This is a genomic window from Rhodococcus sp. 05-2255-3B1 (genome assembly GCF_002258545.1).
GTDB lineage: Bacteria > Actinomycetota > Actinomycetes > Mycobacteriales > Mycobacteriaceae > Rhodococcoides.
In genome coordinates, this window is record NZ_NOZC01000035.1 from 55,178 (window position 1) to 112,848 (window position 57,671).

40 protein-coding genes (2 of these 40 running past the window's edge) are annotated in these 57,671 nt (G+C 66.3%); 12 read left to right on the forward strand and 28 right to left on the reverse strand.

What is annotated here, in order from left to right; translation table 11 throughout:
- A protein-coding gene (locus CH249_RS19710) for an Hsp70 family protein (protein ID WP_094683567.1) crosses the window boundary here: on the forward strand, nt 1-4 show its end. It extends 1,355 nt beyond the left edge of the window; the window shows 4 of its 1,359 coding nt (coding positions 1,356-1,359); its start codon lies beyond the left edge, outside the window; it ends in the stop codon at nt 2-4.
- A 22-nt stretch (nt 5-26) separates the two neighbouring features.
- Here the strand turns inward: CH249_RS19710 and CH249_RS19715 are convergent, their stop codons facing one another.
- Nucleotides 27-965, reverse strand: coding sequence for an endonuclease/exonuclease/phosphatase family protein (locus CH249_RS19715; protein ID WP_094683568.1), 939 nt, complete (start codon nt 963-965; stop codon nt 27-29).
- Nucleotides 966-1,323: 358 nt separating this feature from the next.
- On the opposite strand from CH249_RS19715, the gene CH249_RS19720 reads away from it, so the two are divergent.
- Entirely contained in the window at nt 1,324-2,328 is a 1,005-nt protein-coding gene (locus CH249_RS19720) for a DUF1839 family protein (RefSeq protein WP_094683569.1), read from the forward strand.
- A complete protein-coding gene (locus CH249_RS19725; protein WP_094683570.1) occupies nt 2,325-4,745 on the forward strand; it encodes a glycoside hydrolase family 2 protein in 2,421 nt (806 codons plus the stop codon). The genes CH249_RS19720 and CH249_RS19725 overlap by 4 nt, the downstream gene beginning before the upstream one ends.
- 42 nt (nt 4,746-4,787) lie before the next feature.
- Here the strand turns inward: CH249_RS19725 and CH249_RS19730 are convergent, their stop codons facing one another.
- The 12 genes from CH249_RS19730 to CH249_RS19785 form a co-directional block, all read right to left on the reverse strand.
- Nucleotides 4,788-5,750 carry a glycosyltransferase family 2 protein gene (locus tag CH249_RS19730; protein WP_094683571.1) on the reverse strand — a complete coding sequence of 321 codons (963 nt, stop codon included), beginning with the start codon at nt 5,748-5,750 and terminating at the stop codon, nt 4,788-4,790.
- Nucleotides 5,747-6,604: a glycosyltransferase family 2 protein gene (locus CH249_RS19735; protein ID WP_082073801.1), complete on the reverse strand. Its 858-nt coding sequence runs from the start codon at nt 6,602-6,604 to the stop codon at nt 5,747-5,749. Before CH249_RS19735 ends, CH249_RS19730 begins: the two co-directional genes overlap by 4 nt.
- Before the next feature lie 213 nt (nt 6,605-6,817).
- Complete coding sequence (locus tag CH249_RS19740) at nt 6,818-9,070, reverse strand: hypothetical protein (protein ID WP_094683572.1); 2,253 nt, start codon at nt 9,068-9,070, stop codon at nt 6,818-6,820.
- Nucleotides 9,051-10,337, reverse strand: coding sequence for a glycosyltransferase family 2 protein (locus CH249_RS19745; RefSeq protein ID WP_254924158.1), 1,287 nt, complete (start codon nt 10,335-10,337; stop codon nt 9,051-9,053). Before CH249_RS19745 ends, CH249_RS19740 begins: the two co-directional genes overlap by 20 nt.
- 48 nt (nt 10,338-10,385) lie before the next feature.
- Complete coding sequence (locus CH249_RS19750; RefSeq protein WP_256980349.1) at nt 10,386-11,372, reverse strand: glycoside hydrolase family 16 protein; 987 nt, start codon at nt 11,370-11,372, stop codon at nt 10,386-10,388.
- Nucleotides 11,369-12,073 carry a DUF998 domain-containing protein gene (locus CH249_RS19755; protein ID WP_052683804.1) on the reverse strand — a complete coding sequence of 235 codons (705 nt, stop codon included), beginning with the start codon at nt 12,071-12,073 and terminating at the stop codon, nt 11,369-11,371. Before CH249_RS19755 ends, CH249_RS19750 begins: the two co-directional genes overlap by 4 nt.
- The gene (locus CH249_RS19760) at nt 12,070-13,350 is read right to left on the reverse strand and encodes a hypothetical protein (protein ID WP_094683573.1); all 1,281 of its coding nucleotides are present in this window, start codon (nt 13,348-13,350) and stop codon (nt 12,070-12,072) included. The genes CH249_RS19755 and CH249_RS19760 overlap by 4 nt, the downstream gene beginning before the upstream one ends.
- Nucleotides 13,347-15,029: a lipopolysaccharide biosynthesis protein gene (locus tag CH249_RS19765; protein WP_179273043.1), complete on the reverse strand. Its 1,683-nt coding sequence runs from the start codon at nt 15,027-15,029 to the stop codon at nt 13,347-13,349. The genes CH249_RS19760 and CH249_RS19765 overlap by 4 nt, the downstream gene beginning before the upstream one ends.
- Complete coding sequence (locus CH249_RS19770; RefSeq protein WP_256988383.1) at nt 15,026-16,798, reverse strand: hypothetical protein; 1,773 nt, start codon at nt 16,796-16,798, stop codon at nt 15,026-15,028. Before CH249_RS19770 ends, CH249_RS19765 begins: the two co-directional genes overlap by 4 nt.
- A 43-nt stretch (nt 16,799-16,841) precedes the next feature.
- Nucleotides 16,842-17,789 carry an amino acid--[acyl-carrier-protein] ligase gene (locus CH249_RS19775; protein WP_094683574.1) on the reverse strand — a complete coding sequence of 316 codons (948 nt, stop codon included), beginning with the start codon at nt 17,787-17,789 and terminating at the stop codon, nt 16,842-16,844.
- Nucleotides 17,789-18,943: an acyl-CoA dehydrogenase family protein gene (locus CH249_RS19780; protein WP_094683575.1), complete on the reverse strand. Its 1,155-nt coding sequence runs from the start codon at nt 18,941-18,943 to the stop codon at nt 17,789-17,791. Before CH249_RS19780 ends, CH249_RS19775 begins: the two co-directional genes overlap by 1 nt.
- Nucleotides 18,944-18,947: 4 nt before the next feature.
- Nucleotides 18,948-19,205, reverse strand: a complete 258-nt coding sequence (locus CH249_RS19785) for an acyl carrier protein (protein WP_032396368.1) — start codon at nt 19,203-19,205, stop codon at nt 18,948-18,950.
- A 268-nt stretch (nt 19,206-19,473) separates the two neighbouring features.
- On the opposite strand from CH249_RS19785, the gene CH249_RS19790 reads away from it, so the two are divergent.
- Nucleotides 19,474-20,865 carry a rod shape-determining protein gene (locus CH249_RS19790; protein WP_179273044.1) on the forward strand — a complete coding sequence of 464 codons (1,392 nt, stop codon included), beginning with the start codon at nt 19,474-19,476 and terminating at the stop codon, nt 20,863-20,865.
- A 174-nt stretch (nt 20,866-21,039) separates the two neighbouring features.
- Entirely contained in the window at nt 21,040-22,974 is a 1,935-nt protein-coding gene (locus tag CH249_RS19795) for an Hsp70 family protein (RefSeq protein ID WP_094683577.1), read from the forward strand.
- Nucleotides 22,975-22,980: 6 nt separating this feature from the next.
- Here CH249_RS19795 and CH249_RS19800 read toward each other — a convergent pair whose 3' ends face one another.
- A complete protein-coding gene (locus tag CH249_RS19800; protein WP_176459116.1) occupies nt 22,981-23,505 on the reverse strand; it encodes an Lrp/AsnC family transcriptional regulator in 525 nt (174 codons plus the stop codon).
- 116 nt (nt 23,506-23,621) lie between these two features.
- Between CH249_RS19800 and ald the strand changes: the two genes are divergently transcribed.
- Nucleotides 23,622-24,704, forward strand: a complete 1,083-nt coding sequence (ald, locus tag CH249_RS19805) for an alanine dehydrogenase (protein WP_032396089.1) — start codon at nt 23,622-23,624, stop codon at nt 24,702-24,704.
- A gap of 74 nt (nt 24,705-24,778) precedes the next feature.
- Here ald and CH249_RS19810 read toward each other — a convergent pair whose 3' ends face one another.
- Together CH249_RS19810 and CH249_RS19815 are read right to left on the reverse strand one after the other, a co-directional pair.
- Entirely contained in the window at nt 24,779-26,137 is a 1,359-nt protein-coding gene (locus CH249_RS19810; protein ID WP_094683578.1) for a YibE/F family protein, read from the reverse strand.
- Between the two features lie 215 nt (nt 26,138-26,352).
- Entirely contained in the window at nt 26,353-27,603 is a 1,251-nt protein-coding gene (locus CH249_RS19815) for a pyridoxal phosphate-dependent aminotransferase (RefSeq protein WP_032396087.1), read from the reverse strand.
- Between the two features lie 101 nt (nt 27,604-27,704).
- On the opposite strand from CH249_RS19815, the gene CH249_RS19820 reads away from it, so the two are divergent.
- Nucleotides 27,705-28,409, forward strand: coding sequence for an SOS response-associated peptidase (locus tag CH249_RS19820; RefSeq protein WP_032396367.1), 705 nt, complete (start codon nt 27,705-27,707; stop codon nt 28,407-28,409).
- Between the two features lie 7 nt (nt 28,410-28,416).
- Here the strand turns inward: CH249_RS19820 and CH249_RS19825 are convergent, their stop codons facing one another.
- The gene (locus tag CH249_RS19825) at nt 28,417-28,644 is read right to left on the reverse strand and encodes a DUF3263 domain-containing protein (RefSeq protein WP_032396086.1); all 228 of its coding nucleotides are present in this window, start codon (nt 28,642-28,644) and stop codon (nt 28,417-28,419) included.
- Nucleotides 28,645-28,745: 101 nt separating this feature from the next.
- Between CH249_RS19825 and CH249_RS19830 the strand changes: the two genes are divergently transcribed.
- Nucleotides 28,746-30,659: a prolyl oligopeptidase family serine peptidase gene (locus CH249_RS19830; RefSeq protein WP_094683624.1), complete on the forward strand. Its 1,914-nt coding sequence runs from the start codon at nt 28,746-28,748 to the stop codon at nt 30,657-30,659.
- On the opposite strand, the gene CH249_RS19835 is transcribed toward CH249_RS19830, so the two are convergent.
- The 3 genes from CH249_RS19835 to CH249_RS19845 form a co-directional block, all read right to left on the reverse strand.
- Nucleotides 30,652-30,921 (reverse strand): hypothetical protein, encoded by a 270-nt coding sequence (locus CH249_RS19835; RefSeq protein ID WP_032396085.1) that lies wholly within the window; start codon nt 30,919-30,921, stop codon nt 30,652-30,654. The genes CH249_RS19830 and CH249_RS19835 overlap by 8 nt on opposite strands.
- An 89-nt stretch (nt 30,922-31,010) precedes the next feature.
- Nucleotides 31,011-32,021 (reverse strand): hypothetical protein, encoded by a 1,011-nt coding sequence (locus CH249_RS19840; RefSeq protein ID WP_256988385.1) that lies wholly within the window; start codon nt 32,019-32,021, stop codon nt 31,011-31,013.
- 171 nt (nt 32,022-32,192) lie between these two features.
- Nucleotides 32,193-35,441: a (Fe-S)-binding protein gene (locus CH249_RS19845; RefSeq protein WP_094683579.1), complete on the reverse strand. Its 3,249-nt coding sequence runs from the start codon at nt 35,439-35,441 to the stop codon at nt 32,193-32,195.
- A 579-nt stretch (nt 35,442-36,020) separates the two neighbouring features.
- On the opposite strand from CH249_RS19845, the gene CH249_RS19850 reads away from it, so the two are divergent.
- Nucleotides 36,021-36,674 (forward strand): hypothetical protein, encoded by a 654-nt coding sequence (locus CH249_RS19850; RefSeq protein WP_094683580.1) that lies wholly within the window; start codon nt 36,021-36,023, stop codon nt 36,672-36,674.
- A 273-nt stretch (nt 36,675-36,947) separates the two neighbouring features.
- On the opposite strand, the gene CH249_RS19855 is transcribed toward CH249_RS19850, so the two are convergent.
- From CH249_RS19855 to CH249_RS19880, 6 genes are all read right to left on the reverse strand, one after another.
- A complete protein-coding gene (locus CH249_RS19855; RefSeq protein ID WP_094683581.1) occupies nt 36,948-38,057 on the reverse strand; it encodes a S1 family peptidase in 1,110 nt (369 codons plus the stop codon).
- 89 nt (nt 38,058-38,146) lie between these two features.
- Nucleotides 38,147-39,445: a S1 family peptidase gene (locus CH249_RS19860; protein ID WP_179273045.1), complete on the reverse strand. Its 1,299-nt coding sequence runs from the start codon at nt 39,443-39,445 to the stop codon at nt 38,147-38,149.
- Between the two features lie 75 nt (nt 39,446-39,520).
- Nucleotides 39,521-41,173 (reverse strand): Hsp70 family protein, encoded by a 1,653-nt coding sequence (locus tag CH249_RS19865; protein ID WP_094683582.1) that lies wholly within the window; start codon nt 41,171-41,173, stop codon nt 39,521-39,523.
- On the reverse strand, nt 41,170-42,330 hold the full coding sequence (locus tag CH249_RS19870; protein WP_094683583.1) for a hypothetical protein: 1,161 nt from the start codon (nt 42,328-42,330) through the stop codon (nt 41,170-41,172). The genes CH249_RS19865 and CH249_RS19870 overlap by 4 nt, the downstream gene beginning before the upstream one ends.
- Nucleotides 42,331-42,337: 7 nt before the next feature.
- Nucleotides 42,338-44,884, reverse strand: a complete 2,547-nt coding sequence (locus tag CH249_RS19875) for a helix-turn-helix transcriptional regulator (protein ID WP_094683584.1) — start codon at nt 44,882-44,884, stop codon at nt 42,338-42,340.
- Between the two features lie 7 nt (nt 44,885-44,891).
- Nucleotides 44,892-46,661, reverse strand: a complete 1,770-nt coding sequence (locus CH249_RS19880) for an Hsp70 family protein (RefSeq protein WP_094683585.1) — start codon at nt 46,659-46,661, stop codon at nt 44,892-44,894.
- A gap of 260 nt (nt 46,662-46,921) precedes the next feature.
- On the opposite strand from CH249_RS19880, the gene CH249_RS19885 reads away from it, so the two are divergent.
- From CH249_RS19885 to CH249_RS19895, 3 genes are all read left to right on the forward strand, one after another.
- On the forward strand, nt 46,922-49,531 hold the full coding sequence (locus CH249_RS19885; protein ID WP_094683586.1) for an IniB N-terminal domain-containing protein: 2,610 nt from the start codon (nt 46,922-46,924) through the stop codon (nt 49,529-49,531).
- A 148-nt stretch (nt 49,532-49,679) separates the two neighbouring features.
- Nucleotides 49,680-51,488: a dynamin family protein gene (locus CH249_RS19890; protein ID WP_032396078.1), complete on the forward strand. Its 1,809-nt coding sequence runs from the start codon at nt 49,680-49,682 to the stop codon at nt 51,486-51,488.
- Entirely contained in the window at nt 51,485-52,945 is a 1,461-nt protein-coding gene (locus tag CH249_RS19895; RefSeq protein ID WP_032396077.1) for a dynamin family protein, read from the forward strand. Before CH249_RS19890 ends, CH249_RS19895 begins: the two co-directional genes overlap by 4 nt.
- A 1-nt stretch (nt 52,946) precedes the next feature.
- Here CH249_RS19895 and CH249_RS19900 read toward each other — a convergent pair whose 3' ends face one another.
- Nucleotides 52,947-57,536, reverse strand: a complete 4,590-nt coding sequence (locus CH249_RS19900) for an EAL domain-containing protein (protein WP_094683587.1) — start codon at nt 57,534-57,536, stop codon at nt 52,947-52,949.
- A gap of 86 nt (nt 57,537-57,622) precedes the next feature.
- On the reverse strand, nt 57,623-57,671 hold the 3' portion of the coding sequence (locus CH249_RS19905) for a hypothetical protein (protein WP_094683588.1). The gene runs 500 nt beyond the window's last position; the window shows 49 of its 549 coding nt (coding positions 501-549); the start codon falls outside the window, past its right edge; it ends in the stop codon at nt 57,623-57,625.

The window sequence follows — 57,671 nt, forward strand, 5'->3', positions numbered from 1 at the left end:
CTAGCCGGTGCCTGCGGCCGCCCAGTTCAGGGCAGCTGCAACTCCGCGAGAACGGCCAGGTGATCGCTGTCCGGGATCGCCAACGGCTCGACCGACCGGGCGCGGACGTTCTGACTCGTCACCACATGGTCCAGGCGCGCGAGCGGACGCTCCGACGGGAACGTGCGGAACAGGCCGGCACCCGCCCCGTCGGCCGCGTCGGAGAACGGGGACGATGCCAGTGTGCGGAACTGCCGGTGGTCGTTGGTGGCGTTGAAATCGCCGGCGACCAGCACAGTGCCCTGGTAGGTGTCCATGATCGACCGCATCCGGGCCAGGTCGGCATCCCACTCGGTGGTGTGGCGCGGTGTGGCAGGAGACATGGCGTGGAAGGACACAACGGTCAGCTCCTGCCCGTCGACGGTGGTTCTCGCCTGCACCGGTACGAATCCGAAGTTGTCGAGGCGGGTGCCGTCGGTCAGCGGGGTGCGGCTCCACAGTCCGGTGCCATCGGCGACCGGGAGCGCAGCGGTGAAGGAGAACGGCAGAAGGTCGTCGATACCCGCGGCCTGTAGATCGGTGACCTCTTCCGGGGTCAGTTCCTGGACCGCGAGAATGTCGACATCGTTGCTGCGCACTGCGTCGACGATGGACGCGGCGTCGGCGTCACCGTGCGCCACGTTGATCGTCAGGACCGTCAGTTCCGGTCCGGTGTTGTCCGGGCCGTCCGCGAGGAACATCGGCACCTGAACCCCGACCACCGCGATGGTCACCAGTACTGCGACGGCCGATCCGATACGCGAGCGCGCCGCGGCGAACAACAGCACGGCGACGATCGAGGCGATACCGAGATACGGAGCGCCGACGACGAAGGCAACGAAAGTGATCTCCGTCACACCTACCTGGCGAACGAAGAACATTCCGACTACGGCTGCGAGCAGAGCCCAGCCGATGACCAGCGCGGCGCTGGTTGCAAAACGGCGCATCGCGCGTGTGCCTCCTCATGCGAACCCGAGTTGGGCGTGGATGTGTCAGGTGTTGTCTACACTCGGCATGTGCCCAGCTCAGAGCCATTGTGTAAGTGCCATCACGAACAAGCTGCGCACCAGCATTACCGGCGCGGAACCGACTGCTCGCTCTGTGATTGCCCCCGGTATCGGGGTCAGGAATCACTGCTGTCGAGGTGGTGGCCGCGCAGGTAGTTCGTCCAAGCAAAAACAATCCTACCGTCCGATCGAGTGCGAAGAACAAACCGATTCGTTAGGATTAGGGGCCTGGATACAGGCAATACGGACAAATGCGGCTCGGGGACCGTCCGACATTCGATCCGGTAGGAGAGGCTTCATGTCGAACGATGCAGTGCTGGACAGGCTCGGGACCAGCCTTCGAGTCCTGGAACTCGACCCCATCAGTTACCGACCGCACCCGATACACAATCACGACCGCATCTGGACCGAAACCAACTGTTACGTCGACCTGTGGATCGAAGTTCTGCATTCGTTCGGTGCCGATCCGACCCCCGCTCTCGCTTTCGTGCTGAGCGCCGGATGCGACGGGCGACAGTGGGACTTCGTGAAGATCGCGCCCGAGGACCTACGCACCCTGTACGGCATCGGTGTCGCCGAGATGAACGTGTGGCGCCCGGTGCTCGAGCACGTCGTCGAAGGCCTGGAAGACGGCATCCACGTCACCGTGGAGGTCGACGGCTTCTGGCTGCCCGACACCGCGGGGACCAGCTACCGCAATCAGCACACCAAGACCACCATCGTGCCCAACCTCGTCGATCGCGACGCCAAGGTGATGGGGTACTTCCACAATCGGGGCTACTTCGAGCTCACCGGGGCCGATTTCGACGGCATCTTCAATCTCGCTCCGGAACCGCACGCCGAGGTGCTGCTGCCGTACGTCGAGCAGATCAAAGTGGACGCCACGGTTCTCGACGCCGGTTTCGGTGACCGTGACCTCGATGTCGCTCGCGCACACCTGGCGCGCCGCGCTCCGGGTAACCCGGTCGATGCGCTGGCCCGCCGAATCATCGCCGACATCCCGCTCGTGCAGACCGCCGGTCCCGACGCCTTCCATCTGTGGTCGTTCGGCCTGCTCCGGCAGTTCGGCGCAACGGCAGAACTCGCCGCGAACTATGTGCACTACCTCGAAGGCCGAGGTGTGGCGGGCACCGCCGTTGCCGCTCCGCACTTTCTCGCCGCCGCCTCCGGTGCCAAGGCCGTTCAGTTCCGGATGGCACGCGCGGCACGTGGCCGGGACGTGGTGCTCGACGAGCCGCTGATCGAGATGAGCAAGAACTGGATGGCGGCCATGGACATCGTTGCGGGTGCATTGGGAACGTGATCGATCTGCTCGACGGCGTTCGGTGGCGTCTGGCCCGAACCGACGCCGGTTCCGTTCTCGACCCCCGCGACCTACGAGACGATCTCGACTGGATCGACGCGGTGGTGCCGGGCACGGTTGCCACCGCGCTCGGAAGCTCACTCGCAGTGAATCCGGACGATCACGACTGGTGGTTCGTCGCCGATGTCCCCACCGGTGACCATCGCCGGGTGCGAACGAGTTTCGGTGGCATCGCAACCCGTGCCCAGATCTGGATCGACGGCGTCCATCGCCGAACCGTGACGTCGATGTTCGTTCCCGAGACTCTCGATCTGACGGACTGCGGTGACACCGTCGCCATCGCCGTCCACATCGAATCGCTGAGTGCACATCTGAAGTCTCGACGCGCACGCGGTCGGTGGAGATCGTCGATGATCGCCGCGCAGGGGCTGAGGCACGAGCGGACGACGATGCTCGGACGCGCACCCGTGTACGGGCCCCTTCCGGTACCGGTCGGACCGTGGCGCCCGGTGTCGATGTCGGTGATCCCCGACGTTCGTCGTGTCGCCCTGTCGACGGCGGTATCGGGTACGGACGGCATCGTCACACTGCGCGCCGAGCTCGATGCCCCAGGGGCGGCTCGAATCATGATCGACGACACCGTGTCCGGAGTTCACACGGTCGAACTCGGAACCGTCGAACACATCGACCGGTCGGTGACGCTACCCGACGTCGAACTCTGGTGGCCCCACACTCACGGCCGACCGCGGACCTATCGCGTCGAGCTCGAGGTGGACCGCGTCGTGCATCCCATGGGCGTCGTCGGGTTTCGTACGGTCGACCTGGACCGCACGGCCGGCGGCGCAGTCCTGACGGTCAACGGTGAGAACGTCTTCTGTCGCGGAGGAACGTGGACCCCGCTGGACCCGGTGCGGTTGTGGTCGCCGGAGCCCGAACTGCGGGCGGCACTCGAGCAGCTCCGGTCGGCGGGCCTGAACATGGTGCGCATCGTCGGCACCCTGGTGTACGAGCAGCCCGAATTCTGGTCCCTGTGTGCGGAACTGGGCATCATGGTGTGGCAGGACGTCATGTTCGGCACCATCGACCCGCCCACCGACGACGCTTACACCGCAGCGGTCACCCGCGAGCTCGACGCGTTCGCCGACACCGTCTCGGCCAACCCTTCCCTGATGGTCGTCAGTGGCGGAAGCGAGACCCAGCAGCAACCCACGATGGTGGGACTCGGGGCCGATGATCAGCGAATGACGATGCTGGACAGCGTCGTTCCCGATTTTCTCGCCGATCGCCTACCCGGAGTCGCGTACGTGACATCGAGCCCGTCCAGCGTGAGCGGAGAACTGCACACACACGTGGGCGACGGCATTGCGCACTACTTCGGCGTGGGCGGATACCTCCGGCCACTGTCCGATATCCGCACTGCCGGCGTGCGTTTCGCGGCAGAATGCCTGGCCTTCGCAGTCCCCCCGGAGCGGGCGCAGGTGGAGAAATTCTTCGGGTCCGCGGCCGTCGCCGGTCACCACCCGGACTGGAAGGCCGCCGTCCCCCGTGACCGCGGCTCGTCCTGGGATTTCGAGGACGTGCGAGATCACTACGTACGCACGATCTTCGGCGTCGACCCGCACCTGATCCGGCGGGACGACGCAGAGCTGTACCTCGATTACGGCAGAGCGGCGATCGTCGAAGCCTTCACCGAAGCGTTCGGCCATTGGCGTCGAGCATCCTCGGGGTGCGCCGGAGCCCTCGTGCTGACGCTACGAGACACCGTCCCCGGCGCAGGCTGGGGCATCGTCGACACCGCCGGTGTGCCCAAGGCTCCCTTCTACGCACTGGCGCGGGCAAGCGCCCCGGTGGCATTGCTGTTGTCCGACAACGGACTCGACGGCTATTCGGTGGAACTGGTCAACGACGGGCCGGCACGCTCGGGCAGTATCCGAGTGGTGTTGCACGCCTCCCGCGGCAGCCACGAGTACGAACGTGCGGTGCACGCCCCGGCGAACGGATCCGTCGCACTGACGGTGGATTCGATCGTCGGTACCTTCACCGACGCCAACCATGCCTACCGCTTCGGCAGTCGAACCTACTCCGCCGTCACGGTCGTGTTCTCGGACGACAATGGTGTGGAGGTGGCGCGAACCACCGCGCTCGTCGGCGCGCAGAGTCGGCAGAACACGGTGGGATTGGTCGCCAGTGTCGTCGAAACGATCTCGGGGAACTGGGAACTGACCGTCCGAGCCGACTGGCCGGCGCAGTACGTCTGCGTCGACATCGACGGCTTCGAGGTGTCGGACTCGTGGTTCCACCTGGCACCGAACGAACCTCGTACCCTGACTCTCGTCGGTCGTGGCGCGAGTGCACCGCGCGGACATGTGCGCGCGCTCAACTCGGTGGAGCGGGCCTCGGTGGCACCGAGGTCGTGAGCAGAAATTCGTAGTGGGCTACGAAGTTCTGTGCACGTGCTACTAGCGGCTCGTGCTGAGTCTGCCTCGGGCATAGCCGATTCCGGCTGCACCGACGCTTGCCACCACGGCCATCGCACCCCATGCGCGTGCCGGGTTGCCGCGCGCAGCGGCGCTGGTCTCCCGGCCGACCGCACGAGGCAGAATCTTGGCGGTGTACGCCCGCTCCGAGGACAGTGCGTCCTCGGCCCCGATCAACCGGGCGATGGCGGCCTTGGACACGCCCTCGGCGTAGCTGCGCGTGATGAGGTAACGCGGACGAGTGCGGTCGGCACTGACCGTGTGATCGACGACGATCGAAGGATCGAACACGATCTGGGCGTCCGGATGCGTCTGGCGCAGACGGATGCACAACTCCGTCTCCTCGCAGCCGAGGGGGACACGTCCGATCCGGCCGATGCCGGAGACGAATCCGCCGAGTGCGACGACGGGCTCACGGCGGAACGACATGTTCGCGCCCATGAGATTGCGGACCTGAGCGGTTTCCGTGGGCTGCCCGCGGTAGGTGCACCCGACGACCCAATCGAGTTCGCCGGGTTCACCCACTACCTCGGCCGGTAAGAAGGCCGGACGCTTGTCCGGCCATACCGGGTATGCAGAGCCCCCAACGGCGTACACGGCATCGTCCGAGTAATGGGACAGAATGGCTCCGAGCCACTCTGTGGTGCGCGGTGAGGCGTCGTCGTCCAGAAAGACGACAATCTCACCGGTCGCGATATCGAGCGAGGTGTTGCGCGCTCCGGAGAGGCCGCGAGGGTGGTTGTTCTCCACCACGTTCACGCTCCGGTGCAGCGGCGAGAACTCGTCGCGTGCGCGTTCGGCCAGTTGCGCATTGTGATCGATGACGACGATCAGTTCGTCGGCAGGCACGTCCTGGTCGAGGACGGCCGTCACGGCGACCCGGAGTTCGGACCATCGAGCCAACGTGTACGCGCAGATGACTACCGAGGAAGTCGGCAGACTCACGCCGTCTTCTCGCGGAGTTCGAGAACCTCGTTGTACGACTCCAGAGCCTCGAACTCGAGGTCCATGTCGGTACGGGCGTCGATCGACTCGCGCAACGGGCGCACGATGGACCTGCGCTTGATCCTGCGGGCACGCATGCGTTCGGTCATCAGGGTGCGCAACACCCGGAAGCCGTCCGAGAACGTGCGCAGATTGCTCTGGCCGTAGATGCGGGCCAGTTCGACGCTCGGCACTTCCTCGATGCGCACGGACGCCTCGGCGAAGCGGCAGTTGATGATGGTCTCGATCTCGAAACCGTCGCCCCAGAGCATCATGCCCTCGGCACCCGGCTGATCGACGACGGGCAGGTCGAGGACCGGCACCAGATCGCGCCAGAAAGCGTTGTAGCCGTAGCAGAGATCCGAGAATCGAGTTCCGAAGAGCGTGTTGGCCACCAGGTGCAGGCCACCGTTGCCCGCGCGGCGCAGCGGCGTGATGTCGTGGCTCCCGCCACCCTCGCAGAACCGGCTGCCCTTGGCGAAGTCGGCACCGGCGATCAGGGCGTCGACGAAGCGCGGTATCTCGGCGGCATCGGCGGAACCGTCGGCGTCGAACATGACGATGATGTCACCGGTAGCGGCCTCGAAGCCGCATGCGAGCGCGTTGCCTTTGCCCTTGCGGGTCTGCTTGATGATGCGAATGTCACCGCGAATCTCGCGTGCCGCGTCGATGGTGCCGTCGACGGATCCACCGTCGACCAGCACGAGCTCGTAGTCGTGAGAGAGCAGGGGGAGGACGTGACGAAGGTTCGCGGCCTCGTTGAGCGTCGGGATGACGACACTGACGCGGGGATTCTGACGATTCAACATATCCATTCCACATGGGTCGAGTGCGATGGGCAGATGTCTCCGAGCTCCGTGAATCGACCCCCGCCGCATCCACAGACAGTGCCTTGACGTTCGTTCTGAAGCGTAAGAACTGTTTCCTTTGACTGAAAGCAAGCTTAAAAGAAGCTGCTGGTTTGTCAAGCTGCAAACAAACCAACTGGAAGATTGTTTGGAGATTCACGTCATAGTTTGTGAACCGAATCAACGAGATCGGTACTGATAGACGATCGTGTCGGCGTCCTGATACCGCACCGACCACGCCGAATTGGTGGCGAGCCACTGCCGGAAACGGGCGACCGCATCGTCGGCGACGAAACCGTAGTACTGCATCGCCTCGAGCGACTGACGAGTCAGCACCATGTAGGTAGGTGTGTCGCTGATCGACGCGTTGTAGTCGATCTGGCCGAGCTTCTCGGGCGTCGGGAAGCCCTCCATGTACTCGGGGCCGAGCGCGTAGAGCGGGACGTCCCAGTATTCGTTGGCCGCGGTCAGTCGTCCGTAGTCCGACGTCGACCGGGCCGGGTAGCCCGAGGAGTACAGCATCGTGATCGCGGTTCCGTTCGGCGACTGCGCGGCCACCGCTCTTGCGTCGTCGATCTGTTCGCGATTCTCGAGGACGATCGGCCACAGGCCGAAGTAGCTCTGCAAGCCCAGTACAGCGGACCCGATGGCCCCGGCAGTGGCGACCGCAACCGAGATCCTGGCCGTCAGCCTGCGGGCCCGGGACGGGCGATCCTGGGACGGCGTCCGATCGAACAGCGCCAGGAACAGGGGAACGATCAGGAGCACGCAACCGGGAATCGCATAGAGGTACACCCGGAAGATCGCCTCACCGCCGTAGCTCTGGCCGGCGAGGAGCATGATCGAGCCGAACGCCGTCACCATCGGAGCCCAGAACGTCTTCTTGGTGCGCCAGGCGTAGACGGCCGAGGCGAACGCCAGCACGAACACCCCACCGGAGAGTGCGCGGCAGACCAGAGACGTGATCTGTTTGCCGAGCACACCCTCCGCCTCGACGTTGCTCGCGGCGTTCTGCACGGGATCGAACCCCTGGAAGAGTCCGTACGGTGCCACGATCGGCAGTCGCGGATACAGGTATCCCAGCAGGATGATGCCGAGCGGAATCATCAACCACCACGGCTTGGCTCGTCGCGTCACCAGCAGCACGCCGGTGACGGCCATCAGCCAGTACGGGGTCAGCTGGTGTGTGGGGACCAGTGCCGCGAACGGAACGATGGACACGTACGCCGCGGACCTGGTGAGTGTCGAGGACATCAACAGCGCCAGGAAGCCCACGGCGAGCAGTAGCGCCCACGCCTGCGGTGAGTAGTAGTCCTGGCCAACCCAGTTGATGACCTCGGCGAGCATCGCCGCCGTGATCGCTGCGCGCTTGTCGAACTTCATGACCCGTGCGAGGCCGTAGACGGCCGCCGCGAGCACCACGTGGATCATCGGCGCGAACACGTGCGCCAGGGACAGCGTGTCGTATCCGGTGACGTGCTGGAACCAGGCCGAGACGAGGAAGAAGCTGGGCCACTCGCTGTAGATGTCGACGCCGCTCGGTGCCAGTCGGTTCAGATCCAGAACGAACTCCGTGACGGCGACGTGCTTGTACGTCCAGTCGTAGATCGGAGCGGACGTGACGAGCGTGACGGTGAATCGCTGCACCACGATGGCCAGGCCGATGGCGACCACCATGGTGCGAAGTTGATGACGCCGCAACGCGATCAGGAACGCCGCCATGACCAGGACCATGCACAGCACCAGTCCGGGGCCGGTTCCGGCGGTCAGAAGCCCGAACTGCGAGTACGTCGCGCGCTCGAGACCCGGCAACAGCGGCAGCCACAGGAAGAACGCCAACGCCAGAATCAGGCCAGCGACGTTGCGTCGCAACGTCTCGCGATCGGTCAGCACGAACCGCACGTGGGCGAGGGCGGACGCTCGCGACGACGGAGCGACGACCTCACGTGCCCGCGAGATCCACACCGGCAGGTCGGGACGGCCGTGCTTGCGGTACCAAAGCAGCGACGACCCGATCAGGGCCAGACACAGCCACAACGTCCACATCCGGGGCGACCAGCGGTAGCCCCACATCGCCGCCGACACCATCAGGGTCACCACCGAGATGCTCAGAATCGGCAGGGCAGCAGGAACCGCGGTGCGAGGAATACGGACCCAGGACAGGATCGCGGCCCCGGGTCCGAAGAACAGCAGGACCGTCAGAAGCACGACGCGAACCAGTGTCGGCAGCGCGATCATGGAGGTCAGACCGGACAGCGCAGCGAGAACGCTGATGTCGGCGTAGCGCAGTCGGCTACCTGCGCGCCGCCGTGTTCCTGCAGCGGAGTCGGTGGTGCCGACGGGCCAGTCGACGGTCCAATCGGACGGAACGAACAGCTTGTGCCGCAGATCCGCGATGGACCGGTATCCGGAATCAGTCGAGGACTGGGTCACGGTTCACCCCCGCCAGAGGAGTGCGTTCGCGACCTTCGCGCCTGCTGCGCCGGATGGCCGCGGGGCCTTTGGCGATGGACAGCAGTTCCATCCGGCCGATGCCGTCGGGAAGGTCGGCAGCGAGATCGTCGGGAGGGGAGGCGACCTTGCTCATCCTGGCGGACAACCGAATCGCGCTGCCGAGTCGGCGGACGGCCACCGTGGCGGCCAACATTGCCGATCTGCGGTCGGTGGCGACCGTGTACAGCCACGCGCCGAGTCCGAGCCCGTATCCGCGGGCCTGTACCGCCAACGCCTCCGAATCGGCGCGATGACGGTGCCACACGATGGCGGCGGGCTCGTAGACCAGCTTGTCGCCGGCCATCAGCACTCGGAAGAACATGTCGAGGTCCTCACCGCCGTTGGTCGGAGATCCCACTCCCAACGCCTCGTCGAATCCTCCCAGGTCGAACATCCGTCCGCGGTCGACGGCGAAATTGGCTCCGGTCCCGTACATCCCGACCTGGAACGGAAACAGCGGCACGTCGGCCGGCGGATTCTTCAGGTCGTAGACCCGAGGAGTCACCGAACTCGCCCACCCGACGCGGCGATCGAAGTACGCCTGCGCCTGAGTTCGGATCTCGCCACTGGGCACGATGCCGGACACGCACGTCACCCGATCGGCCCGCCCGAAACCGCGCGCGATGCTCCGCAACCACCTCGCATCCACGGCGACGTCGTCGTCGGTGAAGGCGACGATGTCGTGTCGGGCCGCCCGCAAACCCGTGTTCCTTGCCCTCGACAGTCCCGCCGTCGGCTCGGACACGACGCGAACGCGGGGGTCGCCCAGCCCGCGAACGTACTGCTGCGTGGCATCGGTCGGAGACGCGTTGTCGACGACGACCACCTCGAAGTCGGGGTAGTCCAGAGCGGACACCGACGCGAGCGCGCCCTTCAAGTGCTCGACTCGGTCGCGGGTGCAGATCACCACGGTGATCGGCGGCAGCGTCCCATCGGGGTCGGGCAGCGCGTCGGGCATCGGAACCTGCGCGAGCGACATCGCAGCCCGTCGAACGTCGTGTGCCGCGACCGCGCCGTCGACGACATCGAGTTCGACGAAGCCCAGCGGGTCGAGTCCGCGTCGGATCAACAGTCGGGCACGGCGGTAACCGTCGGAATCGTCGAGGGTGAGAAACTCCGGAAGATCCTGCTCCAGGTCGATGTCACCGATCCACACGGCACCGTCCCATTCGGGAGCCTGGTGTCTGGGGAGCGCGGGAGGTAACACGGGGATGGTCCTTTCGGGGTGACACGTACGGGCAAGTGCAGCTCGGTCTCAGTCGGTGCGATACCGCACCCAGTCGACCGACATCGTCGCCGGGAACGGCGTGGAGTTGTCGGTGGGACCTGGCCAGTCGCCGGCGACCGCGACGTTGAACAGCAGGAAGAACGGCTTGTCAAAGACCCAGTAATTGTCGCCGCCGATCAGGTCGTCCGGAGTGACGGTGGCCAAGGTGGTGCCGTCGATACCGGTGGTCACGCGACCCGGCGACCGCTCGACCCAGTAGGTGTGGAAGTTCTCGGACAGCGGCTCCGGCGGAATGCCGCCCGCGTCAACTTTCTGGCTCGTCAACGAATCGGGTTGGGGGGCATGGATTCCGGTGTGGTACTGGTCGGCCTGGTTCAGCGTCTCCATGATGTCGATCTCGCCGGACAGCGGCCAGCCGACGGAGTCCAGGTCGGTACCGAGCATCCAGAAAGCCGGATGCAGTCCGGCTCCGGCCGGCATCTTGATCCGAGCCTCGACGCGGCCGTAGGTGAACTCGAACTTGTCCTTGGTGGTCACCCGGGCCGAGGTGTACCCGTCACCGTTGCGCATCGCGTTGACGACCATGTGGCCGTCACCGTCGAGAGACGAGTTCTCGGTCGAATCGGTGTAATTCTGCTTTTCGTTGTTGCCCCAACCGGTCTGGCCCACGTCGTGACTCCAGCGGTCGTCCGACACGGCGTCGCCGGCCGTCCCCGAGAAGTCGTCGTAGACGGTGAATCCGGGCTTGGCGGCGGCAGTGTTGGACGCCGACGTCGTGGAACTCGCGTCGATGGTGCCTCCAGCGGTGGAGTCGGGATCGATGTCGGCTCCGTCCGAGCGGTGAGAAAGCCCGTACACCGTGCCTGCCACGACCAGACCGAGCACGATCAGGAACGCCAGAACGGACGGCCACCGCCGTCGGGGAGGCTCGACGATGAGTCCGGTTCCGGGAAGCCGCGAAACCTCGACGGTCCCCGCGCCGGACTCTCGGCTGGATGCGGCGTGACGACTCACGTGGTCTCGTCGCCGGTCTTCGGTACCCGCGTCGCCTTGAACTGCGACACCGACAGTACGACTATGCCCACGAGGAGCGCATAGGTGGCGATACGTTCCATGGAGCCGATACCGAGTCCGAACTCGTGACCGCTCATGTAGGCGAAGTAGCCGGCCAGCCCGACGGCTCCGAGCGCGGTGACCACGACGCGGATGGGGCGTCGCAGGCTTCCGTGCCCGCCCGCGATGACGAGGCCGAAGTTTCCGAACACGAAGAACACGGTGGCCCCGAACGAGTGGATCGGGTAGTTCACGCCCTGGTTGACGACGCCTGCGGTGATGGCACCGGCACCTGCGACGACGAAGAACGAGGCGGCTCGGCCGTCGATTCGGCGGACGATGTACCAGGATCCGCCCACGGCGGCGATCGCCACGCCGAACAGCACCATCGACGCGTTGAGCAGAACGTAGAGCTCGCTGCACGGCCAGTTGCCGGTGGGCCCGCAGAACGGGATGCCGAGCTCACTGATGTAGTTGTTCCGGTAGCTGTAGAGCCCGCGCCACGTGGCCGAGACGATGTACTCGACGAGGACGAATTGCACCACCGACAGGCCGGCCCACCGAGCGACATGGGCGACGAAACTCGAGCGCGCGGGCGCGACGGTGTTCGACGTCGGCCGGTTCGCATCGGGTTTCGTGGGGCGTTTCGCTTCGGTGGTCATGCGGTCTTCTCCTGAGGGGCGAGCAATGCGAGGGGGTCTGCCGCTACGAGATCGAGTGCGGCCTGCACGGTGTGGCTGTCGAAAACATTGTCGTGGAACGACGCCGAGACGAAGACGACCGAACCGATGGTCTCCATCGTGATCATCACCGACTCCGGTCGACCCGGATCGGCGATCACGAAGAAGGCGCGGTCGGCGGGCTCGGCCAACCAGGAGACCGGCTCCAGTTGCCTGACTCTACCGACATCGGAGTACATGAGCTTGACCTTGGGCCGGACCGGTACGCGGTCGTCGAACACACCGGAGACGGCCCGGTGCTCTCGCTTGTACTTGATGGTGCTGATCGTCGCCGACGCGATGGGACGGCCCTTGGCGATGGCACCGGCCAGTGCGTCGTTCACGTCCCCGGCCGAGGTGGGATCGATGTCGGTGAAGCCGATCCCGGCCGCGAAGTTGCCGAGCACCACGGACGACGGCGGAAGGTATCGCCTGCAGTCGAACAGGAAGGCAGCAGAACGATCGAGGGGGAACGACGTGCGGGCGAACGCCGAGGCCACCGCAGCGCACATCACCGCGCTGACGCTCGCGCCGGGCAGATGGGATTCCCGCCACCGCCGGATTGCGTCGGTGGTACCGAGCCGGGTCACCGCGGTGGCCACCGCGGCCGAGGGTGCCCACGGCCGAAATGCCGTCGGCGACGGGGTGTCGGGTGCGGCGGCCGAGGTGGCGGACTCGGGGTTCGAGCCGGGGCGTACGCGGTCGTAGATCGTGTCGACGACTTTCCTGGGATTGCGAACGACCCAGCGCAGGAGGGCCTTTCGAAGAGGATGGCCGTCGACGGCACGGTCGGCCCACGCCGGAAGCGGTGCATCCGGACGCGCGTCGGCCAGGTACGCGAACAGGTCGACCGGCAACAGAGCGTCGCCGAGACCGTGATTGAGATCGAGGAACAGGTAGCGACCGGCCAGACGCATCCGAAGAGGAATCCCGGGCGTGGACGCGTGCGAGAACTCGGTGAGTTCCTTGGCCAGTTGCTCGCGACCCACGGCCGGTCCATCGGCGATGTGCTCGAGCACCCGCTCCGGTTCGTAGACCCAGCCCGCCGAGGACTGGTCGGCGCGCAGGCCCAGCCGTGTGGCAGGACCGATCGAGGCCAGCGCGAGTACGCGGCTCTGCACCCGGGCGAGATCGCCGAAGTCCGCCGGTCCCAGGACGGTCACGATGCGCGAATCGGACCGCAGCATGTCCAACGAGCTGGCGCGATAGGTCTGAGTCATGGTGCCGTCCTGTGTTGAGCATGGACCGGAATACGGCGCGGTGACGGATCGTCGAGCGGCGGTGGACCGTCCTGGCGCTCACGTGGATGCGGTTCACGGTGCCGAGGTCCACCGTCTCGGGGTTGTCGGTGACGCGATCGAGGCGATCCGGCGTCGTGATCGTCGACCGGCCCGCGAGGTCCGGGGGAGTCCGACGGACCCGGGTTCTCACCGGACTCGCCGTTGCTGCCTGCGGACAGTTCACGAATCCAGCGAACGAGCGGCACGATCAGGACGACGGCACCGAACGCCTCGGCGGCGAGGTACGCCCAGCCGACGGCAGCGATGCCCATCGACGACGACAGTGCCACCGAGCCGCCGATGATGATCGAGGTGGCCACCACCTGCACGATCACGGCCAGTCGCATGCGTCGACGGACGCGGGCCAGACCGTCGTACAGCGAACCGACGACCGACAGTGGGATCGTGAGCGCGGCCAGCTGCACGATGATGGTGCCCTGATCGCGGTAGCCCTGGCCGATCAATCCGAGGCCGAACGGCGCGATGAACGCGAGAAAGATCGACCCGCCCAGTGCGACGATGCACACGAGCGTCATGAACCGCTTGGTCAGGCGGTGGAACTGCGCGGGGTGTGCCGCCACCTCGGCCACGTACGGTCCGATCAGAACGCTGATCAGGATGTAGAGGGCGCTGACGATCGACCAGGTGAGAGAGAAGTAGGCGTTCTCCTCGGCGCCGAGGGTGGCAACGACGATCATCGGCACGAGCAGCGGAGCGAGCGAGCCGAGAGCGGTGATGCCGTATGCCGAGCCGAAGTAGGCCCACATCTCGCGCGTGGGCGGAAGGTCCGGCTTGCCGGCGTACCGCTGTTCGGTCCGGACGTTCTTCATGATCGCGCGCAGGACGAAGATCGACGCCACGACGGCGGGGACCGCCCAGGCGGAAATGATCGAGGTACTGCGCTCGGTCGCGTAGAGGGCCAACAGCAGCACGAACTTGGCGACGGCGTGGAAGACGTTCTTGGCGGCCGCCCAACGTGCGACGCCCAGGCCGGATGAGGTCTGATCCTGCAGCGCGAACACTGCGAGCACCGCGACGAAGAACGGGAACGACACGATCTCGGCAGTGCTGGTGAACATCTCGTCCACCGGCGCCACCAGCAGGAAGCCGCCGCCGAGCACGAACGCGAATGCGGTGACGGTGAGGTAGCCGCGCACGATGAACGACTTGGCCAACCGACCCGAGATCGGCAGGAATCGCTCGTACATCGAACCGAGGCTCAGATTGGACAGCGTCGAGAGCATCACCGCCGAGGTGATGACGGCCGACGCGCTGCCCACTTCGGCAACGGGATACAGCCGACCGGCTGCGGCCCAGAACAGCAGGCCGAGAGCGCCGGTGATGGCCGTCGAGAGCATCAGGGCCATCGAGTTGAGCGCGAGATTGCGATCGGAGGCCTTCGAGCCCGGGCCGCTCTCGGGTTGCGGTCGTTCGACGACGTCGGCGATCGGGGAAACGTGGACCGAGTGCATGGCATCGTGCCGAGGTACGGTCGGCACCGGCATCGTCGGGCTGTTCATCAGACCCAGGTCGAACCGAGCCGGTTCGACCGGATACCACCGAAGTTGTTCGAGCTGTTCGTGCTTGGGCGGCAGGATCCTGGGAGCGCGGTGCTTCACAATCGAACCTTCCCCACCGGCACGGGCGGCGACGGGGCGGCGATCTCGACGTCGAAGGCAGCAGAGGCGGCCGTCACCAGTTCGGCTCGTACGTTCTCGCGCAGATCGCGACCGTAGAGCGAGTGGTCACCGGAGTCGAAGGAGGTGACAGTGGGTACCGACGATCGACGCTGGAGTCGGCGCATTCCCTCCGGGCCCCGATTGGTCTCGAACCAGGTGGTGTCGCTGGGGGAGAGCAGAACCCGCGTCTGCACCTGACGGTCGCTGAGAATGCGCAACGAGATCTCGGGAACCTGGATCAATCCGCGCCGTCCGAGCCAGATCCACAGCGCGTACGGAATCCGCGGCTGCAGTGCATTCTTGGTCCGCACACCCCAGTGGTGGAGACGGTCGAGTGCGCGCGCCTTCAGTCCCGTTTCCTCGATGTGCATCGAGGAACGCTTGACGAATTCGAGACGACGAGTGGTCCAGTCCAGGGTGTTGAGCAGTACTGCGGCCCGAACCCCCAGTTCCCTGGCGGCGAAGCTGGAATACCATGAGCCCGAGCACATTCCGGCAACCATGACGTTGTCCGGAGTGGTCCCCGACTGCCGGACAGCGGTGAGCGCGTCCTCGTTGCCTTCGTCGCTGTAGAGCCGGGTCAACTCCCCATCGGACACGATTCCGCTCTCGCCGGTGCCGCGTCGATCGAAACGCACCGTGGAGACTCCGAAGCGGGGCAGCAGCCGCGCCAGCTCCACCCACATGCGGACCGGGCCGACGCGGTGCTCGTTGGCAGTGGGGTACAGCACCACGGTCGGTCCGCCTGCGCGGCATCGATCCGAGGTGGACCGAATCGCGAAAAGCCGCTGTGTGCCCAGGTATTCGATGTTCTCGTGGATTCCGTCGACCACGGACGTCGAGCGATGCTTCAGCTCGATCTCTCGTGCGCGCTCGACCGGAAATCTCGATGCCGTCCACGTCGCGAGGTAGGCGATGTCGGCCGTCGGGATGATGACCTCGAAATCGCTCGGCTCGAGAAAGTCGTCGTGAGCGGTCAACGTGTGTTCCTGAGCCGCGAGAGTCTCGACCAGCTTGCGTACCGGCTTCGTATCGCCCCGCTCGGCGCGGGTGGCGACGAGCACCGGCGCGTCGGTACTCGTCTTCGCGGCGTCCAGTGCGGAGAAGTCCGCGGCCGAATCGGGATGCAGCACAGCGCCGATGATCGACACCCTGGGATCGGACTCGGAGTCGGTGGTGACGCTCACCGAATACAGCGCGCGCTGTTCGTGCAGATACGACCGCCCTTTGACGACCGGATCCCACAGCGTCAACGCGGTCAGTGGCCCGCATTCCGCGGCGACCGAACACGCCAACAAGGCACCGACGCGCAGACCGACGAGGCCGACCTCGCTCACCCCGCAACCTCGAACGTAGTCGACGGCCTCGACGATGCTCCGCCGCCAGTGCTCGACTGCGCCGGGTTGATCCTGATCACCCCACGAATCGCCGGTGCCGCGGTAGTCGAACCGCAGCACCAGAAGTCCCTGCTCACAGAGCTTCTGCGCAAGCAGGGTCATACCGCGATACGAATCGACCTGCTCCTTGCCGAGCGGCGGGCACAGGACGACGCCGCCGCGTGCCCGACCGCCGGACGGCACGTGGACGGCACCGAACAGCGGCGAATCGGACGGGCCGAACCACGTCGGGTACTTGCCGCCCGCCGTACGTGGAGAGGACTCGGCGGGAACTGAGCCGATGCGCCGAGGAGCGGTGCGGGAGCTGTTCACAGATTTGGTCCTTCGTGTACGTACACGGGTGAAGCGGGAACGATCAGTTGCGCAGTGCGGCAGGCCAGCCCGATCGATCGAGTCCGTGGGTGCGGAGCATCGCCAGTGCGATGCGTTCCATGCCGAAACCGACGCACGCGCTGTGGGCGGGTTCACCGTCGACGGTCTCGATGCCGAAGGTGTGCCCGAAGTGATCACGGTGGCAGTTGCACGAGACGACCGCGGTGCCCTCGTCGAGTTCTCCGTAGAGCTTGACGACCAGTTCGGTCTTGAGGTTCTCGTTGCGCTGGTTCGCCGCGAGCATGCGTCCGGCGCGACCGAAGAAGGGATCGTTGGCGATGACCGCCTCGGCTTCCAGTCCCAGATCCGCCAGCACCTGGAGCCCGCGCGGTACCCAGCGTTCGCGGTGTGCCACAGCTTCGTCGGGAGTGCCGACTCGAACGAACTCGTGCATCCGAAATGCCTGCATCCGAGCCGGATCCACCGCGGGCTCGTGCCGGAAGCAGTAGCCGTAGATGTCCATCAGCGTGCCCTCTTCGGGCAGCGTGCCGGTGAGCATCGAGTACGACGGGTGGCACGCAGCCGAGACCAGCATGGTGCCCGCGGACTGGAGGAAGTGATCCCAGTCCTTGCCGTCGGACCGCTCGGCCAACAATTCCGCGTGGGCCTTGTTGTCGCCCTCGAACGTGTTGATCGCACCGGTGAGGTTGGGGAACGACGCGATGTAGTCGGTGCGCTCGAACGCTTCTCGCGGAAAGACCGGAGCGAATCGAAACCTGGTGGCCTGACGGCCGTGTTCGGCGACCCCGGCCGCGGTGACTCTGGCGTCGACGAACTCGATGATGTCCTCGAATTCGCCACTGCGCCCGTACAATCCGGGAATCGAACTGGGTACCAACAAGCCGGCGTCGATGAGCTCGGCGCGGAAAGCTGCTCGGGCGGAGTCGAGTTCGCTGATCTCTGTCTCCGGTGCGGAATGCGTGGTAGTCATCACTTGCCCTTGTAGACGAGGGAGAGCTGAGCGTTGTGACCCAGAATGCGTTCGTTGCTGACCATGATCGCGGACCCGTGTGCATCACGAAGATGACGGCCGATGCTCATCTCGCCGCCCTGTCGGTAGCCGGAGATGCCACAGATCTGCAGAGCCTTGCCGACGATGTCGATGACGAGTGAGGACGCGGTGACCTTCACGTTGTTGATCTTGAGCGCGAAACCGATGGCTCCGAGCTCCGCGGGGCTGTCGGCGATCGCCTCGAACTTGGCTGCGGCACCGAACACCGTGTCCACCAACTGCTCGTGCACCACCATCAGCTCCGCGAGACGCAGCGCGCTCGGCGGCGGCGTTCCCGGAGTTTTGCGTGCGGCCTTCTGCACCGACTTGCGGGCTTTGGCGACCGCGGCATCGGCGATACCGAGCCACGCGGATCCCCACAGCACGTGCGCCACCGGGAGCATGGTCTGAGCGGAGATGTCGCCGTAGTTGTCGCCGAGGATGTTCGACGTCGTCGTGCGTGCCTCCAGCATGAAGCCGGGACTGCAGGTGCCACGGAAGCCGAGGGTGTCCCAGGTGCCGGTCTTGACCAGCGTCACGTCGGGCTTCTCGCACACCACGAGCACCTGATCGCTCGGCGGGCTGTCCACGCTGCGCCGCGCCGTCGCCAACACGATCTGTGCGTACTCGCCGTAGGAGATGACCGGTGCGTTCTTGCTGAGCGTGATCTGCTCGCCGTCGTACTCCACCGCACAGCTGCTCGAGCGAACGTCGCCGCCGATGTTGATCTCGGTGGTGGCAGACGCCACCAGTATGCGATCGGTCACGATGCGACGCTGCAGGTCTGCCATCGCGTCGGACTTGCCGTGGCGGACGATGCTGAGCACCTGCGACTGGTGCATCACGAAGATCATCGCCGTCGATGCGCACTCGGCACCGAGAGCACGCGAGATCCGCGCTATGTCGGTCAGTGTTGCCCCGCCTCCGCCGAACTCCCGCGGAATTCCGACCCCGAGCAAGCCGGCGTCGCGCAGCGCATCCACCGATTCGGTGGGGAAACGGGCATCGCGGTCGACCTCGTCGGCATAGGTCCGCAGTACGGCCAGCACGTCGGTGATCGACTGGTCGATCGAGCTCTCGTAGACGGTGGTCATGGCCTCAGTCCGTCAGCTGGGCGATGGCCGCGGCGATCGCGTTGATGCTGCCGAACGTCGACTTCTGCAGCATCGTGTCGGGGAATTCGACGTCGAATTCGTCCTCGAGTGCGATCATCACGTTGACGCTGGCATGCGAGGTGAGGCCGCTGTCGTAGAGATCGGCAGCCTCGTCGATGCCCTCCACGGGGACCGGCAGTTTTCCGAATTTCTCCAGAACGGTTCGCACTCGAACCACGTCGTGAGCATTGAGCGTCTGCATCGAAACCTCCACCGATCGCGTTAACCACGAGACCGGACGGCCTCGTCGTCGACTCAGGGTCGGCTGGCTGTGCGCCTTTTCGACCCAAAGTCTCCCCAGACCCCTCCAAACAATATCGTAGATTGTTTAGTAGCGTTACCGGGATGCCCGCATCGGGTTCGAGGACCGCCGTACACTTCGAGTGGAGCGGGGGCTCGTACGGACGCCTGATCCGGCGTCGAAACACAATCTGCGAAGGACTGTCTGGTCTATGGGTGGCGTCTGCGGGGTGTCAGTGGGTACCGGTGCCGTGCGCATCGCGTACATCGCCGACGGCCGCCGTGTCGAGGACTCCATCGACGCAGAGGGCGCACACGACCTGCTGCCGGGCAAGCTCGTCGACCTCGGACCGTTCGAGGACATCGTGCTCGCCGGGTGGGACACCGCAGCCGTGACGGCTCTGCTGGAGACCCTCGGTGACGGCACTGTGCCGAAAGCCCGCATGGTCGAGGAGTCCCGCGCCCTTCTCGCCTACGCCCGCACCGTTCCGGAACTGGCCGACAAGGACTACGTCCTGGTCGTCGACCTGGGCAAGAAGGGACTCTCGGCCACCGCACTCGACGTCGCAGGCGAGTACGTGGAGTGGACCGCACGCACCGTCGACATCAGCGGCGACCGCTTCGACGAAGTGGTCCGAGGCATCGTGATGGCGAAGGGAATTCTGCCGGCTCCGGTCGGACCCGAGGGCGACCAGGAGTACCAGGCCTTCTTCCGGGAACTGAAGGAACTGGTGAGCTCGTCGGTGGGCGTCAGGGCTCCCAACCGCGGCCCGATGTTGCTCAGCCGAAAGGAGTTCGAGCGAGAGATCACTCCGCTCGTCTCCGACGCCTTGGACTGGGCCTCCAAGCAGGCACCCGACGCGGTACTGCTGATCGGCGGCGGTGCAGCCATTCCCGCAGTGCGCACCATCATCGAAGACAAATGGAACGTCCCGGTCCACGTGCCCGACGCCCCTGCGATGGCCGTCGCCAAAGGCGCGGCACTCGACGAACGACCCGCCCGAGCCTCGCTCGACGCCGATGTGGGAACAATCACTGTCCCGGACGATGCGTCGGAGCTGCTCGACGCACCCGAGGCGCTCGCCGCTCCCGACACCCTCGATGCACCGGACACCTTCGTGCTCGACCCCGTCGAGGAGTGGATGGTCGACGGCCTGACCGTCGACCAACTCGCGACCGAGGACCTGACGATCCCGTCGACCACCTTCGAGACCGACCTTCTCGAACCCGTACCCCTCCAGCCCGAGGTGTCGGAACCGGCTGTACCCGAGCCCGGCGTCGTTGCCGAGCCGGTACGCCGCAGCCGCCGCACCTGGTCGATTCGTGACGCGTCCGTACTCGCCGCTGTGAGTGTGCTGATCGTCGCGATTGTGGGACTGGTGTTCACCCGAGGAAACACGCCGCCACCCACCCCGCTGATCGACCAGCAGATTCCCTTCGATTCCACGTTCGCCGCGGCCCTTTCCGCCGCCGCGGGTCCCGCCGACGAGGCCGCGCCGGGCCCCGTAGAGTTGCCTGTCCTCGGGCCCGCTCGACTGTCCGACGCGGACCTGTACGAGCGTGCCTTCAGCTACGACGGCGAGATGTACCAACCGGTCGTCGATCCGGAGCTGCCGGAATAGACCGGGGGTCTCGTTCGCGCGGGCCGCTCGGGGAACGCGACCGGTTCCGTCACGCGCGGGCGCGCAGCCCACTGGGGCGCGCGCCCCGCCGATTCGGCCGAAGCGGTAGCCTGGCGCTCTGGACGGGGTGTACTGCGTCCGAGAAACATTGTCGATCGAAGTGAGGCCTGACGCGTGACTGTGCTGCTTGGGGTGTCCATGGGGACCCGAGCCGTGCGCACGGCGCAGCCCCGAGCCGAGCAGTTCGGGGCACCGGTCGCCGATCCTTCCGGCCTGGTCAGCGACATCGACCGGCCGCTGTTCTTCCGCAACGAACTCATCGACAGCGTCGGCGGGGACCTTCCGCATCTGGCCGCCGAATCGATCGGTGCGGCAGCCGAAACCGAGCCCGAACTCGCCACCGGCGTGGCCTACCGTGACCCCCGTCAGGCCGACGCCCTGCATGCTGCCCTCAGCGGTGCGCACCTGCACAACTATCACCTGGTCCACGAGGTGGAAGCTGTCGTCGAGTACCTGGCGGCGACCGGTGAAGCCCGCAACTGCAGTTCCGTGGCCCTGTTCGACCTCGGAAGTTCCGGACTGACCGTCAGCGTCGTGGACCTGGTTCAGCGCACCGTCGTCGCCTCGCAGCGATCCGGTGAGTACAGCGGAGATCTGATCGACGCCTACGTCCGCAACAATCAGCTCCAACGCCTCGGCAAGCAGTCGACCGACCCGGACATGGCGCTGTTCGAGAAGCGCTGCCGAATCGCCAAGGAACGCCTGTCCACCCAGGACGCGGTGTGCCTGCCCGATGCGAGCGGGATGATCCTGCTCTCCCGTGAGAACTTCGAGCTGCTCATCACCGACCTGCTCGACGAGGCCATCGAGTTCGCTCGCGAGGTGATGATCGGGGCCAACGTTCCCATCGACGCCGTCGTGCTGATCGGCGGCGGCGCACGCATGCCGATCGTGCAGCAACGCGTCGGACCGCTGCTCGAACTGCCGTCGATCGTGCCGACCGAGCCCGAGACCGTCGCGGCACGTGGGGCCGCACTGACGGCACGGCCGCATTCGCGCACGCGAACCGGAACCCGACGATCGCCGGACGCTCGTAGGCCGGTGGAGTCCGCCGCACCGATCGCACCCACGTCGCAGGTACGCGCGGAACCTGCTCCGGTGCCACCTCCGCTTCCCGCTCCGGTCCGGCCGGTTCCGGCTCGCGCCGATTCCCAGCACGCCGCGCCGGCCGCACCAGCGCCAGGGCCCACTGCAGCGCGTCCCGTCCCCGCCCGTCCCTGGATCGCGGCGGCACCGATCGGCGAGGGCGAGAAGTCTCAGGACACGGTGTCCGATGTCCCGGTGTCCGATATCCCGGTGTCCGAGGTCCCGGCCGAGCCGATCGAAACGGTGGAGGGTTTCGCGTCCTCGAGATTCACCGACTCGTCGGAGTCCGGTGCAGTCGAAACGGTTTCGGACACGACACCGGTAGTGGAAGATGTTCTCGACGACCACGTGCAGGGGGCGCGGGTCGACGGGGAGGTCGTTGCGTTGAGTACGAACACGGGGGATTCGTCTGCCGAGGGCTCTGTTGCCCAGTCCGAGGCAACCGAGGACGGCAAGCCGGTTCCGTTCCAGCTGAAGAACGTCTACTGGCTCGACGCCGATTACGACGACGACGATGGCGAGGACGATCGCACCCGGGCTCGGCGCAGGCTTCGCACCGGAGGTGTTCTCGCGCTGGGTCTTGCGTCGGTGGTGGGCGTCTCCGCGTTCATGCTCACTCAACAGAACACACCGCAGGTGGTCGACACCTCGGTCAGTCGCACCCAGGCCGAGGTGCCGGCGGTCACCACGACGGTGCCCACGTCCGTGGCGCCGGCTCCGGTGTTGCCGCCGCCCTCACCGGAGACCACCGTCGCACCGACCACGGTGCCGCCGGAGACCGAGGTCTACCAGGAGCCGTGGACGCCGGAGCCGACGACGACCACGACCACGGCCGAGCCCGCACCGCCGCCGCCCGTCGAGTCCGTTCCTCCGACGACGACGCAGCAGCCGCCGCCGCTGATCCCGGGTTTCCCGGACTTCACGTTGCCGGTGTTCCCGCCGGTCGCTCCTCCCGCTCCCTGATCGAACTCACTTGTCCGCGTGCTTGTTTCGCGGTCGGATGTGCTCGAAGATCAGGATGGTCTCGGTTGCGGCCACGGCCGGGTCGGCACTGAGATTCTCGACGACGAAGTCGCGCAGAGTGGCGGTGTCGACGGTCGCCACATGCACCAGGAAGTCGTCCGCACCGGCAATGAAGTAGATGTTCAGCGTCTCTTTCCGCGAGGCGATCTTCGATCCGAATTCGCTGATGCGGCGTCGAGCATCTGCTTGCAGCCGCACCGAGATCATGGCCTGGATGCCCTGGCCGAGAGCCTCGGGGTCGATGTCGGCGTGAAAGCCGCGGATGACACCGCGTTCGACGAGGGCGCGAACCCGGGCCAGTGCGGTGGACGGAGCGATACCGGCCGCCGCGGCGAGTGCGTTGTTGGGTGTGCGGGCGTCGCGGCGGAGCTCGTCGAGCAGGATGTGGTCGATTCGGTCCAGGGGGACCGGCCGAACATCGTTCGGCTGCGCACCCTCTTCGACCCCCTCGAATGAACTATTGCGTGCCATTTCTCGACTGTACAGAATTATGTTCACTTCCGTTGCGTCGATTTCGTAGATAATTCATAGTTGGCCTACACGGATGGAGCCTCGGCTTCACGTCACCCACCACCGAGGAGGCCGCCATGAAGATCGGAATTCCACGCGAGATCAAGAACCACGAATACCGGGTGGCCATCACCCCGGCGGGCGTGCACGAACTGGTCTCGCGAGGACACGAAGTGATCGTCGAAACCGAGGCAGGGGCCGGATCGTCGTTCACCGACACCGACTACAAGGCCGCCGGTGCGCAGATCCTCACCGATGTCGACGAGGTCTGGGAGACGGCCGACCTGCTGCTCAAGGTCAAAGAGCCCATCGCCGAGGAGTATTCACGCTTGCGCAAGGGGCAGGTGCTGTTCACCTACCTGCATCTCGCCGCATCCAAGGAATGCACCGACGCGCTCCTGGAGTCGGGTACCACAGCCATCGCCTACGAAACCGTCACTGCGGCAGACGGTTCCCTGCCGTTGCTCGCACCGATGAGTGAGGTTGCCGGACGCCTCGCGCCCCAGGCCGGTGCCTACCACCTGATGTCGAGCGAAGGCGGACGTGGAGTTCTCATGGGCGGAGTTCCCGGAGTGCGGCCCGCCAACGTCGTCGTCATCGGAGCCGGCGTTTCCGGAAAGAACGCCACTGCAATCGCTTTCGGCATGCACGCCGACGTCACCGTGCTCGATCTCGATGTGAAGGCGCTGCGCGCCATCGACGATCAGTACCGCGGGGCCGTCAAGACGCTGGTGTCGAACGCCTACGAACTCGAACAGGCCGTTCTGGCAGCAGATCTCGTCATCGGTGCCGTACTGGTGCCCGGAGCGAAAGCACCGAAGCTCGTGTCCAACAGCCTGGTTCAGCGTATGAAGCCGGGTTCGGTTCTGGTCGACATCGCCATCGATCAGGGCGGCTGCTTCGAGGATTCGCACGCAACCACCCACGCCGATCCCACGTACAAGGTGCACGAGTCGGTGTTCTACTGCGTCGCCAACATGCCCGGTGCCGTGCCGCGCACCTCCACCTACGCGCTCACCAACGCCACCTTGCCGTACGTCGTCGCCCTCGCCGACAAGGGTTGGGAAGCTGCATGCGAGGCGGACCCGGGGCTGAAGGCGGGACTGAGCACGCACAACGGCGCTCTGCTCTCGGAAACCGTCGCGGCCGCTTTCGCCTGAGGAGCGGCTGCGCCGCACGTGCACGGAAATTCGTAGCCCACTACGAACTTCTGCTCACATGGGGCGAAGCCGTTCTACGCACTGTGGCGGCCGGAGCGCCGGGTCTTGCGGGTAGGTACCGCGGCCCGGCGCTCTGCTCGGTTCGAGGTTCCTACGACGGTGATCGGCCGCGCCAACAGCACAGCGATCGCTGTGGTCAGCGGAACCGACAACGCCAGCGCCACACCGCCCACCGCGGACCGAACGATCTCGATGGCCACCGAATCGCCGGTGAGTACGTCCTGGATGGACCGGTCGGCGACGCTGAAGAGCAGCAGCAACGGCAGCGCACCACCGGCATAGGCGAGCACGAGCGTGTAGACCGTGCTGGCGATGTGGTCACGCCCCACCCGCATCGTGGCGGTGAAGATCTCGCGCCGCGACGCCGTCTCGTCCACCGAGGCGAGCTCGAAGGCGGCCGAGGCCTGCGTGATCGTCACGTCGTTGAGCACTCCGAGCGAGCCGATGATGAAGCCTGCCAACAGCAGGCCGGTGACGCTGACGTTGCCGATGTACGTCTGTACGGCTGTGTTCTGTTCCTCGGACAACCCGGTCAGGTGGGTCATACGGATGGCGACGTAGGACAGCACCGCCGCCACCGCCATGGAGGTCAGAGTGCCCAGCAGCGCCGAGCTGGTACGCAGATTCACCCCGTGCGCCAGATACAGCACGGCGTAGAGGATCACCGCCCCGGCGACGAGGGCGACCGGAATGGCGGGTGCACCGTCGAGCAAGGCGGGCAGCATGAACACCACCAGCACGGCGAACGCGATGAGCAGCCCGACCAGTGCACGGAATCCCCGCCAGCGCGCGACGACACAGATGACCACGGCGAACACACCGACGATCAGCGCCAGCGGCAGTCCGCGGGAGTAGTCGTTGAAGGAGTAGCGGACTCCACCGGCGGGGTCGGTCTGCACGACCAGCCGGATGTCCTCACCGGCGCTCAGGGTCGGTTGGCCGGGCCCGGGCGCGATCTCGAGTACCGTGCGCTTGCCTGCGTCGGCACCGGTGGTGATGTCGACGATGCTGCGCTGACATTCGTACGAGTCGTTGACCGCAGGCGTCGGGTCGCCGGTGAACGCTCGGCCTGCGTCGGGACTTCCGCACGGCCCGATGCTCTGCGAGGTGATGGTGCCTGCCTCGGTGGACACCGCGCCACCGCCTGCGGTCTGGAACGGCAGCGGGATGTCGATGCTCTGCTGGCTGGGCCACAGAGCGATGGCCCCGCCGATCACGGCGATGGCTATGGCGACCAGCAGTCCGACGACGACCTTGGCCGCCACCGGTCCCAACGGCACCGGTGAGTCGCTGTGGCCGTGACCGTGACCATGACCCACATGAGATCCGAGGCTCGATTTACTGCCGTCGGAAGGACTGCCGTGTGATTCCACGGTGTCAGGCTAGTGGCCGATGCGAGGAGCTCGGTGGCGGGGAGCAGGGGGGGGCGTCCCCCGCCACCACCTGACCGACCCGGGGGGGAGGGGTACGACCAGGGCTCGCGGGCACCGAAGTGCCGTCCGCCAATGTACAGATCATTCGTCGTTCAGGCGGGATCGCCCCGATGTTTTGTGCATCACTTTCAACTACTTTTCGGTAACTTCGTGTCTCACTGCTTGTACGACGCGAGGAAATTGCCGAACCTCTCGATTGCCACGGCCAGATCTCGTGCCCACGGCAGCGTGACGATGCGCACGTGATCGTGGCCGGGCCAGTTGAATCCGGTGCCCTGAACCACCAGGATCTTCTCCTGCAGCAGCAGATCCTGGACGAGCTTCTCGTCGTCGTAGATCTCGTGGACTTCGGGATCGAGTCGCGGGAACGCATAGAGTGCACCCCGCGGTTTGACGCACGAGACGCCGTGGATCGCGTTGAGCTTCTCCCACGCGACGTCGCGCTGCTCGAGCAGTCGGCCGCCGGGCAGGATCAGATCCTCGATACTCTGATATCCGCCGAGTGCGACCTGAATGGCATGTTGCGCAGGCACATTGGGGCACAGTCGCGTCGACGCGAGAAGGTCGATGCCCTCGATGAAACCTGCGGCGTGGGCCTTCGGTCCGGTGATCGCCAGCCATCCGGCGCGGTACCCGGCCACCCGATACGCCTTGGACAGGCCGTTGTACGTCAGGCACAGCAGGTCGGGAGCCAGGCTCGCCAGCGAGGTGTGCTCTGCGTCGTCGTAGAGGATCCGGTCGTAGATCTCGTCGGCGAGCAACAGCAGCTGGTGCTTGCGCGCCAGATCGACGATGCCTTGCAGTACCTCTTTCGAGTACACCGCGCCGGTCGGATTGTTCGGGTTGATCACCAGCAGTGCGACGGTCTTCGGGGTGATCTTGGACTCGATGTCCGCCAGATCGGGATTCCACCCGTTCTCCTCGTCGCACATGTAGTGCACGGCCTTGCCACCGGACAGCGTCGTCATCGCCGTCCACAGCGGATAGTCCGGGGCCGGGATCAAGACCTCGTCACCGTCGTCGAGCAACGCCTGCATCGTCATCGTGATGAGCTCGGAGACTCCGTTGCCCAGATAGATGTCGTCGACGTCGAGCTCGGGGAAACCCGGTTCGAGCTCGTAGCGCGTCACGATGGCCCGTCGCGCCGACAGGATGCCCTTGGACTCCGAGTACCCCTGGGCCACCGGCAGCGCCGCGATCATGTCCCGAACGATCACGTCGGGGGCCTCGAATCCGAACGGTGCCGGATTGCCGATGTTGAGCTTGAGGATGCGATGCCCCTCGGCCTCGAGCCGGGCGGCATGGGCGTGTACCGGTCCGCGGATCTCGTACAGCACGTTCTGCAGCTTGGTCGATTGCTGCAACGTGCGATAACGCGGCTGGGAGTGGATCTGCGGAGTGGTCACCCGTCACATCGTGCCAGGTGGGCGGTATCGGTTTCCACGAGGTTGTTTCGCGCGGGGTTGTTCGAGCGCGTTGTCGGTGCCGGGTGGAACAATCTCGTTCCATGTGCGGACGGTATGCCAGTACCCGGAGTGACAGCGACCTGCAGGCGGTGTTCGACATCGCCGAGACCGTCGGTGCGGAGGTGCCACCGTCGTACAACGTGGCCCCCACACAGACGGTGCGGACAGTGCTCGAACGGTCGCCGAAGGACGAACCCGAGGCCGACGCCGTGCGGCAACTGCGGTCGGTGCGGTGGGGCCTGATTCCGTCGTGGGCGAAGGACGCGAAAATCGGTTCCCGACTGATCAACGCCAGATCCGAGACCATCACCGAGAAGCCGTCGTTCAAGAAGGCGGCAAGCCGTCGGCGATGCATCGTCCCTGCCGACGGGTACTACGAGTGGGAGAAGCGCGACGGCGCGAAGGTGCCGTACTTCTTGCACCAGGACGGCGTGCTCGCGATGGCCGGGTTGTACGAGCTGTGGCGAGACCCCACCAAGGCCGAGGACGACGAAGCACGTTGGGTCTGGTCGGTCACCGTGCTCACCTCGCCTGCCGCCGATGCGCTCGGCCACATCCACGATCGCTCGCCCGTCGTGCTCCCGCCTGATCTGCGCGCGAGTTGGCTCGACCCTGCGGTGACGGACCTCGGTGACGTGCGAGACCTGTTGGCCGCGATCCCGGAACCACGGCTCGAGCCCTACGAGGTGAGTACCGCGGTGAACAGCGTGAAGAACAACAGCCCGGAGCTCTTGACGCCGGTGTAGGGGTGGCTCAGGCGAGTCGCAACCGGCAGATGTCGGCGATCGCGGCCCGTTCGTCCGGCGTCAGCTCCTCGGCGACCGGCGAATCCAGTATGCGACGCAGTCGCTGGAAGTAGGTACGCGCGTCGACGCCGAATGCCACGTAGATGTCCTCGTCGCTGCCACCGCCGTACCCACGCCAGGTTCGGCCGAATGTCAGAATCTCGTGGTCCACCGAATGGGTAGTGGTCCGGCGCATGGTGTTCCCCCTCGTATTACTTGCCTCCCATCATCCGGGTCACGGTTGAAGAGCCGGTGAACACTGCGTTACGTGCGCGTCAGTTCACTAGGGTGGTCGGGGTGACCGCACTCGCCTTCGGATCCTGGCCCTCGCCCATCACCGCAGCAGATCTGTCCTCGGCGGGCCACCCCGTCGAGAGTGGGTGCTTCGTCGGCAGCGAGATCTGGTGGTCGGAACTGCGGCCCGCCGAGCAGGGCAGGACGGCCATCTGCCGCTATGTCGACGGCGAAGTGCAGCCCATTCTGCCCGCACCGTTCAACGCCCGCACCCGCGTCCACGAATACGGCGGGGGAGCCTGGACCGCGACGGCAGACGGAGACCTGGTGTTCGCCGAGTTCTCCGATCAACGCGTCTACCGACTCACCCCAGGCGGGGCACCGGTACCACTGACTCCGAAACCTGCTGTGGCGTCGGCCATCCGGTACGGCGATCTCTCGGTGGTCGGCACCGACGTGATCGCAGTTCGTGAGATGCACGACGCAGGCGCGGTGTCACGAGACATCGTGGCCATCGATCTCGGCGGCGGTGGGGTGCGTTCGCTGGTGGCGGGCTCGGACTTCCTTGCGTTCCCGAGACTCTCGCCCGACGGCACCCGCATTGCCTGGATCGCCTGGAACCATCCGCAGATGCCCTGGGACGGAACCGAATTGCGCGTGGCTTCGCTGGCCGATCCGTCGTCCTGGACGGTGCTGCTCGGTTCGACCGAGGAATCGGTGATGCAGCCGGAATGGATCGACGACGAATCGCTGTACGTCATCAGCGATCGAAGTGGTTGGTGGAACCTGTGTTCGGTCACGCTCGGCGGTTCGGTAACTCCGCTGGTGACGCTCGACGCCGACTTCGGGGCTCCGCTGTGGCGGTTGGGGTCGAGCTGGTATTCGGTGCTGGACGACGGGAAGCTGCTCACCGTGCGCACCGTCGGCACCGACACGTTGGCGGTGCTCGATCCTGCGTCCGGGGCACTGGAGGACATCACGCTCGACGGTGTGACCTCGGTGGGGCTCGGTGGGCGCGCCGGGTCGACGGTGCTCCTCAAGTGCGGTGGAGCCAGGGTGGCAGCGGGGTTGTTCGCCCTCGACCTGGAATCCGGCGAACTGACCTCGGTACGTTCGGGTTTCGAGTCCGTACCCGACAGCGCATACCTGCCCGAGGGACGTCAGGTTACATTCCAGGGGCCCAACCGTGAGGTGCACGCCATCACCTATGCGCCGCGCAACCCGTCGTACGAGGGCTTGGACGGTGAACTGCCGCCGTACGTCGCGTTCGTTCACGGCGGCCCGACAGCGCACGTCGCCCCTGCTCTGAACCCGTTGTTCGCCTACTTCACCAGCCGCGGCATCGGCGTCGTCGATGTGAACTACGGCGGGTCGAGTGGATACGGCCGCGAATACCGCAACCGGCTGCGCGGGCAGTGGGGAGTGGTCGACGTCGAAGACACCATCGCCGCGGTGCAGGGGCTGGCCGACAGCGGGCTCGCCGACCCACGCCGGTTGGCCATCGAAGGCGGGTCCGCAGGTGGTTGGACGGTGTTGGCCGCGCTGACATCTTCCGACGTGTTCGCCTGCGGTGCATCGTACTTCGGCGTCGCCGAGCTGGAGTTGTTCGTCGCCGAGACCCACGACTTCGAGTCCCGCTACATCGACGGGCTCATCGGACCTCTGCCCGAGGCCATCGACCTGTACCGCACCCGCGCGCCGGTCAACAACGTCGACGGACTGTCCTGCCCGGTGCTGTTGTTGCAGGGGCTCGACGATCCGATCGTGCCGCCGTCGCAGGCCGAGCGGTTCCGAGATGCCATGGTGAACAAGGGAATTCCGCACGCCTACCTGGCCTATGCGGGCGAGTCGCACGGATTCCGCAAACTGGAAACGCAGGTGAACGCGCGGGAATCAGAACTGTCCTTCTACGGCCAGGTGATGGGCTTCACGCCGCCCGGAATCCCGGAGCTGCAGTTGTGGCGCCCCTCTAGCTGAGTGGTGGGTGCGCGCGCTTCGCTTCCAGAAATTCGAGGAGCGCGCTGGGGATGGCGCAGTACTTGCTGTTGCCCTCGGACAACCTGCTGCCCACCTCGAACGCTGCCTTCGACGGGCCGTCGTTCTCGAGGATGAGGGCACAGAGGCGCTCGTCGGTGCGGCCGGACTCGCAACACTGCTCGACGTGCGCTCGGTCGTCGGGGGTCAACGCCGTCCACCACTCGTCGTAGCGGCGAAAGAGCTTGTCCGCGTCGTCGGTCATGCCTGCTCCCTACTTGTCGGTACGCCTTCGGGTCCGACCATACTCACGGTGTCCGATTCGGGCACTTTCGAGGGGGGTGCTCGGCAACCTCACACCGCTTGTGCAGGGTGCGCGCCCGTGTTTCGACGCGAGGACGGGCGCGCCGTCGATAGAGGGGTCGCTCGGTTGCCCAGGTTGCCTACGTTGCCTCGTGCGGCTCTGTCGGCAGCGTCGCGGATCATCCGATCGACGAGCTCGGGGTGATCGAGATCCGACCAGGCGATGCGAACCACCTGGCGGCCGGTTGCGCGAATGCGATCCTCGCGACGCTTCTCGTCCCACAACACATCGGCCGCAGACTTCCCTTCGGGCACGTAGCGTCCGTACTTCACCTTGCCGTCGAATTCGACAACGGTCTCGAGGTCGGGCAGATCGAAATCCACGCGCCCGACGAAACCGCGGGAGTCCGTGATCGGCACCTGCAGCTGCGGTGTGTAGCCCAGCTGATGCAGCACTACTCGGGCACGTGACTCCCCGACACTCTCGGACCGGCCGTCCATGAATTCCGCGACTCGGCGCGCCATCCGGTTGCCTGGATGGTTCGGACATGAATCCAGCGCTGCGACAACATCTTCGGAGGTGAGCCCGCGGGTCCTCGCAGCGAAGTCCGCGATGCAGACGGCCGTCTCGAACGGAAGCGTGCGAGCACAATCGGCAACCGTGCGCGCCGGACCGGTGACACGCACACCGCCGAGGTCGACGATCTCTTCGTCGGTGTACGGCGAGGTGTGCACTGCTCGAACGGCACTGCTACGACCGCCGCCCCGGGCACGATTGCGGGTGATGTGCACCCGGCTCAGGTCGGCATTCCACACGTCGAGACCATGGAATATCGCTGCGCTCACATGGCTGACCACGGCATCGGGAGCGATGGTCGCGTCGAACACCGCCTCGGCGATGACCCGATGCTTGTCTTCCCTGGGCAGTGCGTCGAATTCGTCTCTGCTGACGAACCGTCCTGGACGGAGTCGACGCCACGCTCGCGTTCGGCAGTAGCGCTGCAACTCTGCGTCGGAAATGCCGCGGGAGAGTGCGTCGGATCGCGAGACGATGCGGGTCATGAACGAATGCTCTCGGGCGCAATCGCTTTCGACAACCCCCACTCGGCAGATTGTGGATAACCGGTGTGCCTGTGGATAACTCGTAGAAGTGGACCTCACACCCCTACCGACGACTGCGCGCCCCTGCTCTGAGGTGAGCAGGGGCGCGCAGTCGGTGAAAAGGGTGTGAGGTTACTTCCGGCGACCCGGAACCTTTGCCCCCGGTGCGAATCCGAGTCCACCGGCCTTCGGCTTGGGCGGAGTGCGATCGTCGGATTCACCTGCTGCGTTCGACGCCTCCGCCTTCGGTGCCTCTGCTGCCGGTGTCTCGGACTTCGGGGCCTCGGGTGCAGCGGCTTCCTCGGTCGGCTCGGCCTTCTCGGGCTCTGCAGTCTTCGGCTCAGCGGGTGTCGCTGCGGCCGCACCGGGCGTGCGTGCGCCCGGCTTCTTGAATCCGGACTTCACGGCCAGGCCCTTGGGCTGGACGGTCGGCTTGGATTCGGTTGCGGCCTCGGTGGAGGGTGCTTCCGGGGCAGGGGCCGAAGCCGTAGGAGCCGCTGCAGCAGGAGCCTCGGCCTCGGGAGCCTCAGCAGCAGGAGCTTCAGCAGGCTTACCCGGTGCCTTGGCGCCCGGCTTCTTGAATCCGGACTTCACGGCCAGACCCTTGGGCTGGACGGTCGGCTTGGATTCGGTTGCAGCCTCGGTGGCGGGTGCCTCCGACGCCGTGGCCTCGGCAGTAGGGGCTTCGGCAGCAGGCTTACCCGGTGCCTTGGCACCCGGCTTCTTGAAGCCCGACTTCACGGCCAGACCCTTGGGCTTGACCGACGGAGTCGACTCCGAGGTCTCTGCGGTGGCAGGTGCTTCGGCCGCCGCGGGAGTCTCGGCAGGTGCAGGTGCAGCCGCCTTCGCGCCGGGTGCCTTGCCCTTCATCTGCAGGCCCTTGCCGCCGGGTGCCTTGCCGCCGGCCATGCCGAGACCCTTGGGCTTGGTGGCGGGTTCTGCGTCGGCACTGTCGGCCGGTGCAGCGGAACCGGGTGCCTTGGCTCCCGGAGCCTTGGCCAGACCCTTCATCTTCAGTCCGCCGGCCTTGGGAGCCGGAGCTGCCGGAGCGGACTTCGCCTCGGCCGGTTCCTCGACGGGTGCGATCCGCTCGGCCTCTTCGACCTCGGCGGCATTCTCCGTCGCCAGCTCCTCCTGAGGAGTGCGCTCGCGGGGGATGACCTTGATGTTCTCGGCCAGCACCGAGGACTCGACGCGGGTGATCGACTCTAGCATCAACTGTGCGACGTCGACGACCTCGACGCCCTCGTGTGCGCCGCCTTCCTGACGTGCGGTGACACCGTCGGTGAGCATGACGCGGCAGAACGGGCAACCCGTGGCGATCTTCTTGGGGTTGGTCGCCAGTGCCTCGTCGACCCGGTCGATGTTGATGCGCTTGCCGATGTTCTCTTCCATCCACATGCGTGCGCCACCGGCACCACAGCACATGGACCGCTCACCGTGACGCGGCATCTCCTTGAGGTTGGAGCCCGACGCCGCCATGAGCTCACGCGGGGCGTCGTACACCTTGTTGTGACGGCCCAGGTAGCACGGGTCGTGGTAGGTGATGTCCTGGCTGACCGAGGCCACCGGGATCAGCTTCTTCTGCCGCACGAGTCGGTTGAGCAGCTGGGTGTGGTGGACCACCTCGTAGTCGCCGCCGACCTGCGGGTACTCGTTGCCGAGTGCGTTGAAGCAGTGGGCGCAGGTGACGACGATCTTGCGCTTGTTCTGCTCGACACCCTCGAAGACGTTGTTCAGCGTCTCGATGTTCTGCATGGCGAGCTGCTGGAACAGGAATTCGTTGCCTGCGCGGCGAGCGGAGTCACCGGTGCAGGTCTCGTCGGCACCGAGCACCAGGAACTTCACGCCTGCAGTGGCGAGCAGCTCGGCGACGGCCTTGGTGGTCTTCTTCGCGCGGTCCTCGTAGGCACCGGCGCAGCCGACCCAGAAGAGGTACTCGTAGTCCTGGAACGAATCGGCGTCCTGGCCGAAGACCGGGATGTCGAAGTCCATCTCGTTGATCCAGTTGAGCCGGTCCTTGGAGTTCTGGCCCCACGGGTTGCCCTTGTTCTCCAGGTTCTTGAACAGACCTGCGAGCTCGGACGGGAACTCCGATTCGATCAGCACCTGGTAGCGGCGCATGTCGATGATGTGGTCGACGTGCTCGATGTCCACCGGGCACTGCTCGACGCACGCACCGCAGGTGGTGCAGCTCCACAGCACCTCGGGATCGATGATGCCGCCCTCGATGGCGTCGGCGACGAGCTTGCGATCGGCTTCGTCACGAGCGTTCTGCGGGATGGCGTCGAGCGCCTTCTGATCGACGTTGCCCTCGGCGTCGACGAGGCCGACCTCGTCGCCCGCCATGTCCTTCTTGCCGCCGGCCAGCAGGTACGGGGCCTTGGCGTGGCTGTGGTCGCGCAGCGACATGATCAGCAGCTTGGGGGAGAGGGGCTTGCCGGTGTTCCAAGCGGGGCACTGCGACTGGCAGCGGCCGCACTCGGTGCACGTGGTGAAGTCGAGCCAGCCCTTCCAGCTGAAGTCCTCGATCTTGCCTGCGCCGAACGCGTCGACGTCGGGGTCGGCCTCTTCCATCTCGAGGACCTTGCCGCCGGACATCATCGGCTTGGCCGGCCCGAGTGCGACGGTGCCGTCGTCCATGCGCTTGAAGTAGATGTTGGGGAACGCGGTGAAGCGGTGCCACGCGACACCCCAGTTGATGCGCGAGCCGACGATGTAGAGCCAGATCATGCCGGACATCAGCTTGATGAAGGCGAACACCGAGACCATGTTCGAGTTGGCCGGCAGGAGCTCGGCCAAGCGCATCGTGAAGAAGTCGGTGTACGGGTTCGAGTGTCCGTAGGTGGCGATCTTGCCCGCCTTGACGAACACCATGCCCAGGCCCTCGATGAGCACGACGGCCTCGACGAAGTAGGCGGCCTTGAACCCGGAGCCGGCGAAGCGCGACTGACGCTCGGGCTTACGCGGGTGGTTGAGCTGGCGAATGATGATCAGCGTGGTGATGCCGATGACGGTGCCGAGTCCGAGCAGCTCGTCGATGAGGTGGTAGGCCGCGGTGTCACCGACAATGGGCCAGTGGAACTCGGGGTTGAACGTCTGGCCGTAGGCCTCGAACCAGACGATGGCACCGAGCATGAAGCCGATCATGACCAGCCAGTGTGCCCAGCCGACGGTGCGGAACTTGACCATCTTGGTGTGAGCCAGGAACTCGACGACCATCTGCTTGAAGCGAGGGACTATCGGTCGCCAGCGGTCGGGTGCCGGCTGGCCCAGTCGCACGATGTTGAACATCCGCAGGCCCCCGCGAATGAAGACGTACCAACACACGAGGCTGAGCAGAGCACCGACTGTGCCCAACGTGATCGTCAGGGCGTTCATGTCGCGGCCTTTCGCTAAAGGTGGCAGCTGGAGGGCTACCGCGGGTTCAGCCCGTCGAGCTGGATTCCGGTCTATGTTACTCGCCAGTAGTAATTCCGCTGTACTGATGGGTAACTTAGCATCGCCGGGTAAAGCGATGCTGGTGGGTGCTGAAATGAGGCCGTCCGACGGGTGGGCTGAACTCGTCAGTAGGTTGTCTCGCAGATCACCGTATGCGTAGGCCGTCGAGGTGTTCTCGCAAAGGCAGTCCTTACTTGGCGGGGAGTCGCCGTATCGGTATCCGGCGGAAACCGACGCCGAGTACTGGTTGCGCTCCGGTCTCGGGGGCTACGACAGATTGCAGCGACTTCGATGGAAGCGACGTATGCCGATACTGCGCCGGCGGCGAATCCGACTGTGACAGTGAACAGGTGGTGGAGGTCGGGGCGGTTTCAGAAGGACAACGATCGGTCCGATTTGTACGCTACAATTTCGAGCGCACCACAAGTCTCAGACGCGTCATCGGGGTGACTTTGCGTTTGACGGTTGCCTAGCGGAACTGCCAAGCACCCACTGCACAGAAACGGAACTGAACTCCACATGAAACTTCGCAAACTGGCCGTCACATCGGCCCTCGTCGCAGTCGCGATGGGCCTGGCCAGCGGAACCGCGTACGCGCAGCCCGCCGAGGAAACAGCCCCCGGTGACACCAACTACACCGTCGACCTCGAAGATCGCACGATCGTCACCACCATCGATGCAGGCGTCTTCAAGGTCGCCGACGACGGCAAGACGGTCGACGTCCTCGACGCCGCCGACAACACCCTCGTGACGCTTCCGCTCTCGTTCAACCTCGGCGGACTCAACTTCCCGTACGAGCAGAACGTCGACGACAACGGCAAGACCCTGCGTCTGGTTCCGAACCTCGACTTCACGAAGGCATCGGCCAATTCGCGCAGCATCGGCGCGACGACCGTCGCCTCGCCCGAAGAGAACCTCAAGGCGCAGCAGAACTTCTCGTCGCAGCTCGGTATCGCGACTGCGATCGGTGGCTTCACGGGTACGGCCATCGGTGCGGTCATCGGTTGCATCGTCACGCTGCCGGCCGGATGCATCGGCGGTTTGGTCACAGGCGCGACCGTCGGCGGAGTCATCGGCACCATCGCTGCCGGCGGACCCACTCTCGTCGTTGCCGGTATCGACTTGATCAACACGTTGAACGCGGCACCGGGCACCACGGTCTGGGCCAAGTAAGCGTCTCTCCGCAGAAGCCCGCACTCCTCACGGGGAGTGCGGGCTTCTTGTTTTCGAATCGTTCAGGCTCCGTGGATGGTGGCGAGCGAGATGGCCTCGACGACGATGGTGTAGGCGTAGCCGAAGAGTGTGAATCCGACGGACAGCAGTTCGGTCATGGAAGGTTCCGCCTCAGCAGTCGAACGGGTGCACTGTTCGAGCGCGACAATGCGCCTCGCAGCGATGGACTCGTCGGATCATACGGAGCGCGGGTGTGTTTGTCCGGGTGGACGCCTACGAGGTACGGATGGTCAGACCGGGGTTCTCCGCGAGTACGTCGTTGATGGGGGTGGCGAACAGCTCGGGTCGCTGACCCTGCAGCATGCTGACGACGGTCGCGATCTCGCAGGAGGGCTGGTCTCCCACGTTCGACGCATTGGCGATGCCGACGGCGAGGGTGCCGGTGACGACGGGGCCGCCGCTGTCGCCGCGTAGCGCGCAGATCGAGGTGGAGAAACTGCGGTCCAGGACGTTGTCTCCCAGTGCCACCTGCAGACCGGTGGAAAGAATTGTGCCGCAACTGAATCCGGTTCTGGATCCGGATTTGCAGACCGGTGCGCCGACGATCGGGTCGACCGTGCCGGTGACATGCAGCGGGTCCGCTCCGGGGACTCGCACTGCGTTGCTCTCGAATTCGGCGACGTTGGCGTCGTCGATGTCGATCAAGGCGTAGTCGTTGCGCGACTGGCTCGTTCGGTAGAACGTTCCGAATTTCGAGCCCACTAGACTGCCGTATATCGGGTACGCGCCCGTCAGTGCTGCGGAGCCGGTATCGGTGGTGCTCGGATTGCAGTGGCCTGCAGTGATGTTCACCGATCCGCGCGTCGGGTCGACGGCATTGAACCCGAGCGAGCAACGTTGTCCGAGGCCGGCCGGTGTGCCCGCGAGGAAGCTGTCGCCGCCGAGATACGAACTCGCACGGATCGGGCCTGCCGTCGGTGACGGATCGAAGGGGAGCAGGTCCCACAGCGGCTGGACGGCATCGAACATGGCCTGCGGGATCACGATGGGCGGGGCATCGATCTCGAAGCCGTTGGCGGACGCGGCATCTGCCACGTCGGCGCGGGTAGGTCCGTCCGCCACCGCGACGACGGGGCGTCCGTCGGCGTCCAGCCACGCGCTCGCGACCCCGTCGGATCCGACCGTATCGGTGAAGTCGGCGAGTCGACGTGCCGCGTCGGCCCGATCGAGGAATTGTTGCGGAGTCAGGCCGAGGTCACGGGCCACGGCGTCGGCGAGGGCGGGAGGCAATGGTGGTTCTGCGCTCGCGGTCGGTGCGAACACCGCCATCGTCGCCAGAATCGGAACCGCGACGAACGACAGCCGGAAAGCTCGGCGACGCATAGAAACCTCTCCCCCGGGCATCTCGTGATGTGATGCCGTTCACCCTGGAGTACGACTATAGGCGGTGAACGGCTCCCGAAGTACCCGACTCAGTCGGTTCGCAGCGTGGCTCCAGTTGCGCGCGTGACCTGATCGATGGGAATGCCCAGGCTGGCGGTGCCGCCGTACTGCGCCAGCGCGAGGTTCGCCTCGTTGCAGTCGGGTGCGCCGCCGCTGTTGGATCCGCTGGTGATGCCGAGGGCGAGTGTCCCGGTCACGATGGCTCCACCGCTGTCGCCTGCGAGAGTGCATGCGGTGCTGGCGAATCCACGCACGGTGCGGGACGTGCCGTCCTCCATGTAGAGCTGCGTCTCGACGCGATCGGCCGCAACCACTCCACAGGTGAACGAGGACGACTGCCCGGACTTGCAGACCGGCGCGCCGATGACCGGTGATGCCGTTCCGGTGACGGTGACGGTGCTGCCGTTCGCGCCACGGACAGTGGGGCGGTCGAGTCCGGACGCGATGCCGGTGTCGTTCAACGCGATGATCGACCAGTCGAGGCCGTCCTCCGCGCCCAGACTCGACCGATCGAACGACCCGATCTGCGTGCTGCGTGCGATATCGGCCGGGTCGGGAAGATAGACCGGTGCGCCGCCGGATCCGGTGGCCTTGTCGGGATTGCAGTGGCCTGCGCTGAGATTGACGGCGGCACCGGAGGGGTCGACGGCGTTGAAGCCGAACGAGCAGATGCTGATGTCGGTGGCCGGAGCGTCGGCTATGGGTCCGGAGGTGGTGACGTAGGTGTCGCCGCCCATCGGAGTCGGGTCGACCGGCTTGTTTCCGCCGGGAGAGAGAATGACCTTGATGTTCGCGAGCAGCGTCGGCAGATTCAGTGCGCTGCCGATCGGGCTGTTCACCAGGTCGATGACGATCTGATTGTCGATGAAGTCGATGGCGGTGCCGTTGATCTGCTCCGAGATCTCGCGGGGGAGGCCTGCGATCCAACTGTTGAGATCGGCCAGCGACTTCTCGAGTCCGTCTGCCGACACGGGCGACTGCGCGGTGGCGTATCCGTCCTTGGCGACGGCCTGCGCGGCAGCAGGCGAGGTGACGGCGACGACGGCATTGCCGTCGGGCCCGATCCAGGCACCGGCGAAGTCGGCGGGACGGCTGGCCCGGAAGTCCGATGCGTATGCGGACAGTTCCTGCGCGCGAGCAGCACGATCGAGGTACTCCTGCGGGGAGATCTTCAGATCTCGCTGCACGGCCTCGACGAGCTCTCGGGGAAGCTGATCGGCGGGTGACTGGACGACGGGGTCCGCTGCTGCCGTCCCGGAGAACGAAGCGAGAAGAACGAAAGCCGTCGAACACAGCACTGCGGCACGCAGCGCCCCGGTGTTACGCATGAAATCCCTTCATCGGGTGCTTGGCATCAGCGACCCACCCTAGGGCATCGGGCGCAGAATCAGTGTTCGTCCAGGTCAGGGGTTGGTGACCGGATCGGTAGCGGCGCTTGTCGTCGGTTCGGTGGTGGTCGTGGTGGTGGTCGTAGTCGTGGTGGTGACCGGGGTTGTCGTCACCGGTGTCGTGGTGACCACCGGTGTCGTGGTGGGGACCACCGTCGTCGGCGCGGGCACCGGCACAGGCGGCGGGGCAGGCTGGGGAGCAGGCGCGGGCGGGACGTACGGCTCGTACGTCGGCTCGTCGATCACTTCCGGAACGACGACGGGCTCGACGGGGCTCGAGGTGGTGGTCGACGGCGTACGAGTCGAGGTGACGATCGGCGAGCCGGCATCGGTGACGGTCGGAGGCGTCGCGGCGGGGCCGGAGCCGAACACTCCGCTCACTGCCGCGATGGCGAGCACGATGACCACGCCTGCCGCTGCGCCCGCCACGATGGTGGCGACCGTTCGGGAGCGCTCGCTGCGTTCCTTCTTCGCCCCTGCCGATGCGTCGACAACCGGGGTGGCGGGAACGTAACCGGTGGTCGCGGCTTTCTCGTCGACCGGAACGATCGGCTCGGATCGAAATTCCGAATGGTCGAACACCGGAGCGACCGCGGGAATGGCCTCGGAGAAGGCGAGCGACGGTTCCGGCGCGACGACCGGGATGGCGTCGGTGTCGAGGGACTCCGTGCCGTCGTTACGGGTGACGATCGGCGCGGCACCGGTCACCAGCGAGTTGCCGTCGACGTCCTCGACCTCGGCGAGTACCAGTGCGCCGCGGGTCGCAGCGAGCGGCTCGACGAGGACTCGGCCCGACGAGCGTTCACCGAGGTGCGTCGCTACCGACGGGAGTGCGGCGCTGGCACCGGTGAGTATCACGGTGCCGGTCCCCGGTACGTCGAGCCGGTGAAGCAACGGCGCGACGAGGTCCGCGAACTCGGCTCTTGTCACCGTCGTGGACTGCGAGACACCGGGAAGTTCGACGGAGATCGTGGCGGTCTCGGCGGTGCTCAGGGTCTGCTTGGCCGCCTCGCACGAGGCGACGACGCCGGCAAGGGCAGCCAGCACTGCCGCGTCGGACAGGTCGATGTGCTCGCGATCGGTCACCACGTGATCGAAGAGTGCGTCGGTGAAGGCGTCTCCGCCGACGCCGGAGACACGGACGGTCCCACCTCCGGGATAGGTGGAGATGTCGGTGCCGGTGGCTCCGATGTCGACCACCGTGACCGCAGCCGAAGAGCTCGGCTGCGCGAACGCGCTCGAGGCTTTGGCGTCGGGCACCAGGGCAACGTCGGCGAGGCCGGTGTGATCGAGGGCGTCGCGCAGCAGGGCGACGGCGGCCCGGGTCCACCGCATCGGGTACGTCATGGTCGTGACGGGCATGTCGCCGACCACGCCGTCCTTCGCCGACACCATCGTCACGAGGCAGTTGGCGGCGTTGGCCATCAGGTCCTCGGCGCGGTAGGCGTCGGCGTCGGGCTCGAGATCCTCCTGCTGACCGACCAGATCGACGAACCGGGTGAACGGGGCCGTGTCAGCCGGTTCACCGAGGTGGGCGCGTCCGTCCTCGTCGAAGCGCAGGGTCGTCGGCAGGACGACGATCGTCGGTTCGTCCTCCACCGATGCGCGGTAGGCCGCGACGGACCTGGTGTTGCCCACGGTGATTCCGAGGTGACCGGTACCGCTCATCGAGTGTCCCCTGTCGATCGGTCGTTCGGCTCTCGGTCGGAGGGTGTGCCGCCGCGGGCCGCCGGAACCTGCTCGGATGCAGTCTGCTCGGTGTCCTGGCCGGATTCGGGAGTCTCGGTGGGTGGATCGGTCGGCTCCTCGACCGGCAGTTCCGGCTCGACCGGTTCGACGAAGATCGGAGGCTTTTCGGGGGTGGTGTCCTCGGGTGCCTCGTTCGCCGGGCGTGTCGAGATCTCGGTCTCGGTCGGCTCGCTCCGCGGGAGGTCGGAGGTTTCGGTCGGAGTCGTCTCCTCCGCGAACGTGGTGGTCGCGGGCAGCGGAACGACGGGAGCGATCTCGGCGGCAGGCTCGAGAACGACGGTGGGGAAGTCGATCGGGCCACCCGACCCGGAGCCGATCGACGATGTCGGCGGCACCACCTGGGCATTGTCGATGGTGGGGACCGCGGTATCGGTGGACGTACCGAGTTGCAGCGCGACGAGTGCGGCACCGACGGTCAACGCAGCAGCGAACGCCGCCGCAGCGAAGAGTGGGCGACGGTCGGATCCATTCGGGGAGACCACCGCGAACCGCTCGGTGACGGCATCGACGGGGAATTGAGCAGCCAGAATCGCAGCACCGCGGGCGGCGGCGACGGCGGAGTCCTTCTTCTGCAGGGTCTGCAGGACCGACGCGTTCCACGCGGCGAGCGCCTCGGCTTCGGGCACCAGCGAGACGTGGGCGAGGCCGTGTGCGTTCATCGCCGAACGCAGAGCGAACACCTGCTCGGCCGTCCAGCGGGCAGGGTAGGTCGCGGCCGCCGCCAGATCACGCGGCTGCAGATCGATCGACGACGCGACCTCGGTGAGAAGGCACAGCAGGGCCATCGACGTCAGCTGCTCGGCAGGCAGAACAGTGCCCTTGCTGCCGCTGACACCCACGCCGTCGGCGAGGGTGTCGAGAAAATGTGTGTAGGCCTCGGACTCCTCGTCGGTCGCATCTCCGAGCGAGACGGTGCCGTCGGGATGAGTGTTGAGCACGGTCTCGTGCAGTGACGCCAGGTGCAGCGAGGGTCCGGGCGCAATCGGATGGGACACGGCGGCGACGGCGCGCTCGTCGTCCAGGTAGAGGCCGACATCCGGTGCGCCGACACTCGCACTGCCGGGCTGCTCGGTCATGGTGCTGCTACCTGTTCTCGACTCGGGGAGTGGTGCTCGGTCGTTGTGTCGCTCCCGGTCCCCGCACAGTTACAGGGTCGACGCCCACGCTGGTCGAGGCCCCGTAGCCCATGGCGCGCAGCATCGAGATCAGCTCCGATCGCGACTGGGCACCGAGCCTGCGCCGGATGCGGGCCACATGATGCTCGACGGTCTTCGGGGAGATGTAGAGCCGGCTGCCGACCTCGCGATAGGTGACTCCGAGGACGAGCAGTTCGGCGACCTCGGCCTCGCGTTCGCTCAGCGAGCCCGTCGGCTGCGGCGTCGACCGCGGGTTGTCGCGCCCGGTCGAGCTGGGTTGGCGCAACGACCTGGCGATGTGCAGCAGCGACGTCGCCGTCGCAGTATCGGTGACGGTCAGGGCGGCCTCGCTCGCCAGTCGGGCTCCGTCCCATGGCAGCCCGAAGGCGGTGAGGGTGCGCGCGGAGGTCTCCACCTCGGTTGCGTCGGGTCTGCCCTGCAACACCCCGAGCCATGCGCGACCGGCAGCGGCGAGAGCGGCGCTGTACGGGTGAGTCGGAGCGGCAGCGGCCAGGGCCTTGGCGTGCGGCACCAACGCGTCGGGAGTCTGGGCCACGATGGCCGCCTGAACCTGGTACCAGTGCAGCGCCGACGCCCAGACGGGCGGATCGCCGAGCGCTGCGAGCAGATCGGTTGCCTGCGACACCAGATGTTCGACGCGGTCCACCTGGCCGAGTCGTGTTGCGGCCAGTAGCAACTCGCCCAGGGGCAGCAGCGCGAACAGGTCTGTGGAGTACTCGGCGATCACGCTCTGCGCCTGGGTCCATGCCGTGATCAGTGACCCCGAGTCACCGGACCTACGAGCCAGACCCACCCGAATTGCGTGCAGAAACAACTGATTGCGTACGTGCGACACCGGAATCCGCAGTGCCTCGATCGCGGCACCGGCATCGGCGGTCTCTCCCCGCAGCATCGACGCCCAGGCCCCGACAAGGCTCAGCCTGGTGTGCGCCTCGGAACCAGGACGATGTTCGCCGAGTGCCCGCGTCACGATGGAATCCACCCGGGGCAGATCGCCGCAGTGCACCGCGTGCAAGGCCGAGACGGCAGCGGCAGTATCCGGTGTGCACGAGCGATCGGAAGCATTGCCCGTCAACGTCATTGCCCGCATCAGTGCATTCGCACTCGCACTCGACGCCGCTGCGTTTCGCGAATCGATCGACCCGATCACTCCGGTGACGAGCAGGCTGCCCGACGCGGTACTCGACGTCGGCGCGAGAGCGGCCACGGCAGCCATGGAACGGTCGGCGGCGCTGCGATCACCGGCTGCCGCGGCGGACAGGGCAGCCCACACGGCGTCGGGTCCGAGTCGGTCCTCGCCGAGCCACGCGAACAACTGCGCACTGCGCGAGGACATTCCGCGTTGCGCCGCAATCGACGCCGACACTCGCACCGCGGTCCGCAGATCCGCCGCATCGCACCCCGCGGCACCGTCGAGAATCGCATCGGCGAATCTCGCCGCCTCGTCCAGATCCCCGGTGGCCGCCGCGACCTCGGACCGTCTCGCAGCCAGCATCATCGAATCGAACCCTGCCTCGACGGCCGCGCCGTACAGGGCACCGGCGGCATCGACGGGAGCCGAATCCGCCTGCTGAACAAGATAATCGGCGAGACCGGCATGAACGACGCCGCGCTCCGCCAACGCACGGGCCGCGGTGGCGTCGAGCAGGCGGGATCGGGTGGCGACCTCGGTGATCGACGAGAGCAGGACGCGGCAGCGCCCGTCTCCGATCATCTCGATCAGCGGGGCCTCGGCGGACGGAATCAACGTGCCCGTGGTGTCGAGCATGCCGGAGCTGCAGGCCATATCGACGATCGACTCGACATCGGTCGCACGCGGAACGACCTGCGCGGCCGATGCCGGGTCCGGTGTGACGCCGAACCGAGCTGCGAGCAGCAGTGCCCGTGTGTCGTCGGTGGTCTCGATCAACATCCGACGGTGCTGTTCGGCAATCGATTCGGCGACCACGCGAAGCGGAGCCGGATCGGAACGGTCCCCGCCGAGTGCACCCAGGGCCGCGTCGACAGCGGCGAGAACTCCGCCGGTCGCCTTGGCGACGGCAGCGGCGAGCGAGGCCGAAATCGGCCGGACGGTTGCTGCTGCCCTGGCCGCGATGGCCACCTTGTCCAGCGGAACCAGTGTCAATCGATTGGAACCGGCGGAGGCGATCAGCTTGTCGATGCGTGAATCGAAACTGCGCGGCGCGGTGGCGACGATCAGAGTGATGTCCGATCGTGTTGCAGCCGCCGCGATCTCGTCGAGACGCTGTTCGGACAGCAGGTGCGCATCATCGACGAGAACCGTGGAGCCGGACGGTGCGTCGGCGATGGTGCCCGCGTACACGTCCGTCGCCGCCGCAACGGACTCGAGAACCGCGGATCGGCCGGAGCCGTTCACTCCGACGACGACATGAAATCCGTTGGCGACGAGAGCATCACGGACGAAACGATCGGCACGCTCGATGCCGACGAGTCCGGAACGCGTACTGGTCACGATCGACCTATCGGCCGGTCAAGCCGCCGAGGGCTCCGCCGAGTCCGTCACCGACGCCGCCGACGACACCGCCGAGGCCGTCGCCGACGCCGCCGACCACTCCGCCGAGCCCGTTACCGACGCCCTGTCCGACATCGCCGAGGGTGGGGCCCTGATAACTGGGAACCTGCACGCTCGGTGCCTGCGGAACCTGGACGGCAGGCGGTTGGTAGTTGGGAACGGTCGGAGCAGCGACGGACGGGACAGTCGGAACCGTGGCCGCGCCGTTGTCGGCGGGGGCTGCAGCAGGCGCTCCCGCGACCGGAGCGCCGGTGGTGGGGTCGATCTGCGTCACCGTGCCGTCGGCGTTGACCACCGTGGTCGGTGCGCTCTCGGATCCGGTTGCGGCGACACCGTTCTCGCCGGTGGCCGCCGTCGTCGTAGCGGCATCCGCCACCGCTGCGGTGGTGCCCGGCGTCTCGGTGCTCGAGATCGACGTTTCCGCGTTCGATTCGGCCGGAGTGGTGTTGTCGGAGGTCAACGCCGTTCCCACCGACAGGCCTCCGCCGGCCAGAAGGGCGAGGACGAGAACGGATCCGGCCACGACGCCGGCCTTCTTGCGACCGGACATCCCTGCGTCGGATTCGACGGCGGTTGGCGTCGGTGCGGGCCGGGGGGTGGGGCGAGGCATCGGCGCGGCCGCCGCAGCGGACGCCACTGCCGTGGTGGGTGCCGCGGCCAAGGCTGCGGCGTCGTCGGAGGCGGTGGCGTCGGCGATGTCGCTGCCGAGAATCGCGGCACCGATTGCGACGGTCAGTTCGGGACGCGGTCCGGCGACCACGGGTGCACGCAGTTCGGACGACATCAGCTCGGCGACCAGTGGTATGGCCGAGCTGCCACCGACGAGGACCACCTGGTCGATGTCGGTGACGTCGAGGCCGGCGGCCGTGACGGCGTCGCGTACCACCCCGATCGACCCGAGCAGAGATGCGCGCACCAGTTCTTCGAGCTCGGAGCGCACCAGGCGAACCTCGGTGTGCAGGCCCGGCAGGTCGACCGTCAGAGACGTCGAGGTGTCGTAGGAGAGTTGTTCCTTCGCTTCACCGCAGCGTGCCCGCAGTTCCACCAGCGCGCCGACGGTATCGGGGTCGAAGGGATCGAATTCGAAGGACTGGCTGCCCGAGACGGTGTCGAGCACGTACTGCATGATCGCGTGATCGAACTGCGCGCCGCCGTACTCCTGCGAGTGAACCCCGGTGCCGACGGTGCCTGCCTCGGAGCCGGTGCGCATCAGAGTGACGTCGAGTGCGGTCGCACCGAGGTCGTAGACCACGGCCAGGCCATCGGACTGCGTTCCTCGGGTGACTTCGAGCCAGCGCATCGTTGCGACGGACTCCGGGACCAGCGTGACGTCGGTGAGCCCCGCGCGGTCCAGCGCGTCACCGAGAACCTCCGCGGTGTACGCGGTCCAGCGAGTGGGGTGAGTGACGACGACGGTAGGAGCGGACTCGGTTCCGGCGGAGGCCTCGGCGACGAGCGCGCGAGCAGCGGTGGCGTACAGGTCCTCGGCGTGATGGCTGCGGCCGTCGTCGTCGATCAGTTCCACCGGATCGCCGACCCGGTCGGCGAAGCCGCTGATCAGATTCCGAGTGGACCGGTCCCACAGCTCTGCCAGACGCGGGGCTTCGCCCGGGCGGAGGTCGAGTGCCGAACGCTTGACCACCGAGGTGACGGGATCGGTGTCCAGTGCGGCCGCCGCCGTCACCGAACCGATACGTATGCCGAGCCCTGCGTTCATCGTCGTGTCGCCGCCTTCGTCTCGCCCTGCCGTCGGTACTACTGCCGTTACTCGACTGTCGGCAGAAGCTACCTATTCGTTACGTCTCACAGCAGGTTAGAGCGTGAAACGAGTGAAATCCCCTAAAGCGCCGAGATCCCCTAATCGAAGTCCCCTGGCAACCCCCGGGGGAGTAGGGGGATCGGCCCCGTTGGGCGGGGGCTCTGCGGTGCATAGCTTTGTGATCAACCACGAAGCACCCCTCGTCAAGGAGACCCACGATGGCTACCAACGCCGTACTCGATTTCATCCTCAGCCTGCTGCGCGACGACCAGGCCGCAGCCGCCTACTGCGCCAATCCCGAGACGACGCTGGCCGCCGCGGGACTCGGCGACGTCACTCACGCCGACATCGTCGCGGTCGCACCTCTGGTCGCGGAGTCGGGACTGTTCGCCGGTGCGGGCAGCCAGCTCTCGGCCATCCTGGGTGCAGGCGGGTCGGCGGGACTCGACGGCGCACTCGCCGGAGGCGCGAGCCTCGGTGGCGGACTGTCGGCCGGACTCGGATTGGCAGCGGGCGCAGTCGCAGGCGGCGGACTCGCAGCGGGCGGCAGCCTGACCGGTGGAATCGACGTCACCGGTGAGATCGCTGCTTCCCTGCAGGCAGCACTCGCAGCAGCGTTGGCCGTCGGAGGCCAGATCGGTCTCGAGCTCGGCACTGCCTTCGGCGGCGCACTCGACGCCCTGATCGGTGCAGGCGCAGGTATCGGCGGCGGGCTCGGCGGCGGCGTGGATCTGGACCTCGACGGTCTGCTCGGCGGAACCGTCGGACTCGGCGCTGCACTGACCGGACTGATCGGAGCAGGCGCAGGCATCGGCGGCGAGATCGGCGGAGACATCGCCGCACAGCTGCAGGCAGCACTCGACGCCGCGATCGGCGCGACCGGTGCCGTCGATCTCGGCGCACTGGCCGACATCCAGGGCGGCCTGGCCGGCGCACTCGGTGCGGTCTTCGGAGTCGGCGGAACCATCGGTGCAGAGCTCGGCGCTGCCCTCGGAGGAGTCTTCGACGCCGCACTCGGTGCCGGAGCCGGACTGGACATCGCCGGCGACCTCGGTGCCGCTCTGACCGCGGGAATCGGCGGCGCACTCGGCGGGCTGGGAACCATCGGAGCAGACCTGACCACCGACATCGGTGCCGCATTGGACGGAGCGCTCGGCGCGGGCGGCGCACTGGTCGGCGACCTCGCAGGCGGAGTCGGCGCGAGCCTGGGCGGTCTCTTCGCCGCAGACGGTGCCATCGCAGGATCCATCGGATCCGCGCTCGGAGCAGTCCTCGACGCAGGTGCCCTCGCAGACCTCGATGTCGACGCCCTGCTGGCCGCGGGCGGCAACCTCGGCGCAGTGGTCGGCGGCGCACTGGGAACCGCACTCGATCTCGACACCAGCGCAGTCGGGAGCCTCACCGCCGCACTCGACGCTGCACTCGACGGCACGATCGGAGCAGGCGCAGGCATCGGCGGCGGACTTGTCGGCGGCCTCGAAGGCGGAGTTGCCGGGGGCCTCGAAGGCATCCTCGGAACGGCATTCGGCGTCGGCGGAGCAGCCGGAGCCCAGCTCGGCACCGCCCTCGAATCGGTACTCGACACCAGCGCAGCACTCGACCTCGGAGCCGCACTCGGAGCCGGAGCCGACGTCAGCGCAGGACTCGTCGGAGCGATCGACGCAGCGGTTGCCGCCGGAGCAGACCTCTCGGGAACCGTCGAAGGAGCACTCGCCGGAGTCGGCGGACTCGGTGCAGACCTGTCGGGCGGCCTGGCCGGACTCGGCGGACTGGGCGCGGGCCTCACCGGAGGACTCGCAGGCCTCGGAAACGTCGGTGCCGATCTGACCGGTGGCCTGGCCGGCGTCGGGAACGTGGGTGGCGATCTGGCCGGTGGCCTGGCCGGCGTCGGAAACGTCGGTGCTGATCTGGCCGGTGGTCTGGCCGGCGTCGGAAACGTCGGTGCTGATCTGGCCGGTGGCTTGGCCGGCGTCGGAAACGTGGGTGGCGATCTGGCCGGTGGCCTGGCCGGCGTCGGGAACGTCGGTGGCGAACTGGCCGGTGGCTTGGCAGGCGTCGGGAACGTCGGTGCAGGTGTGGCCGGTGGTCTGGCCGGAGTGGGTGATGCAGGTGCGGGTCTGACCGGCGGCCTGGCCGGACTCGGCAGCCTCGGCGGCGGTATCGCGGGCGGAGTGGCGGGCGGAGTCGCCGGTGGCGTGGATGCTGCGGCCTCGGCCGGTGCCGGACTCGAAGGAGCCGTCACCGGTGCGGTGAGCGGCGGAATCGATGCAGCGGCGTCCGCAGGTGCGGGCCTCGAAGGTGCCGCGGGAGCTGCAGGCTCGGTTGCCGGTGGCCTCGAAGGTGCCGCGGGCGGAGTAGTCGACGCCGGAACCTCGGTGGGCGGCGAGATCGCGTCCAACGTCGGCGCAGGACTGGACACCGGTGCCTCGATCGGAGGCGACTTCGCGTCCACCGTGGGTGCGGGTTTGGATGCTGGTGCGGACGCTGCGGCTTCCGCGGGCGGCGGGTTTGATTCCGCTGCCGACCTCGGTGGCCAGGCCGCGGGCGGCCTCACCGGTGGCCTGCAGTCGGGTGTCGAGGGACTGGCAGACGCAGGCGGCAGCCTTTCCTCCGCGGCATCGGGATCGTTCGATCACTCCAGCTCGTTCGATTCCTCGGCTACTGCGAACGGCTCCGGCTGGTCGAGCGTCGACTCGGACGTCTTCGGTCAGGGCGAGACCGATTCGAGCCTGTTCAGCGACTCGAGCCTGCACGGTTCGGTGGACTCGGCAGCGGACTCCCTGGGACATGTGACCGTCGATCACGACTTCGACCCGACGCAGCCCTGATCCCCTCGCCTGCGGGCAGGCAATGACATGACTCGGCCCCGAGTGTTCCCCGGCACTCGGGGCCGAGTCGTAGCTAGAGTTCGTTCCTGGGCGTCAGTGGAGCCCGGGTACCGCGGAAGTCGACGAGAACGGTTGTGAGCACGAGCGTATGGACGGGCAATCTACGGAGCTGGCAGAGCTGCTGAGCCGAACCGCAGCGGTGGCGACATCGGCGGGAAGATCCGACCTGGTGGATCGAGTCGAGGCGGCGCGCTCGCGAGTGCTGGATCCACGTCGACGCATCATCGTGGTCGGACCGCTCAAGCAGGGCAAGAGTCAGTTCGTGAACTCGCTGCTCAATCTGACGGTGTGCTCGGTGGGAGACGACGAGACCACCGCCATCCCGACCGTGGTGTCCAATGCCGAGAGCCTGTCCGCGCAGCTCGTACTCGCCGATCCGGGCAACGAACCGATTCGAGTCGACGTTCCGCCCGAGCAGATCACGACGGTCACCCCGTCGAGTCCGCTGGCCCAGGGCCGTGAGGTGTTGCGCCTGGACATCGGGGTGGCGAGCCCGTTGCTCGCCGACGGGTTGGTACTGGTCGACACTCCCGGAGTCGGTGGGCACACGAATCCGCACGCGGCAGGCACATTGGGTCTCATTCCGTCGGCCGACGCGGTGCTCGTCGTGTCCGATGCCTCGCGCGAATTCACCGAGCCGGAACTGTCCTTTCTCCGGCAGGTGCAGGGACTGTGCCCGGCCGTGGCGGTGCTGATCACCAAGATCGACCTGTATCCGCACTGGCGGCAGATCGTCGAGGCCAATCGTGGACACCTGGATCGCGCAGGCATCGACGTGCAGATGTTGCCGGTCTCGTCTCTGTTGCGTTCGCACGCACTGCGTTTGAACGACGAGGAACTCAACGCCGAGTCCGGTTTTCAGCAGCTCTACGCGTTTCTGCGGGACGACGTGGTGGCCCGGGCGGATGTGCTGGCGCGCTCCTCGGTCTCGCTCGATGTCCGTTCTGTCACCGAACATCTGACGCTCTCGTTCGGTAGTGAGCTTGCGGCACTGAAGGATCCGGAGCGGGCAGCCGCGGCCGTCGCCGGGCTGCAGCGCGCCAAGGCCGCCGCCGAGGAGCTGCACAAGCGGTCGTCGCAATGGCAGCAGACCCTCGGTGACGGTATCGCCGATCTCGCCTCCGACATCGATCACGATCTGCGCGACCGGTTGCGGCGCGTCACCCGGGAAGCGGAAGAGACCGTCGACGAGGGGGATCCGGGCAAGGATTGGCCGCAGCTCGGCGAGTGGCTCGAGGAGCAGATCGCCGCGTCGGTGGGCGACAACTTCGTCTGGGCTCACGAACGGGCACTGTGGCTTTCGGAGTTGGTGGCCGAACACTTCGCCTCGTCCGGAGCGGCAGCGTTGCCCGATCTGGATCTCGGTGATCTCGACAACGTCCTCGATCCCGTCTCGTCCCTGGCCGATCTGGAATCCGGTCGTATCGGAATCACCCAGAAGGTCCTGGTGGGAATGCGCGGGTCTTACGGCGGTGTGCTGATGTTCGGCCTGATCACCACGTTCGTCGGATTGAGTCTGCTCAACCCTATTTCGATCGGTGCGGGCGTACTGCTGGGCACCAAGGCGTACAAGGAGGACAAGGAGAACCGCGTCAAAGCGCGGCGGTCCGAGGCCAAGATCGCGATCAGGCGATTCACCGACGACGTCAGCTTCCAGGTGGGCAAGGAGTCCAAGGACCGGCTGCGGCAGATTCAGCGAGTCCTGCGTGATCACTTCACCTCGATCGCCGAGCAGACGCTGCGCTCGCTCAACGAGTCGTTGCGCTCGGCGCAGGAGGCCGCCGCTGCCGACAACACCGACCGTGCCGCTCGCATCGCCGCGCTGGAGAAGGACATGCGGGTGGTGGCCGAACTGAATTCTCGGGCAGTATCTCTGGTCGAGGACGCTGCCGTATGAGCGTGGCGGCTCTCGCCCGGGCCCGCGACCTCATCTCTGCGGCACGATCGACGTACTCCGGTGATGCCGAAGCGTCCTGGATGCTCGACGAATGCCTGTACCGCCTGGACGAGCCGCTGCGGGTGGCCCTCGCGGGATCACTGAAGGCAGGTAAGTCGACGCTGCTGAATTCTCTCGTCGGGCAGGATATCGCCCCGACCGACGCCACCGAGTGCACGAAGGTCGTCACGTGGTACCGCAACGGCGTCACTCCCGCCGTCACGGCCTGGTACGACGGCGACCGAGCCGCGAACGTGCCGGTGCAACGGCGCGACGGGCGATTGACCTTCGACCTCGGGTCGTTGACGGCCGCACAGGTCGACCGACTCGACGTCGAATGGCCTGCAAGCGCTTTGGCTCAGACGACGATCATCGACACCCCCGGTACCTCGTCTCTGTCGCGAGACGTGTCGGCACGCACGTTGGCGATGCTCACGCCCGAGAACTCGTCGTCGGGTGCGGACGCCGTCGTGTATCTGCTGCGCACTCTCAATGCGACCGACGTGTCGTTTCTCGGTCAGATCGGCGCGCACGTGGGCGGCGATTCGGGACCGCTCGGTGTGATCGGCGTCGTCTCGCGAGCCGACGAGGTGGGTTCGGGGCGGATGGACGCGATGATGTCGGCCAAAGAGGTCGCGGCACGATTCGCGTCCGAACTCGAGGCCACCGGCCTGTGCCAGGCGGTGGTTCCGGTTGCAGGACTGCTCGCGCTCGGCGCGGAAACCCTGCGGCAGAACGAGTTCGCGGCCTTCGAGATGCTGGCGACCGTGCCCACCGAGGATCTGCAGTTGGCGATGCTCTCGGCCGACCGTTTCGTGCGCGCGGAGAGCACGCTCCCGGTCGATGCAGCGCTGCGGGCCAGCATCGTCGACCGGTTCGGGCTGTTCGGTATTCGGATGGCTGTGACGTTGATTCGGCTCGGGGTGCGCGATTCGCCCACGCTGGCTGCCGATCTGGTCGAGCGCAGTGGGCTCACCGAACTTCGGTCGGTGATCGACGTGCAGTTCGGTCAACGTGCCGACCAGCTGAAGTTGCATTCGGCTCTGGTTGCGCTGCAACGGATCCTGGAGTTCAGGCCGGAGTCTCACGCGCTTCGCACCGAGGCCGGCCGAATGCTCGCCGACGTGCACGGATTCGCCGAACTGCGTCTGCTCGGTCGATTGCGTTCCACCACACCGAAACTGCCCGACGGCGGACTGCTCGAGCTGCAGCGCATCATCGGTGGCTTCGGTATCGCTGCCACCGAGCGTCTCGATCTGCCTCCCGATGCCGGACGAGCTCAGCAGCGCGACACCGCGCTGGCGGCCGTGCACAAGTGGCGCGCATTGTCCGAGCATCCACTGCTGGACCGGTTCACCTCGACCTCGTGCGCCACGGCGGCCCGCAGCGCCGAAGGAATACTCGCGTCTCTGGCCTGATCTATCGGGCCGAATCGGCCGCGGCGATCCAGTCGATCGCCTGGCGTAGCGGCATCGGTCGGGCAATGTGATATCCCTGCGCCATGTCCACGCCCAGTGTGCACACGTAGTCCCACATCTGTTGGCTCTCCACGCCTTCGACGACGGTCCGTGCATCGAGCGCTTTCGCCAGTCGCACAGCGGCATCGAGAATGGCTCGGCCGCGCGGGTGACTCGATGCTCGCTGAAGCAGAGATCGGTCGATCTTGATGACGTCCGGTTCGAGTCTGTCGAGCAGCTCGAGGTTCGAGTATCCGGTGCCGAAGTCGTCGATGCTGATCTTTGCGCCGAATCGTTTCAGTATGCCCAGGGTGTCTCGGGCTCGACCGTGCTCGTCGAGCAATGCGGATTCGGTGACCTCGATGACGAGCTTGTCGAACCCTCCTGGTGGTGCCCAGGTGATGAGACGGTCGATCACGTCGCGTTCGTCGAGTTCGATTCCGGAGAAATTCGCGGCCACCTGTGGGCGGGTCTCACCGAGCTCGCCTTCGAGTAGGTTCAGATCCGCATCGAGCAACGTGAGAACGATCTTTCCCAACGCCCGGAGATGGCCTGTCTGAGTGGCGTGGTCGATGAACTCCTGAGCGGGAACGACGGCCCCGTTCCGCCGCCATCGGACCAGTGCCTCCAGCATCGTCACCCGGCCGGTGCTCACATCGACGATCGGCTGGTAGTGCAACTCGAAATCCTTGTTGCGGAACGCTTCTCCCAGCTCGTGGCGGATCGATGCCCGGTCGTCTGCGATCGCGTTCATGCTTGGAGCGAAGTACATGTGACGGTCACGGCCGCACTTCTTCGCTTCGTACATTGCCGTGTCGGCGTTGTGCAGCAGTGCGTCCGCAGTTGTGCCGTCGTCCGGACTCAGGGCGATACCGATCGATGCCGAGACGTACACCGTCGCGTCGACGAGGGTGATCGGGTTCCGTAAGTCCAGAAGAATTCTGTGCGTCAGGATCTCGAGGCTGTCCAGGTCCTCGCTTCGGGTCACGAGAACGGCGAATTCATCGCCGCCGAGACGACCGACGATGTCGTGTCGGCGTGCAGCCTGCTGCAATCGTGCAGCAACCGTGCGCAGTACGACATCACCTGCACGATGCCCGAAGCGATCGTTGATCTCCTTGAAGTCGTCCAGGTCGATCCACAGTGCAGCGACTCTCGTGGTCCCGGAATCCAGGAGTTCGGCGAGGCGTGATCGAAAGAACTGCCTGGTGAGCAGACCGGTGTGTCGGTCGAACTGTTCCCGAGCGGCCAGGTCGGCGCTGATTTCGCGTATCCGTGAGGTGTCGTGAACGATTGCAACCGAATGCGGTCCGGCAGGCGAATCGGATTTCACCGGTACGGCACGGAATTCGATACTGATCGGATGCGACGATCCATGTGCGTCGACGACCGTCCAGCTGTCGAACGCACCGTTGTCCGCCGGACCCGGTTCGATCTCGGGTGAAGGGGCCACGGCTCCGGCCCTTCGATCGATGAGCATCGACAGGCTCGTTCCGATCAATTCGTGTGGCTCGAATCGGGTGATGGCCGTGAAACCGGTGCTGATGGACAGTATCCGGTTCTCGCGATCGAGCACGACGATCCCGGCGGTGACCGTGCCGAAGAGTGCGTCGAGTACGGCACTCCGCTCCGCTGCCTGGTCCTCGAAGACTCGGCGGTCGGTGACATCGACGGCGCTGCCGATGACCAGTCGGTCGGCGGGGTCGGTCGTACGGACCGTGTGGGCAACTTCTTCGATCCAACGAATCGATCCGTCCGGACGGACGATGCGATACTCGCATGTCCAATCTTGTTCGGCAGCAGCAGAAACAGTGGCGACTCGGTCTCGGTCCTCCGGGTGCACGGTCGACAGAAGTAGCCGCGGCTCCGCCATGACCCTGTCGCGGTCGAGACCGTAGATGTCCTCGACGCGTGAGTTGACGAACGTCAGCGTGCCGGTGGCGTCGCGCTGCCAGACTATCTCGCGGATGGAGTCGGCAACGAGGTGAAAATTGCTCAGTGCGGCATCGCGAGCCCGCCTCGTGGCGCTGATCTCGCCGACATCGGTCACCACCACGATGACACCCCGCACGTCGCCGTCGGAACCCAGATAAGGCTGGGTCTGCAGAAGGTAATCGGCGTTGGCGCTGCTGATTTCGCGTATGCGCGACTGGCGATGTTCGAGTGTCGCGTTGAGGTCCTCCTCGAGGCCGGGGATCTCGACCGTGGAGGGAATGGCTGTGAGCGGTCGGCCTCGGTCCGCGTCGATCAACGAGAACAAGCGAACGGCGAGGGGAGTGAAGCGGGTGACGCGCAGTTCGCGGTCGATGATGATCAGTCCGCTGGTGAGCGACGACTGAATGTTGGTGAGATCGGAGTTGGCCTGTTGCGCCTCGTTGGTGCGCGCTTGGAGTTCTTGGTTGAGGGTCGTCAGCTCCTCGTTGGTCGCTTCGAGTTCCTCGTTGGCGGCCTGGGCTTCTTCGGTGGTGGCCTGTAATTCCTCCGAGGATGCCTGCAGCTCTTCGTTCATCGCCTGCAGTTCTTCGTTCGAAGATCCGAGGTCGGCGACGATGGCCTCCAGCGCCCGCTGCGTGGAGACGAGTTGTGCATTCATGTCCAGGACGGGTGTGGACGAATCCACCGTTCCGTGCTTGGGCGCAGACTCCTCGGCGCGGAACGACACGACCGTCCGGGTCGTGAACTCCGTCGATACCCGAGCGCCCGTGATGCGCACGCGATGTGCCTCGCCGGCCACCAATTCCACTGTTGTGGACTCGGTTTGACGCAGTCGACTGAGTAGCGTCCGCACCTTGAGGCGATAGGGCTCCCGGATGATCTCGGCCACCGCCCCGGTCTGTCTACCCTCGCCGACCGTGCACCATCGTGAGACGTCGCCGATCACCTCGATCAGTACATCGCGGTCGTCGACGATCAGCATCGGAGCCGAGGTGATCTGGAGTATGCGGCGGTATGGGAGTTCGGTGTCGGCGCGAGTCGGGCCTGTGCCGCTCGGGAAATTGGCCCCGCCGGCCGGTGGAGCTTGAAGGCGTCGAGTCACGGCGATGGACGGCAGGCGGCTCGAGTCGCCCCGCCGGTAGATTCGGTGTGTGTAGTCGGCCGCGGTGAACACGGCATCGACATTGGAGATTCGCTCCGACAAGCCGAGAACGACGAGCCCGTCCGGCACCAGGGCGTAGTGGCACAGATCCATCACCCGTGCCTGGAGGCGCGGCTCGAAATAGATGAGTGTGTTGCGGAGCGAGATCAGGTGCACCCGAGGAAACGGCGGGTCGTACGCCACATTGTGGCGAGCGATGATCATGCACTCGCGCAGTTCCGGGACGACGGCCCATCCGGCGGTGGACTGATACATCCATCGGTCGCGGAGCCGTTGTGGAACGGCCTCGACCTCGGTGGCGCGGTACTGGCCTCGCCGCGCGACGGTCAGCGCAGAGTCGTCGAGGTCGGTGGCGAACACCTTCAATCTGCTGCTCAGCCCACTCCTGTTCTCGGCACCATCGAGAGCATCGGCAGCCAACATCGCCATCGTGTAAGCCTCTTCTCCCGTTGCACATCCGGGTATCCACAGGCGGAGGGGTTCGTGAGCCGCCAGCGAACGGACCACGGTCTTCAACCGCAGTCCCACGCTCTCCCACACTGCTCCGTCGCGGAAGAACGAGGTGACACTGACGAGAATCGCTCGTGCGAGTGCACCGGCTTCGGCGGTATCGTCCGCCAGCGAGGCGGCATACTCGGCCACCGAGATCCCTTTACCGTGTCGACGACGCTCGATCTGTCGACTCAACGTCGAACGCTTGTAGCCCGAGTAGTCGATACCGGTGGCCAGGCGCAGGCACTCGACGATCGTCGCCAGATCTGCCGCGTCCGGATCCGGGGTGTCGGTCGAGACCTCCGACCGGGGTCGGTCCTCCGCCGCTGCCCCGTCCGTTGTGGGACCGGTCTGCTCGTCCGCAGGGCGCGCCGATCGCCCGAACAACAGGTCGTGCAGTTCGGTGCCGATGGACTCGGCAGGAGCGGTCAGATTCACCGACCCGGTGTCGAGGGTGGAGGTGGGCATCTGCTCGAATGCCGCGGTCGTCGGGTCCTGGACTGCAACGACCCCGCCGCCGTCGCGGATCGCGGTCGCCCCGGCGGCACCGTCACCGCCGCTGCCGGACAGGACCACGCCCACGGCGTCGGGGCCGAATTCCGAGGCCAACGACTGCAGCAACCGATCGATGTTCGGCCACGGTCGCTTCTGTGGACTGGGTTGCGGAAGTCGTATCGAGTCCTTCGCGACCACGATGTCCGAGCCGGGAGGCCCCACGTAGACGACCCCAGGTTCGAGTTTCGCTCCATCCACGGCGGCCACCACTGCCATCGTCGAGTGGTGCGAGAGAAGTTCCACCAGGGCACTGTCCTGATTCGGAGCTCGGTGCTGAGCCACGACGAAACACCAGGAAGCGGCGGCCGGAGCTCCGGAGAGTAACCGGGCGACCGCGTCCAGTCCACCGGCCGAACTGCCGACTCCGACCACCCGCAATCTGGGATGGCCATCGTTTCCGTCAACCATCGGCAGGCACCTTCCTGGACGTCGGCACCCACTCAACCACACGATGACCGGTACCGTATGTTCTTCGGACGCGCGGACGCGACTCGTCAGCGCCGGGGTGCGAGCGCGACGAGGGTGGTGGCCGCGGAGGTACCC

What these genes read in the sequence shown, in the direction of transcription:
- CH249_RS19715 (WP_094683568.1), bottom strand. Translation starts at nt 965, where the DNA reads ATGCGCCGTTTTGCAACCAGCGCCGCGCTGGTCATCGGCTGGGCTCTG.
- CH249_RS19720 (WP_094683569.1), top strand. Translation starts at nt 1,324, where the DNA reads ATGTCGAACGATGCAGTGCTGGACAGGCTCGGGACCAGCCTTCGAGTC.
- CH249_RS19735 (WP_082073801.1), bottom strand. Translation starts at nt 6,604, where the DNA reads ATGGATATGTTGAATCGTCAGAATCCCCGCGTCAGTGTCGTCATCCCG.
- CH249_RS19755 (WP_052683804.1), bottom strand. Translation starts at nt 12,073, where the DNA reads ATGACCACCGAAGCGAAACGCCCCACGAAACCCGATGCGAACCGGCCG.
- CH249_RS19760 (WP_094683573.1), bottom strand. Translation starts at nt 13,350, where the DNA reads ATGACTCAGACCTATCGCGCCAGCTCGTTGGACATGCTGCGGTCCGAT.
- CH249_RS19775 (WP_094683574.1), bottom strand. Translation starts at nt 17,789, where the DNA reads ATGACTACCACGCATTCCGCACCGGAGACAGAGATCAGCGAACTCGAC.
- CH249_RS19780 (WP_094683575.1), bottom strand. Translation starts at nt 18,943, where the DNA reads ATGACCACCGTCTACGAGAGCTCGATCGACCAGTCGATCACCGACGTG.
- CH249_RS19785 (WP_032396368.1), bottom strand. Translation starts at nt 19,205, where the DNA reads ATGCAGACGCTCAATGCTCACGACGTGGTTCGAGTGCGAACCGTTCTG.
- CH249_RS19800 (WP_176459116.1), bottom strand. Translation starts at nt 23,505, where the DNA reads ATGGCACGCAATAGTTCATTCGAGGGGGTCGAAGAGGGTGCGCAGCCG.
- ald (WP_032396089.1), top strand. Translation starts at nt 23,622, where the DNA reads ATGAAGATCGGAATTCCACGCGAGATCAAGAACCACGAATACCGGGTG.
- CH249_RS19820 (WP_032396367.1), top strand. Translation starts at nt 27,705, where the DNA reads ATGTGCGGACGGTATGCCAGTACCCGGAGTGACAGCGACCTGCAGGCG.
- CH249_RS19825 (WP_032396086.1), bottom strand. Translation starts at nt 28,644, where the DNA reads ATGCGCCGGACCACTACCCATTCGGTGGACCACGAGATTCTGACATTC.
- CH249_RS19835 (WP_032396085.1), bottom strand. Translation starts at nt 30,921, where the DNA reads ATGACCGACGACGCGGACAAGCTCTTTCGCCGCTACGACGAGTGGTGG.
- CH249_RS19840 (WP_256988385.1), bottom strand. Translation starts at nt 32,021, where the DNA reads ATGACCCGCATCGTCTCGCGATCCGACGCACTCTCCCGCGGCATTTCC.
- CH249_RS19845 (WP_094683579.1), bottom strand. Translation starts at nt 35,441, where the DNA reads ATGAACGCCCTGACGATCACGTTGGGCACAGTCGGTGCTCTGCTCAGC.
- CH249_RS19850 (WP_094683580.1), top strand. Translation starts at nt 36,021, where the DNA reads ATGAAACTTCGCAAACTGGCCGTCACATCGGCCCTCGTCGCAGTCGCG.
- CH249_RS19855 (WP_094683581.1), bottom strand. Translation starts at nt 38,057, where the DNA reads ATGCGTCGCCGAGCTTTCCGGCTGTCGTTCGTCGCGGTTCCGATTCTG.
- CH249_RS19860 (WP_179273045.1), bottom strand. Translation starts at nt 39,445, where the DNA reads ATGCGTAACACCGGGGCGCTGCGTGCCGCAGTGCTGTGTTCGACGGCT.
- CH249_RS19865 (WP_094683582.1), bottom strand. Translation starts at nt 41,173, where the DNA reads ATGAGCGGTACCGGTCACCTCGGAATCACCGTGGGCAACACCAGGTCC.
- CH249_RS19870 (WP_094683583.1), bottom strand. Translation starts at nt 42,330, where the DNA reads ATGACCGAGCAGCCCGGCAGTGCGAGTGTCGGCGCACCGGATGTCGGC.
- CH249_RS19880 (WP_094683585.1), bottom strand. Translation starts at nt 46,661, where the DNA reads ATGAACGCAGGGCTCGGCATACGTATCGGTTCGGTGACGGCGGCGGCC.
- CH249_RS19885 (WP_094683586.1), top strand. Translation starts at nt 46,922, where the DNA reads ATGGCTACCAACGCCGTACTCGATTTCATCCTCAGCCTGCTGCGCGAC.
- CH249_RS19890 (WP_032396078.1), top strand. Translation starts at nt 49,680, where the DNA reads ATGGACGGGCAATCTACGGAGCTGGCAGAGCTGCTGAGCCGAACCGCA.
- CH249_RS19895 (WP_032396077.1), top strand. Translation starts at nt 51,485, where the DNA reads ATGAGCGTGGCGGCTCTCGCCCGGGCCCGCGACCTCATCTCTGCGGCA.
- CH249_RS19900 (WP_094683587.1), bottom strand. Translation starts at nt 57,536, where the DNA reads ATGGTTGACGGAAACGATGGCCATCCCAGATTGCGGGTGGTCGGAGTC.